Annotated in this window: 43 protein-coding genes and 1 other RNA gene (1 of these 44 running past the window's edge); 36 read left to right on the top strand and 8 right to left on the bottom strand. The window is 55.8% G+C overall.

The genetic code is table 11. From position 1 onward, the window contains the following. From HMPREF1627_RS05460 to HMPREF1627_RS05435, 6 genes are all read left to right on the top strand, one after another. A protein-coding gene (locus HMPREF1627_RS05460) for an ABC transporter ATP-binding protein (protein ID WP_034501773.1) crosses the window boundary here: on the top strand, window positions 1-543 show its 3' portion. 186 nt of this gene lie to the left of the window's left edge; only the last 543 of its 729 coding nucleotides appear in the window; its start codon lies off the left edge, out of view; its stop codon occupies window positions 541-543. Further along, the gene (locus HMPREF1627_RS05455) at window positions 543-1,355 is read left to right on the top strand and encodes a hypothetical protein (RefSeq protein ID WP_034501771.1); all 813 of its coding nucleotides are present in this window, start codon (window positions 543-545) and stop codon (window positions 1,353-1,355) included. The genes HMPREF1627_RS05460 and HMPREF1627_RS05455 overlap by 1 nt, the downstream gene beginning before the upstream one ends. Before the next feature lie 58 nt (window positions 1,356-1,413). Next, the gene (locus HMPREF1627_RS05450; RefSeq protein ID WP_034501769.1) at window positions 1,414-2,019 is read left to right on the top strand and encodes a CPBP family intramembrane glutamic endopeptidase; all 606 of its coding nucleotides are present in this window, start codon (window positions 1,414-1,416) and stop codon (window positions 2,017-2,019) included. A gap of 127 nt (window positions 2,020-2,146) precedes the next feature. Then, a complete protein-coding gene (locus HMPREF1627_RS05445) occupies window positions 2,147-3,112 on the top strand; it encodes a helix-turn-helix domain-containing protein (RefSeq protein ID WP_034501989.1) in 966 nt (321 codons plus the stop codon). 105 nt (window positions 3,113-3,217) lie between these two features. Beyond that, complete coding sequence (locus HMPREF1627_RS05440) at window positions 3,218-3,562, top strand: DUF2249 domain-containing protein (RefSeq protein WP_107066759.1); 345 nt, start codon at window positions 3,218-3,220, stop codon at window positions 3,560-3,562. Between the two features lie 132 nt (window positions 3,563-3,694). After that, a complete protein-coding gene (locus HMPREF1627_RS05435) occupies window positions 3,695-4,774 on the top strand; it encodes an ankyrin repeat domain-containing protein (RefSeq protein ID WP_034501767.1) in 1,080 nt (359 codons plus the stop codon). A gap of 9 nt (window positions 4,775-4,783) precedes the next feature. Here HMPREF1627_RS05435 and HMPREF1627_RS05430 read toward each other — a convergent pair whose 3' ends face one another. After that, the gene (locus HMPREF1627_RS05430) at window positions 4,784-6,391 is read right to left on the bottom strand and encodes a DEAD/DEAH box helicase (RefSeq protein ID WP_034501765.1); all 1,608 of its coding nucleotides are present in this window, start codon (window positions 6,389-6,391) and stop codon (window positions 4,784-4,786) included. 183 nt (window positions 6,392-6,574) lie between these two features. On the opposite strand from HMPREF1627_RS05430, the gene HMPREF1627_RS05425 reads away from it, so the two are divergent. Further along, complete coding sequence (locus tag HMPREF1627_RS05425; RefSeq protein WP_034501763.1) at window positions 6,575-7,198, top strand: ferritin-like fold-containing protein; 624 nt, start codon at window positions 6,575-6,577, stop codon at window positions 7,196-7,198. A gap of 40 nt (window positions 7,199-7,238) precedes the next feature. Here the strand turns inward: HMPREF1627_RS05425 and HMPREF1627_RS05420 are convergent, their stop codons facing one another. Next, a complete protein-coding gene (locus HMPREF1627_RS05420; RefSeq protein ID WP_034501760.1) occupies window positions 7,239-7,463 on the bottom strand; it encodes a DUF3107 domain-containing protein in 225 nt (74 codons plus the stop codon). A gap of 258 nt (window positions 7,464-7,721) precedes the next feature. On the opposite strand from HMPREF1627_RS05420, the gene HMPREF1627_RS05415 reads away from it, so the two are divergent. From HMPREF1627_RS05415 to HMPREF1627_RS05400, 4 genes are all read left to right on the top strand, one after another. After that, window positions 7,722-8,507, top strand: a complete 786-nt coding sequence (locus HMPREF1627_RS05415) for a DUF5067 domain-containing protein (RefSeq protein ID WP_034501757.1) — start codon at window positions 7,722-7,724, stop codon at window positions 8,505-8,507. 290 nt (window positions 8,508-8,797) lie between these two features. Then, window positions 8,798-9,613, top strand: a complete 816-nt coding sequence (locus HMPREF1627_RS10565) for an Ltp family lipoprotein (RefSeq protein ID WP_052040857.1) — start codon at window positions 8,798-8,800, stop codon at window positions 9,611-9,613. Window positions 9,614-9,736: 123 nt separating this feature from the next. Further along, window positions 9,737-12,871 (top strand): UrvD/REP family ATP-dependent DNA helicase, encoded by a 3,135-nt coding sequence (locus tag HMPREF1627_RS05405; protein ID WP_034501756.1) that lies wholly within the window; start codon window positions 9,737-9,739, stop codon window positions 12,869-12,871. 2 nt (window positions 12,872-12,873) lie between these two features. Continuing rightward, window positions 12,874-16,281, top strand: coding sequence for an ATP-dependent helicase (locus HMPREF1627_RS05400; protein WP_034501755.1), 3,408 nt, complete (start codon window positions 12,874-12,876; stop codon window positions 16,279-16,281). 43 nt (window positions 16,282-16,324) lie between these two features. On the opposite strand, the gene HMPREF1627_RS05395 is transcribed toward HMPREF1627_RS05400, so the two are convergent. After that, window positions 16,325-17,500 carry a phosphotransferase gene (locus HMPREF1627_RS05395; protein WP_034501754.1) on the bottom strand — a complete coding sequence of 392 codons (1,176 nt, stop codon included), beginning with the start codon at window positions 17,498-17,500 and terminating at the stop codon, window positions 16,325-16,327. Window positions 17,501-17,649: 149 nt separating this feature from the next. Here HMPREF1627_RS05395 and gdhA point away from each other — a divergent pair, with 149 nt between their 5' ends. From gdhA to HMPREF1627_RS05310, 18 genes are all read left to right on the top strand, one after another. Next, on the top strand, window positions 17,650-19,014 hold the full coding sequence (gene gdhA, locus HMPREF1627_RS05390; RefSeq protein ID WP_034501753.1) for an NADP-specific glutamate dehydrogenase: 1,365 nt from the start codon (window positions 17,650-17,652) through the stop codon (window positions 19,012-19,014). Between the two features lie 183 nt (window positions 19,015-19,197). Then, window positions 19,198-19,809: a class I SAM-dependent methyltransferase gene (locus tag HMPREF1627_RS05385; protein WP_034501983.1), complete on the top strand. Its 612-nt coding sequence runs from the start codon at window positions 19,198-19,200 to the stop codon at window positions 19,807-19,809. A gap of 31 nt (window positions 19,810-19,840) precedes the next feature. Further along, window positions 19,841-20,485 (top strand): GyrI-like domain-containing protein, encoded by a 645-nt coding sequence (locus tag HMPREF1627_RS05380; protein WP_034501752.1) that lies wholly within the window; start codon window positions 19,841-19,843, stop codon window positions 20,483-20,485. 82 nt (window positions 20,486-20,567) lie between these two features. After that, window positions 20,568-21,395: a sensor histidine kinase gene (locus HMPREF1627_RS05375; RefSeq protein ID WP_034501751.1), complete on the top strand. Its 828-nt coding sequence runs from the start codon at window positions 20,568-20,570 to the stop codon at window positions 21,393-21,395. After that, window positions 21,392-22,066 (top strand): response regulator transcription factor, encoded by a 675-nt coding sequence (locus HMPREF1627_RS05370; protein ID WP_034501750.1) that lies wholly within the window; start codon window positions 21,392-21,394, stop codon window positions 22,064-22,066. The genes HMPREF1627_RS05375 and HMPREF1627_RS05370 overlap by 4 nt, the downstream gene beginning before the upstream one ends. Before the next feature lie 131 nt (window positions 22,067-22,197). Continuing rightward, window positions 22,198-23,256 (top strand): ABC transporter substrate-binding protein, encoded by a 1,059-nt coding sequence (locus HMPREF1627_RS05365; protein WP_034501749.1) that lies wholly within the window; start codon window positions 22,198-22,200, stop codon window positions 23,254-23,256. A gap of 156 nt (window positions 23,257-23,412) precedes the next feature. Then, a complete protein-coding gene (locus tag HMPREF1627_RS05360; protein ID WP_234305257.1) occupies window positions 23,413-25,188 on the top strand; it encodes an ABC transporter permease in 1,776 nt (591 codons plus the stop codon). A 21-nt stretch (window positions 25,189-25,209) separates the two neighbouring features. Further along, the gene (locus HMPREF1627_RS05355) at window positions 25,210-26,355 is read left to right on the top strand and encodes an ABC transporter ATP-binding protein (protein ID WP_034501747.1); all 1,146 of its coding nucleotides are present in this window, start codon (window positions 25,210-25,212) and stop codon (window positions 26,353-26,355) included. A gap of 121 nt (window positions 26,356-26,476) precedes the next feature. Continuing rightward, the gene (prfB, locus tag HMPREF1627_RS05350; protein WP_034501745.1) at window positions 26,477-27,604 is read left to right on the top strand and encodes a peptide chain release factor 2; all 1,128 of its coding nucleotides are present in this window, start codon (window positions 26,477-26,479) and stop codon (window positions 27,602-27,604) included. Between the two features lie 106 nt (window positions 27,605-27,710). Beyond that, on the top strand, window positions 27,711-28,400 hold the full coding sequence (gene ftsE / locus HMPREF1627_RS05345; protein ID WP_034501743.1) for a cell division ATP-binding protein FtsE: 690 nt from the start codon (window positions 27,711-27,713) through the stop codon (window positions 28,398-28,400). Further along, on the top strand, window positions 28,400-29,314 hold the full coding sequence (gene ftsX, locus HMPREF1627_RS05340) for a permease-like cell division protein FtsX (protein ID WP_034501741.1): 915 nt from the start codon (window positions 28,400-28,402) through the stop codon (window positions 29,312-29,314). The genes ftsE and ftsX overlap by 1 nt, the downstream gene beginning before the upstream one ends. A 4-nt stretch (window positions 29,315-29,318) precedes the next feature. Beyond that, a complete protein-coding gene (locus HMPREF1627_RS05335) occupies window positions 29,319-30,590 on the top strand; it encodes a M23 family metallopeptidase (RefSeq protein ID WP_034501739.1) in 1,272 nt (423 codons plus the stop codon). A 40-nt stretch (window positions 30,591-30,630) separates the two neighbouring features. Beyond that, on the top strand, window positions 30,631-31,158 hold the full coding sequence (gene smpB / locus HMPREF1627_RS05330; RefSeq protein WP_034501737.1) for an SsrA-binding protein SmpB: 528 nt from the start codon (window positions 30,631-30,633) through the stop codon (window positions 31,156-31,158). 78 nt (window positions 31,159-31,236) lie between these two features. Then, entirely contained in the window at window positions 31,237-33,831 is a 2,595-nt protein-coding gene (locus HMPREF1627_RS05325) for a YhgE/Pip domain-containing protein (protein WP_034501736.1), read from the top strand. Next, window positions 33,828-36,032 carry a YhgE/Pip domain-containing protein gene (locus tag HMPREF1627_RS05320; protein ID WP_034501734.1) on the top strand — a complete coding sequence of 735 codons (2,205 nt, stop codon included), beginning with the start codon at window positions 33,828-33,830 and terminating at the stop codon, window positions 36,030-36,032. Before HMPREF1627_RS05325 ends, HMPREF1627_RS05320 begins: the two co-directional genes overlap by 4 nt. A gap of 110 nt (window positions 36,033-36,142) precedes the next feature. Continuing rightward, window positions 36,143-36,517: a transfer-messenger RNA gene (gene ssrA / locus HMPREF1627_RS10170) on the top strand. Window positions 36,518-36,724: 207 nt separating this feature from the next. After that, window positions 36,725-37,321, top strand: a complete 597-nt coding sequence (locus HMPREF1627_RS05315; RefSeq protein ID WP_234305256.1) for an EcsC family protein — start codon at window positions 36,725-36,727, stop codon at window positions 37,319-37,321. 65 nt (window positions 37,322-37,386) lie between these two features. Further along, window positions 37,387-38,475 carry an EcsC family protein gene (locus HMPREF1627_RS05310; RefSeq protein WP_034501732.1) on the top strand — a complete coding sequence of 363 codons (1,089 nt, stop codon included), beginning with the start codon at window positions 37,387-37,389 and terminating at the stop codon, window positions 38,473-38,475. A gap of 618 nt (window positions 38,476-39,093) precedes the next feature. Here HMPREF1627_RS05310 and HMPREF1627_RS05305 read toward each other — a convergent pair. Further along, complete coding sequence (locus tag HMPREF1627_RS05305) at window positions 39,094-39,303, bottom strand: DNA-binding protein (protein ID WP_034501729.1); 210 nt, start codon at window positions 39,301-39,303, stop codon at window positions 39,094-39,096. A gap of 857 nt (window positions 39,304-40,160) precedes the next feature. On the opposite strand from HMPREF1627_RS05305, the gene HMPREF1627_RS05300 reads away from it, so the two are divergent. Beyond that, entirely contained in the window at window positions 40,161-42,302 is a 2,142-nt protein-coding gene (locus HMPREF1627_RS05300) for a pectate lyase (protein ID WP_034501727.1), read from the top strand. 319 nt (window positions 42,303-42,621) lie between these two features. Then, entirely contained in the window at window positions 42,622-44,838 is a 2,217-nt protein-coding gene (locus HMPREF1627_RS05295; protein WP_234305255.1) for a VaFE repeat-containing surface-anchored protein, read from the top strand. Between the two features lie 99 nt (window positions 44,839-44,937). Here the strand turns inward: HMPREF1627_RS05295 and HMPREF1627_RS05290 are convergent, their stop codons facing one another. Together HMPREF1627_RS05290 and HMPREF1627_RS05285 are read right to left on the bottom strand one after the other, a co-directional pair. After that, window positions 44,938-45,186, bottom strand: a complete 249-nt coding sequence (locus HMPREF1627_RS05290; protein WP_034501725.1) for a WhiB family transcriptional regulator — start codon at window positions 45,184-45,186, stop codon at window positions 44,938-44,940. 145 nt (window positions 45,187-45,331) lie between these two features. Continuing rightward, window positions 45,332-48,145, bottom strand: coding sequence for an FtsK/SpoIIIE domain-containing protein (locus HMPREF1627_RS05285; RefSeq protein WP_034501974.1), 2,814 nt, complete (start codon window positions 48,143-48,145; stop codon window positions 45,332-45,334). 571 nt (window positions 48,146-48,716) lie between these two features. On the opposite strand from HMPREF1627_RS05285, the gene ligA reads away from it, so the two are divergent. Beyond that, entirely contained in the window at window positions 48,717-51,008 is a 2,292-nt protein-coding gene (ligA, locus tag HMPREF1627_RS05275; RefSeq protein ID WP_420705309.1) for an NAD-dependent DNA ligase LigA, read from the top strand. 20 nt (window positions 51,009-51,028) lie between these two features. Here ligA and HMPREF1627_RS05270 read toward each other — a convergent pair whose 3' ends face one another. Further along, entirely contained in the window at window positions 51,029-52,291 is a 1,263-nt protein-coding gene (locus tag HMPREF1627_RS05270; protein ID WP_034501720.1) for a phospholipase D-like domain-containing protein, read from the bottom strand. A gap of 76 nt (window positions 52,292-52,367) precedes the next feature. Between HMPREF1627_RS05270 and gatC the strand changes: the two genes are divergently transcribed. The 4 genes from gatC to HMPREF1627_RS05250 all read left to right on the top strand — a co-directional run bounded on the left by gatC (window position 52,368) and on the right by HMPREF1627_RS05250 (window position 57,318). Then, window positions 52,368-52,664 (top strand): Asp-tRNA(Asn)/Glu-tRNA(Gln) amidotransferase subunit GatC, encoded by a 297-nt coding sequence (gatC, locus tag HMPREF1627_RS05265; RefSeq protein WP_034501718.1) that lies wholly within the window; start codon window positions 52,368-52,370, stop codon window positions 52,662-52,664. After that, window positions 52,664-54,169, top strand: coding sequence for an Asp-tRNA(Asn)/Glu-tRNA(Gln) amidotransferase subunit GatA (gene gatA, locus HMPREF1627_RS05260; protein ID WP_034501716.1), 1,506 nt, complete (start codon window positions 52,664-52,666; stop codon window positions 54,167-54,169). The genes gatC and gatA overlap by 1 nt, the downstream gene beginning before the upstream one ends. Then, complete coding sequence (gatB, locus tag HMPREF1627_RS05255) at window positions 54,169-55,665, top strand: Asp-tRNA(Asn)/Glu-tRNA(Gln) amidotransferase subunit GatB (RefSeq protein WP_034501714.1); 1,497 nt, start codon at window positions 54,169-54,171, stop codon at window positions 55,663-55,665. Before gatA ends, gatB begins: the two co-directional genes overlap by 1 nt. A gap of 225 nt (window positions 55,666-55,890) precedes the next feature. Then, window positions 55,891-57,318 carry an NAD-dependent malic enzyme gene (locus tag HMPREF1627_RS05250; protein ID WP_034501712.1) on the top strand — a complete coding sequence of 476 codons (1,428 nt, stop codon included), beginning with the start codon at window positions 55,891-55,893 and terminating at the stop codon, window positions 57,316-57,318. Between the two features lie 69 nt (window positions 57,319-57,387). Here the strand turns inward: HMPREF1627_RS05250 and HMPREF1627_RS10775 are convergent. After that, the coding region (locus HMPREF1627_RS10775) for a hypothetical protein (RefSeq protein ID WP_234305254.1) at window positions 57,388-57,671 on the bottom strand (284 nt) is incomplete at its 5' end.

Here is a 57,671-nt window from a genome sequence, read left to right as displayed (position 1 = left end):
GGCGTATTGAATGATTACCAAGGACAGGTGAGTATCGACGGGCATAAACCCGGAATCGGTACAAAATCTATTGTTTCGTACTTGCCTTCGGCAGCATTCCTTAACGGCGAATGGACCGTGGAGCGTGCGATTAACATCTACTCGCGTTTCTTTGCTGATTTTGAACCGGAAAGAGCGCGAACCATGGTTGATTTCTTTAAACTCCCCGAGAATCGGCCGCTTAGTGAGATGAGCAAAGGAATGGGAGAAAAGCTCCAGATCAGCCTGATCATGGCACGCAAAGCGAAGGTCTTCTTGTTGGATGAGCCCATCAGCGGTGTTGACCCTGCGACGCGCGACATCATCCTCGAAGGCATCCTGCGTGAGTTTAATCCCGAGTCGCTGCTCATTATGTCAACCCACCTGATTTCGGATATCGAGCATTTCGTCGACTATGCGCTCTTTATGAAAGAGGGACAGGTTCTTCTTCACGGAGATGCGGATGATCTGCGTGCAACGCGAGGGGACTCTTTAGATGCGATTTTCAGGAAGGAATACCGCTGATGTTCGGGAAAATGCTGTCTTACGAAATCGGTAGTCGCATGCGCGCTGATCTTCGCGAAATGGGGACTGTGCTTGCGATCCTTCTTGTGACGGTCGGTGTCGTTGCAAGTGGAGTCCCGGGACTGAGCGGGACGATGACTATGTTTGGCTACCTGATGTGCGTAGCGATTCCTGTGGGTATAGCGATCAGTGGAATGAGTGACTACTGGAAGACTCTGTATGGACAACAGGGGTACTTCACCATGACTCTGCCCGTGTCGGGTGCCGTGATCTACTGGGCAAAGGTCAGTCGAATGATCATTGAATTCCTCGTCGCACTTGCCTTAGCCATCGGCGGAGGCATTGCAGTTGCGTGGGCGGCGGCATGGAGTCAGGGCATCACTCTCGCCGACTACACTGCTGGTCCGCGTTCGCTATTTGCGACTTTTTCGACTCTGGTGCTTGTGGTTTTGTTTATTACCTGGATCGTTTCGTGTATTGCGCTGATTCTTCAGGTCTGTGCGGTCATGACTCTTGCGGCCGAAGGGCGTTTCAACCACATGGGCTTCGGTGCGGTGGCTATCGGATTAGTCCTGCTCTACATCGTTGACCAGGTTTTGAGCGGAGTTGGAACGTTCTTCATGCCCTTCTCAATGACACCCGACGGCCATTTCAGTACCGAGGTCATGTGGACGTCATATCGCGCGACTTTAAGCACCGATGGCTACCCCAATGTTTGGGGAATGGGCGCCTGCATTTTGGTCCCTCTCTTTGCACTATTACTTGCAGTGTGGGCATCGCGCTCAATTGAAAGGCACACGTCTTTGCGATGAGCTAATCGCGCGCTCTGTATCCTTGAAAGCAGACTGCGCGCAATTGTTGGAGGCTGCGATGGTATTCACGACTGTTATCTCGTCTTTTGTTCAGCTCTCACTTGCACTTGTTATTCCGGTTGCATGGTGGGCTGTGACAACGCGCAGGCGTGTTGAGTTCGCAACGTGGATTGGCCTCGTCGTGCCCGAGTGGAAAGCAGCGCGCCAGCGTCTTGTGCTTGCGCTCATGGTATGGGCCGCTGTCGCCGTGCTTTCAGTCGCGCTTCTTTCCTCGGCTGCTGGCGGGACAGCCTCCTCACGCTTCGCAGGTAGCGGGATCTATGGAGCGATAGCGGTCCTCTTCTACGCCTTCATTCAGACCGGCCTATCGGAAGAGATCCTCTTTCGAGGGTTCCTTGGAAAGAAGCTGAGCGAAAAGTTCGGATTCAGAGTTGGAAACACAGTGCAGGCCGTGGTCTTCGGTCTTGTACATGTGGTTCTGCTTTCCTCAGCGTTCACCCTGTTCCCACTTATTGGCGTGGGAGTGCTGACTGCGGTCAGTGGCTGGATTATGGGTTGGGTGAACGAAGAGGCGGCAGGCGGTTCCATTCTTCCCAGTTGGATGATGCATTCCCTTGCCAACCTCCTCGTTGGTTGGGGAGCGGTCTTCGGGTTTCTTGCCTAAGGGATAATTCTGTGAATATCGCTGAGCTTTTCCGCGGGCGACTGGGTACCGTTAAACCTCGATGACACTCCTTCTATCGCCGCGAGGCGCAGGCGAAATATTCAAAGGAAGCCGAATGATCGTTGACATGAATACGGGTCAGCCGAACTTCTCCGCGACTCCTCAAAACCCTGATTTGCTCAGATGGGTTGGGATTCAAGTCGCAGTTGTCGTGCTTGCCTGGCTCATTGGCATGATCGTTCGCCGTTTCCTGGCCTCGCGAATGACAATGTCCACCGCCTCCGCAACCTTGACCGGCATGCTTGGCGTGTGGGCTGGACTGCTCTTTGCCGGCTGGATCTTCTCAAGCTCTGATATGTGGCGCCCGGCCATGATTGCCGTGGCGGCTGTGGTTTCCCTCCTTGTCGTCACTGTCTGCGCTCTCATCATCGCCTATCTGCACCCGCGTCCCGGCCTCGATCCGATCGCTGAGGTTGCCGCGCGAGGCGAATCCGATACGCGCGAATTCAAGTCCAGCGCACGCTGGAATATGCGTACCCAGCAGCGGGATGATGCGATGGAGACCGTCATTGCCAAGACTGTTGCTGCCTTCATGAATTCCGGTGGCGGAACGCTCCTTATCGGTGTTGATGATGACGGAAAACTCATCGGTTTAGGCCCGGACTATGCGACATTGAAGAGTCCTGATGCTGATCGTTTTGAACTGTGGATTCGCGATCTGTGGGGGCAACGCCTCGGAACTAATGCGGCTGCGCTGCCAAGCATCGACTTTGCTCCGGCCACGGATCCCCAAGAAGGCTACGAGGCTCAAGAAGTCTGCCGCGTGACCGTTCCTCCCAGTCCGAGGCCTGTGTACCTCCTCGGCCCGAAGGGGAAGGGTGCGCCGGAGCTGTGGGTTCGCGTGGGTAACTCAACGCGGCGCCTCGAGGTTTCCGACGCGGTTGAGTACATTACCCACCGTTGGCCTTCCAGCGTGCGCACGACCTTGTGGGGGCGTATTCGCATGTTCTTCTTCACTAGGGGAGGGCGCCGTGAACGTCCCGCCGCTCTTCCGCGTTTCGTTCAGCGGGTGTTGACGGATTCGGAGGAGTAAGACCCCTCAAAGGGCAGCTTTAATAAAAACGTATAAACTATGTTTTATTAGAAGCTGTTGCTCAGGCGTTAATGACACTCGCCGAGGCCCGACGAGAGGAAACTCATGATCGAACCCAATTCTGACCTGCCCGAATTTGACCTCCGCGATGTTTCCGCCGAAAAGGCGCAGGAGCCTGCTCAGAACTCCGGTGGATGCGGTTGCGGTTGCGATCATGGTGCTCAGCTTCCGCGCTTGGATGCGCGTCCCTTCCCGCCTCGCTTGCGTCACCCCGCAATCCTGGGTGCCGTTTCTTCTCTGAATGTTGGCGAGGCCATGGAGCTGGTTGCGCCTCACGTGCCAACGCCCCTGCTCAACCAGATCGACATGATGCTAGAAGGCGAGTTTGCCTACGAGCTGCTTGCCGTTAGCGATGAAGGAGCGATTGTTAAAATCTCCCGCGTTGGCTGAGCAGAATATATAAACTGTTCGCCCCGATGGCGCGCCTAGGTTCAAGACCGCGGGATTACGCAGAGAGGTGTCGGGGGAGAGGGATCCTTCAAGACGCTATTCTTGAAGAATAACGTTCACTTGGAGGCCAGTATGCGCAAAACTCTCCCCAATGACATCAAAGAGATCCTTGCAAGCGGGGACGTCGAGGCCGTGGCTGAGGCAGTGAAAAACTGCGAGATTGGCGCATACCTGCGGAGTGAATACGGAAAGCCCAAGCTCTTGCACCTCCTCTGTTCGCAAGAGATTGTCGAGTTCTTGGTCGCTCGAGGCGAGGACATCAACTGTCGCAATGAACGCGGACAAACCCCCATTCACTGCCGCGTTAAGAACCGTCGACCCGATCTGATCCCGGGTCTGATTGCTCTTGGCGGCGATATCAATGCCCGAGATAACGCGGACCAAACTCCGTTGTTCGGCGCTGTCGAACGCCTAGACGCGCCCGAGGTGGAACAGATGATCCAATGGGGTGCTGACCCCACTCTTGATGCGCATTCAAAAATCTATGGGGACTACACACTGACGAAGTACGCGCTCAGTTGGTACAACTTCTTTGATTCCCCCAGAATCCTGCGTGTTTTCAACGTCTTGCGTGCCCACGGCGCACACCCAAGCGGCGAGGAATACAAAGCTCTTCAAGCCATGGATAAAGATCGCTGCTCGATCATCGCCCACAACCCTGAAGAGGCCAGCAAGCCCCGCTTCCAAGAAGCCGCGGAAGCCTTGCGGCAGCTGTGCGAAATGTTCGGCGTCGCTCAGCAAGTTGCGCGTCCCGCCCCTAGCGTTGGAGAAAAGCTTGAGCTCGACTCCTCGAAGAGCTGGAAGAAGCTTTCCAACGAACTTTGGGACTTGCTCGTTCCGCTTGATAATCAGGCCGAGACACTCCAAGGTGAAGCCATCAGGATCACGGGTAAGGTCGCCTACGAGGTCTACGATAACGGCGGCATTAACTGGGAACCGACTTTTAACGCGATCCTCAAGCAATTCCTCGAGATCATTTCCTCTCAGGTCCCCCTCAGCGCAGACGAGCTTGCGCGTGCCACGAAAGCAGTGGGGGATCTTCGCGGTGGAAAATCAACCGAGGCCAGCGATGTCCTGAGGGAAGCCGCTGTTCACTGGGTGCTTGCCAATCCTGTCTTACGCGAAAACACCCTGCCTTTCCTCGGCCGGTAAACGCGCGCCTTACTCCTCGCTGCCCTTACGACGGCGCACCCGCTTACGCGGAGCGGGCGAGTGCTCACCACGACCACGGCCCTTCGTACCGCGGTCGGAGCGCCCCTGCTTTCCAGGATTCATCGTCTGATCGCCATCCTTACGGCCGCGGCGCCTACTTCGGCTACCCTCGCCAGAGCGGGAGGACGTGCGAGCACCTGAGCGGCCTCGGCCTCGTCCACGGCGGGAAGGAGCGCCCAAATCCTCAAGCTTTTCGGCGCCAAGTCCCTCGCGCGTACGCTTCGCACGAGGCAGACGCCCGGTAACGTCCTCGGGAATATCCAAGTCCGTGTACAGGTGCGGCGAGGTGTGGTAGGTCTCCAGAGGTTCGGGAACTCCCAAGCCCAGCGCCTTCGAAATCAATGACCAGCGCGGGACATCGTCCCAATCCACGAAGGTTACGGCTGTGCCAGAATTCCCCGCGCGACCGGTGCGACCAATGCGGTGGATGTAGACCTTCTCGTCCTCGGGGCACTGGTAGTTGATGACGTGGGTGACATCGTCAACGTCGATGCCACGCGCGGCAACATCGGTTGCAACCAAAACATCGACCTTGCCATTACGGAAAGCACGCAGAGCCTGCTCACGCGCGCCCTGGCCCAAGTCGCCGTGGAGGGCCGCAACGGCAAAACCGCGCTCGCTGAGCTCGTCGGCAACGCGCGCGGCCGCACGCTTAGTACGACAGAAAATCACAGCGCGACCGCGGCCTCGTGCCTGCAAGATACGAGCAACAATCTCGGTCTTGTTCATGGCGTGAGCGCGATAGATGACCTGCTGGACCGTGTTGACGGTCTGTCCCTGATCGTCAGGATCTTGCGCGCGGATGTGGGTCGGCTGGGTCATGAACTTGCGAGCCAGCGTGATCACCGGACCGGGCATGGTTGCCGAGAAAAGCATCATGTGACGGTCCGCGGGAATACGCGAAAGCAAAGTTTCCACGTCCGGGAGGAAGCCCAGGTCAAGCATCTCGTCGGCCTCGTCAAGGACAACGTTTTCCACGCCGTTCAGGTGCAGCACACCTTGACGGAGCAAATCGATCAAACGCCCGGGGGTACCGACGACGATATCCGCTCCTCGCTTGAGTGCCTCAATCTGGGGTTCAAATGCGACGCCACCGTAGATGTCAACGATGCGCGTCGACAGGTGCGAGGCTGCCGCTCGGAGATCTTCGGCCACCTGCTTGGTGAGCTCGCGGGTCGGCAAAATGATGAGTGCCTGCGGCATATTTGGGTTGAGAAGGTCCTCGTAGCCCTCTTCATCCGGGGCGATGACGTCTTCCAAGACGGGGATGCCAAATCCCAGAGTCTTACCGGTACCGGTCTTGGCCTGACCGATGATGTCGTGGCGATCCAGTGCAACGGGAAGAGTCAGGGCCTGGATCGGGAAGGGGTGGGTGATGCCGCGTTCTTCAAGCGCATCAACAATGGGGTCACTGACCCCGAAATCAGCGAAAGACTTCGCTTCGAAAGTTTCATTTCCCGAGTTCGTAATATCGGGGGTGGTCTCTTCTTCAGTGGAAGGGGCAGCAATCGCGCCAAGACGAACAACGCCGGCGGAGTACTCAGAAGGTGAAGTCACAATCAACCTGTCCTGGGGAAAAACCCCGTTGAGAATTGCAGCCGATCGCGGTCTTCTTGTGGGCACTTGCCCGGGAAACTTTTCTCGCGTGCGATCGGTCAGCACTGTCTTTTTCATTGTACGAGGTTGACAAGGTTTGTCCGAAGAGGAACCCGTCACGTTTGCGTGATGTAGTGTTATGCCATGGAACGCACCTATGAACCTGTGGCGGACAGCGACGCGGAAGTCGTCGGTCTGATCGCGTATTCGATTTTGGCTGCAATGACTCGCCTGGCAAAGGATAGTGACCAGGCTCCGACCTTCGAAGCGAAGGTGGAACACGCACGTATGGCGACGCGTGTTTTCGAGACTTTTACTCAGGTTGAGACGTGGTGTACTCACCGTGGAATGGATTTGTCTACGTATGCGCGAGCCTACGACGGGCTCTATGACGACCTCGATGCCCGCACGCGCCCGAAGACATGGCATGAGCGCTCCATTAAAACCTATGTGACCTTGGGTGTCCTTGGCGGTTTCCTGCGCGAGATCGCTTCGCGAAAGAATCTTTTCCCCGGAGCGAATTGGGATCTTGAACAGGGGGAGTGGGTGCGCGAGAACCTTGCCCCCATTTTCGAGGCCGACGAGCAGCTTGCGGCGAGGCTGTCCTTGTGGGCGCGCCGAGTTGCCGGAGAAGTTTTGGGTTTGGTGCGTTCGACGATGTTTATGCACCCGGACCTATCGCTGTCACCCGAAGACTCAGACACCATTGCTGAAGTGCTGAGCAGTGAACATGCTGAGCGAATGAAGGAAATCCACCTGCGCGCCTAGGGCAACAGGTGGACTTGTGAAGGAATAAACGCGCGGCTTCTCAGTGAATGGCGAAGCCGACGCGGTGGCTCTGCTGCGCCGTGACGCGCACGAAGGAAATTGCCTGCGCGGGGATGAGTGTTTTCTCTCCCTTAGTGTCGGTCAGGAGTAGCGGCGTTTGAGCGCGGAGGGCTTCACTTACTTGAGCGAAGAGTTCGTCTTCACTGAGGTTTACCTCTAGGTCGAGCTCGCGCGGACTTGCATTGATACCGATCGTAATGTTCACTGCGACTCCCAGCTGTCGTGGATCGAATGGTCTTCTGTGTCCTCATAGTACGTGCAGGCGGGGGAGAGGGCCTGCTATTTCTGCAAGAGCGTAATTGTGGGGTCGGTCGAAGCGTTGTCGCGGTTTAGTATCTAAGTGGTTAGTATGTGGGGTTGTGTTGAAAATAGTGCGAGAAGCGGCAGCTATCGGTTTGTATTGACGAGTTGTTTTGTGTTCTGGCGGTAAAGCTTAAAGTTGAATCTACTCGAAAGGTGAACGATGTCTTTTCCTCCTTATCCGCAGGAAATGCCCGTTGAGGGGGTTTATTCGACTGTTCCTCCTCAAGGACAATTTGGAGTAGCACCTGTAGTTAAACCCTTATCTCCCCTTGCTATCACCGCACTCGTGTTGGGAATTATTTCTCTTCTCCTGTTCTGGGTTCCGGCTCTTAAATATCTGATTTTAATTCTGGCTCTGGTCGCTACTATCTTGGCGATCGTTGCCGTTGCTCAAACGCTCCCGAATAAGGCTCATCGCGGCTCCAGTATGGCAATTGCTTCACTGGTGATTTCGACTCTCACTATTGCTGCTGTTTTGGGAGGCCAAGCTATGTATTCGAAGGCTAATGGTGAGGCCGCTGGGACATCTTCTGTATCGCCGCAAGCTTCCAAAGCTGGTGCGACCTCGGATGTTGTTCAGCTGGAGAACGGTAAGGTCACGATTGAGGTGAAGAAGGTCGAGGAGTCGGTAGATGACAGTGACGGTGAACCAACGGTTGCTGTGACCTTAAAGATCACAAATAACGACACAAGCAGTTTGAATCCTTTTGCATACTATATTGAGGTATCCCAAAACAAGGCTGAGCTCGATAGTGCGGTTTATTCCGATGATCTAAAGCCTGAAGGATACGAGCCTTTTGCTGACTTGGAAGAGGTCCCAGCTGGTAAAAGTGTGACCCTTGTGGAAGGGTATGTTCTTCGCGATGCAACCGCTCCAGTTACCCTGATGATTGACAGCACTATCTCTTCAACGAAGGCATTCAAAAAGGATTATTCACTTCAGTAAAGGGTAAGCCCTCACTTTGAGTATGACTGCCAGAATGTGCCCCCGAAGCTTCCGCTTCGGGGGTCTTCTGTGTCCTCATAGTACGTGTAGCCAGGGGAGCGGGCCTGCTATTTCTGCAAGAGCGTAATTGTGGGGGCAATTGCGCGTTGCCGCGGTTTACTGTCCAGGTGGTTGAATTGTGGTGTTGTGCTGGAAATCGTGTGAGAGACGGCTGTTATCAGGTCGCTTTGATGTGTTATCTTGTGTTTTGTCAGGAAAATTCAAAGTTGAATCTACTCGAAAGGTGAGCGATGTCGCTTCCTTCTTCTCCGCAGGAAATGCCCGTTGATGGGGCTTTTGCTCCTGGGATGTCGTCGGAATTACCTACTGCCAAACCGTTTTACAAGAAATGGTGGTTCATCGCGCTCGCTGTGTTTCTTGGTCTTGCGGTAATTGGTGGCCTTTCACAGCCCAATGCAAGCCAGTCCACGACGGCGTCTGCAACATCTTCGTCTTCGGCGTCACCTTCGGCTGATCCCATTGAGCTGCCAGACCTTGTTGGAATGCGGGGAGACCAAGCGGAAGCTTCTCTTCAAGGTCTTGGTGTCACACGAATTTCATTTAAGGATGAAGCCGGAAAGAAAGCCGTCATTAAGGTGAGCAACTGGACAGTGACGTCCCAGACCCCTGCGGCGGGAACAAAGCTGCCTGCTGACGCGACGATCACCCTCTTTGTGCATCATGACACTGAAACACCTGCGGCTGCTCAGCAGACTTCTACTCCAGAAGCAGCCGCTTCAAATGCCTCCAGTGACAAGGATGTCCCGCGCGAGCACCGTAAGGCTTTGAAGACTGCTGAAACCTATGCGACACAACTTCACATGTCAAAGCGTGGTATTTATGACCAACTCGTTAGCCAAGCGGAGAATTTCTCTCCGGACGCTGCTCAATACGCAATTGACAACGTCCAAGCTGACTGGAATGCGAATGCTTTGGCGAAGGCCAAGGAGTACGAGCGGCTCATGAATATGTCGGATGAAGCAATTCGAAATCAACTGACGAGCGAATACGGCGAACAGTTCACTGCTGAGGAAGCTGACTACGCAGTATCGCATCTTGGCGATTGAAATGCGGTAGAGAGTAATTGCATGTGCCCCCGAAGCTTCCGCTTCGGGGGCACATTTTTCTCAATTTCGACGTGAAGCCAAAAGTTGACTCCAAATGCACATGGCCTCTGTCAGAATCACTATATGGGTAACAAACAGGTACGGATAGAGATTGGCTCCGGATTTTCCGGCCTTCCTGACCTTGATGATCATCAGCGTGCACTCCTCCAACGCATGATGACTTCCGACGCTGTACTTCGCGGTGCCCCTGGAAGCGGAAAAACCACACTCCTGCTCAGCGCAATCGCAGAGCTCGTTCGACAGGGACGCAGCTTTCTTGTACTTACTCCTGACCGTTCGCGGGCCGACGCACTGATGCCAGCTGTCCAAAGTATGGCTCCCGATGCTGTTCGTCCTGTACGCACGCCCACAGCTTGGGCGTATTCCATCGTTTCTCAGTGGCGCAATACGCGTGACGAACCTCTGGGGGACGTTGAACTGCTCACCGGTGCAAGCATCGATCGTCTGATCGTGCAGCTTCTTGAGACAACGCCCCTCAACTGGCCGGAAGATCTCTCGCAAACTATTCAAGCGCTGCCCGCTTTTAAGATGGAGCTGCGCTATCTCATTGATCTTGCTGCCGAGGCAGGGCTCGCTCCCGACAGCCTTGTACAACTCGGGAAAACCCATTCAATCCCGCAATGGGAAACCGTCGCATTCCTCCTGCGCAAATGGCAAGAGATCCCCGAACTTGCAGTGGAATACCGTGGAACAATGCAAGCTCACGGCGCTGCCCTTGGTCGCAGTGCAGCGCGACTGCTTTCGCGCTGGGATCAAGACATTGAGACTTTGCGGCTCCGCAGCGATGCACCACTACCGCAGTGCATCCTCATTGATGATCTGCAGGATTGCACGCCTTCGCTTCTCCCACTGCTTCAAAGCGCGCGCCAACACGGCACCCAGATCATTGCTTTTTCCAATCCGGACGTATCTGTGACCGCGTATAAGCGCGGTTACGCGAACCTCGACCTTGATCTCGCAAAAGTCTTAGGCGTCGACATTGACGATTGCGGCGGAAGCTATCATTCAACTCCGCGACTGCATGAACTGAATCGCCAGATCAGTTCGCATATCACCCAATCCGGTCCATTTTCTCGGCGTTCCGCCCCATTCCTCGGAGGAACAACAGATACAGAAACCCCGGTACGAATTCACTCCTGTGCAAGCTCAGCACAGATGGGTGCGGCAATCGGCTACGCCTTGCGTTCGCACTATCTTCACGACGATATTCCCTGGTCCCGCCAACTTGTTCTTGTCCGCTCTCAGTCCCTCATTCAACAGGCGCGAAGAGCCCTCAAGCGGAGCTATATTCCCCTTGCCGGAGGACAACAAGCCTTCGACTTTGCCGCCAACTCAATGACATCGGCACTACTGACATCGCTGATTCCACACAGTGACAGCGCAGCTCAGCTCATCGACCTGTGGCTTCGCTCCGACCTGATTTCAATCGATACGCTTCACGTCAGATCAGCAATTCAGAACTACGTGTGGGCGCACAGCGAAACTGTCCGCGATGGAGCTCTCTCGCAGCATTTAACAACAGACATGCTTTCTCGGATCCTCGTGGATTCCGATTCTCTGCCACACCATGTCGAAACAGAACTACGCAAACTACTTACGGCCTCGTCCCTGTGGAAAGAAAGCACAGGACTGAGCGCAGAAGAAGGCCTATGGAAGGCTTGGGAGACGGCAGATGTCGCCCAAACCTTGAGCGATCGAGCACTCGCGCAAGACGCCGATTCCGACTATTACGACGACGTGCTCGACGCGGTGATTGCGCTTTTCCGTGTCGCAGACATCTGGCAGCAGCGCAATCCGCAAGGAAACGCCGCAGACTTCGCAGCCGAGCTGCTCCAATCGGACGTTCCCATCGACACAATCGCACGAACAGCACTTCGCCGTGAAGGTGTTCACGTGCTCACCCCAGAACAAGCAATGGGGAAACACTGGGACACCGTTGCAATCTACGGACTCCAAGACGGTTCATGGCCGGATTTACGCCTCGGGCATCGCTTGCTGCGGGGCGACCTCCTCACGGACATTCTCCGCCTCGAGTCGCAGGGGAGTGACTGCACCCCAAGCGAAACAACGCCTCTTCTTGACGATCCACGCATTCAACGTCGAGCCATTCTGGACAATGAACTGCGCCGCTTGCTTGCTGCAACATCAAGGGCAACGCGCTTCCTCCACATCGGCGTCGTCTCGAATGAGGACCAAGCTCCTTCACAGTTCGTCGAGCTCATCGCGAAGGCAAGTGGAATCGAGATCCCTGAAGAAGGATTCACACCAGAAGAAGTACCCCCATCTTTGGATCTATCAGGTCATGTTGCGCGCTTGCGATTCCTTGCAACTCAAGAAGACGACCAGACTCGTGAACTCGCGGCCAATCTTCTTGCTCTACTCGCCCAGCACGGCGTTCACACCGCTCAGCCGGACAAATGGATCGGCGCAGGGGGAATCAGCTCCGATAGCGCAATTTATGGACAACAGAACGTCTCCATCAGCCCCTCCAGCTTCGACACTGCGCGTGCGTGTATTTTGCGTTGGTTCTTCTCGGCAAACAGTGGCTCATCTGTGCCCACACAAAGCGCTGCCGACGGGACACTGATCCACAGCCTCGCCGAGCGGTTTCCGCACGGACCAAAACAAGCCGTTGTCAAGGCTCTCGAAGAAGAAATTCAAGCGATGAATCTGGACGAAGAACCTGCAGCAACCAAGATTCATCTCAACCATCTGCGTGACATGGCTTCCGCGCTAGGGGAGTACCTAGAAGGTGCCACAGGCGAGGTGCGCGTTGAAGTCCCCTTCGACGTTCCCGTATCAAGCGTGAACATCCGCGGCCGGATGGACCGACTAGAAGTCAGCGGTGAAAGCGCGCGGATCATCGACTTCAAGACCGGTAAAAAAGGTGCAAAAGGCAAAATCAAAACCGATCCCGACCACCCGCAATTGGCCCTGTATCAATTGGCTGCAGAAGAACTCGGCTATATGATCATCGACGCTGAACTGAAATACCTCGGATACGGAGATGTTCGGACAATCCTCCAAGAGCCACTCGATGACAACAGTAAAAATGACTGGATCAACCAGCTCGACGAGGTCGCTTCACGGATGCGAGGCCCGCACTTTATAGCCACGCCATCCGACGAAGCATGCAGATACTGCGAATTCACCAGATCCTGCCCGGCGAAGGACCAAGGAAAAAGGAGCGTCGAGTAACCATGGACCTCAGAAAACTGGACGTCGACGAGATTCTTCGCATGGCGACTCCGCGCTCCAAACCCTACCTTGCACCCACGGAAGAACAACGCGCGGTTATTCAAGCTCCACTTCAACCACTCCTCGTCGTTGCAGGAGCAGGCGCTGGAAAAACAACCACGATGTCGCAGCGGGTACTCTACATGGTCGCCCACCACGGCATCGATCCCGAGCGTATCCTCGGCTTGACCTTTACGCGAAAAGCCGCCGGTGAGCTCGGGTTGAAAATGCGCCAAGACCTCGCCACTCTTGCCTCGAATAGCGGGCAGGAATTCGTTGGAGAGCCTACCGCTCTCACATATAACTCTTTCGCCGCGCGGATCCTTGGAGAATACGGCGCAACAATCGGCGTTGATCCAGACTCTCGGCTCATCGGACAGGCACAACAAGTCCAGGTGCTCAGCAGTATCGTCGAAAACTGGAGGGGTGAATACCCCCAAAGCGATGAGCAATACAAGCCGACCGCAACCATCGTTGCCGCCGTCCTGTCTTTGTCTGGGCATATTGCCGAGCAAAACATGACGCTGGACGATGGACGAATAGCACTGAGTGCATTTCAAAAAGAACTTGAAGAAGTTGCTTCAATCTCCGGAAAGGACCCGACGGGGAATCTTAAGAAAATGATTGAGGCGAATCGTAACCGCCTGCTCCTTCTTGATATCGCAGAAGCTTTCGAAAGCTATAAGCGTGCCCACGGTCTCATCGATTTTTCTGATCAACTTCTCCTGGCAACACAAATCGTTACCTCGAACAAAGACGTCGTGCGCCAAGTTCGAAGCGACTACCAGGCTGTTCTTCTCGATGAATTTCAAGACACCTCGGTCATCCAGATGGTCTTCTTGTCTGCTCTCTTTGCAGACCACCCAACTACCGCTGTCGGCGACCCCAGTCAGGCAATCTATGGTTGGCGCGGAGCTTCTGCCTCTGCCCTCAGCGATTTCCTCACTCGCTTTTCTCCGTGCCACGACGCGTCGCAATTGGTTCTCTCAACAGCTTGGCGAAATGACCAGACAATCCTTGATGCAGCAAATGCGATCGCTCAGCCCCTGCGGGGACAGGCACGCATTGGTAATGCTGGCAACGCCCCTACTCGTGAATTAAAACCACAGCGAATTACAGTTCCAGTTCTTGCTCCACGCCCAAATGCGGGTTCGGGACAAGTGAATACCAGCTATCCGCTCACCTATGATGAGCAACTCCAAGCGGTCGTTGATTTCGCTCGACAACATCGAGTCCAAGACGAACACGGGAAGTGGAATACCTGTGCAGTACTATCTCGTCGTCGCTCGGACTTCCCCGCGATAGAACGGGCGCTTAAAGACGCTGATATCCCCGTGCAAGTCGTCGGACTCGGGGGACTTCTCGACCAAGCAGCGGTTAGCGACGTTCGGGCGGCACTTGATCTTGCAGCAGACCCCGCGAATGCCCCCGCCCTCATGCGTCTTGCCACTGCAATGGATATCGGTGCATCGGATCTACTGGTTCTTAACCAGTACGCAAAACAACAGGCATATCAAAAGACGCAGGGTGTTGTTGCGCATCCAGAGTTCAGTTTGATCGAGGCAATTGACCAGCTTCCCCCGATTGGTTGGCACTCCTCATCAGGCGGGCCAGAATTTAGTGAGGTCGCCCATCAACGTCTATCTCTTCTTGCCAAGCGCCTTCAAGTCATACGCCAGGGGATGGGGCGTGCGCTTGATGAACAAGTCGAACGCGCGATATCCATCCTGGGACTTCGCGAGGCAATCATGTCTGATCCCCTTGGAGATCAGGGCATGGAGATGCTCGACGCATTCGTTGACATCGCAGCCGAGTATGAAGCGCAAGTGTCTGGCGCAGACCTGCCAGGATTCCTCGCATGGCTCCAAGTCGCTGAAGACGAAGAAAAAGGCCTCGCAATCCCTGTGAGCGCGACTCGACCTGATGCCGTTCAACTGCTGACGATCCACTCGGCAAAAGGACTGGAATGGGATTCAGTCGTTGTTTTCGGCCTGCAAGATTCAGTCTTCCCCGATCACAAGTCAAAGCCACGAGACTGGAAGCAAGACCCGCCGGGAACAACTGAATGGTTCTCCTCGATTGAAGAACTTCCGTATCCCGTGCGGAGAGACTATGCCGATCTGCCACACATGGTTCCTGAAGAATACGGCTCAATGGGAATTGTTGAGTACTTTGATCTCCTTGCCCAAGAAGCAGAGAGAAAAACGACTACTCCAATGAGCATCTTCAACAAGCATGTTGCCTCCCACAAAGATGCGAATCAGACAGTGGATACTGTCCACAGCAGGCAAGGAATTCACCATGAACTCGAAGAACGACGCCTTGCCTATGTCGCATGGACGAGGGCTCGCCACGACCTGCTGTTGCTTGGATCATGGGTTGGCGCAACCAGTGTGACTCCACGCGATCCCTCGCGTTACCTCATGGAAACCGTGAATGCGCTCGGTCTTGATGAAGGCACTATCGCAGCTCGTCCTGAAGAAGACATTGCGGATCAATCCCTGATAGAGATCGACCCAAGGCTACGGCAATATCCGATTCTTCCCGGACGCTCGCGTCAGCTCGTCAACGCAAGTGCAACGCGCGTTCAAGAACTCATCGATACCCCGACGCAGCTCCTTGAAGAAACACTGAAAACTCAGCTCGATAACCCTCTTGTCCGCGATACTTTCTTGCTCATGGCAGAGCGTGAACGTGCACGCCAAGACGCGACTGAAATTCGTATTGACCGTGTTCCCGCAACCAGTATTTCAACCTTGATTGATGATGGTGATTCCTGGGTTCGTAGGCTGAGGCGGCCTTTGCCAACTCCACCCCAGCGCAGCTCCCTCCTAGGCACTATTTTCCACATGTGGGTCGAAAAACAGCTCCACCTGACAACCGGCGAGCTCTGGGACGACCCCGTCGTCGGTCTTGAAGCCCTCAGCGCAAGGGAACAGGAAAGGCTCTCCCTCATGCAAGAGAACTTCCGCTCTCTCGATTTGAGTTCTCTTGTTCCTGTTGCCATCGAAGAACCCTTCGCTCTGAACTATTCAGGAGTATCCGTTCAAGGTCGTATTGACGCTGTCTTTCGTGACTCGGATGGCAACGACATTGTCATCGATTGGAAGACATCCCAAGTGCCCGGCCCCACCACCAGCATCGAGAAATGGGAATACTACGCACGCCAGCTCCAGCTCTATCGGGTTGCATGGGCGAACAAGCGCGGTATTGCGCCAGAACAGGTGCAGGCACGTGTCTACTTCATTGGTGGGCCCGTGGACTTCTCTCTCGAAGACATCGCGAAAATTACCAACAAACCAGTCGATCGACTGGAAAGCGACCTCGCCCGCGCACTGAGTGAACTCGTTGTGAATAACCCAAAGATCTAAACAAAAAGAGGTGGTCCCGCAAAGCGCGGGACCACCAACAGGTCTACTCGTGCGTCGGCAAAATAACACTCATATCGAGGTGCTCTGTTGGTCCCTCGATCGCATCCGTGTGACCCGCCTCGGTCTCAACCTCGTCAGAAAGAGGAGGCTCTGCTTCGGCGTGCGCATCCTGAACTGAGTGCGCGGCCTGAACTGGGTGCGCGGCCTGAGCCGCGCGCACGTTCTGGGCTGTAGGAGCGGCCTCGGGCGATTCCGAATGCGCCGGCGCGGCATCGGCTTCCTCGTGGCGCTTTGCGGAAGGCGCCTCGCCGATGCTCGCCGACAAATCGGCCAGCATCGCCCGGGCCTCGTCAACGATTTCTGAATCATCACTATGCAGGCCATGGACCAGCCAACGCACCACAGCGAGCTCGGACAAAAGCTCCGCGCGCTCAAGCAGATGCAAGTCCTTCTCGGAACGCGTCTGCTGGTAGGCCTCGTGGAATCGCTCCAAAAACTCATCGGAAGCGCGAGCAAAAACCCACGCAATATCAACAGCTGGATCTCCCACGTGTGCGGAAGAAAAACCAGTCAGCGCGCAGACTCGACCGTGATCGACATGGATCGATGTCTCGGACAGATCACTGTGGATAGGGGAGGGGAGGAAGCGCCACAGGGACAAATTCTCCAAGGACTCTTCCCAGCGGTCCCACAAGTTCGCAGGAATAACGACTTCCTGCGCGGCCTCGTCCAAGACCGCCTGATGGCGATCGCGACACTCGATAGCTGAATACGCGGGGAGATTAACCCCCGTGTAGATGAGCTCAGGAAGATTGTGCAGGGCTGCCAGCGCGTTCCCCAAAGACGCGGGAAGCAAATGAGGATCGTCGAAATCCGAGGTTTCCATGACTCGACCGCCAAGATCGCGGTGAACCATGACTCGATCGCCCTCTGGGGTGCGGGTAAAACCAGCCGGACGCGGAATTTCAAAAGGGATCTTTGAAAAATCGTGAGCTTTTCCAAGGCGCTCTAAGACGGCGTTTTGGGCCTCCATGTCCAAACCGCCAACCGTGTCATGTGGACATACGACCATCCAGCGGTCGCCCGAAGTGTCGATGAGACCGGTGACCGAGAGGACTTCATCGCTGAACTGCGGGGGACGCAGTCCGGCAACTTCAAGGCGGGGGACCGCCACTGTCGCAAGGGCAGCAAGTTCGTAGGGGGTCTTTGATCGAGTCACATTCTTGACCTTAGCGGTAGCATTCGCGCCAATACAGCAGGCGCAGCGATCATCAGTGAATTCATAACGTGATGAGGATCTAAGCAATGAGGGGTCCATATGTTGGAAAAGAGAGAGTAAATGAAAACCAACGGTGGAATGATCGAGGCATGAGCGAAAAGTTTGATACATCTCGACTTCCCCGCGAGCTCTCCTCTGTTTTTGAGGAATTGGTTGCTCGCGATCCGTACCAGCTTGAGTTCCATCAGGCTGTTTATGAGGTTCTCATGACCCTCACGCCTCTGGTTACACGCAAGCCTGAATACCAAGATCTGGCTATTTTTGAACGAATTACAGAACCTGAGCGCCAAGTCATGTTCCGTGTGCCTTGGAGCGATGATCAAGGACAGATCCACGTCAACCGCGGATTCCGTGTTCAATTCAATTCGGCTCTCGGCCCCTACAAGGGCGGTCTGCGCTTCCACCCTTCGGTGAACCTATCCATTATTAAGTTCTTGGGTTTTGAGCAGATCTTTAAGAACTCTTTGACCGGTCTGCCCATGGGTGGCGCAAAGGGCGGTGCGAACTTCAACCCCAAGGGCAAGTCTGACGCCGAAATCATGCGTTTTTGTCAGTCCTTCATGACCGAGCTCCAGCGTCACATCGGTCCCGATACTGACGTTCCTGCGGGCGATATTGGTGTTGGCGGCCGCGAGATCGGTTACCTTTTCGGTCAGTATCGTCGTCTGCGCAATAGCTTCGATGCCGGTGTTCTCACTGGCAAGGGGCTGACCTGGGGAGGTTCCTTCGCGCGAACCGAGGCAACCGGTTACGGCCTCGTCTACTTTGCCGAGGAAATGCTCCGCGCTCGCGGCACTTCTTTTGACGGCAAGCGCGTCGTTGTTTCCGGTTCCGGAAACGTTGCAATCTACGCGACTGAAAAGGCTCAAGAACTCGGCGCAACGGTTGTTGCAGTCTCTGACTCCTCCGGTTTCGTTGTTGACGAGGCAGGAATTGACGTTGAGCTCCTCAAGGACGTGAAGGAACGCCGTCGTGGACGCGTCAGCGACTATGCAAACCAGCGTTCAAGCGCTCACTTCAGTGCTGAGGGCTCGATCTGGGAAGTTCCCTGTGACGTCGCACTTCCGTGTGCAACTCAAAATGAACTCCCCCTTGAGGGCGTCCAGGCCTTGATCCGTAACGGCGTGCAGATGGTTGCGGAGGGCGCAAACATGCCCACCACTCCCGAGGCCATTGATGAGCTGCGTAGTGCTGGTGTCCTTTACGCGCCCGGCAAGGCATCCAATGCTGGCGGTGTTGCGACTTCCGGTCTTGAGATGCAGCAGAACTCGGGTCGAACCCAGTGGCCTTTCGAGGAAACGGACGCGAAGCTGCACCAGATCATGGTGGGAATCCATGAGAACTGCTTGGCTACGGCGGACGAATACGGGGTGCCCGGAGACTATGTCGCCGGCGCAAACCTTGCTGGTTTCATCAAGGTTGCGGACGCAATGGTCGCTCAGGGCCTGATCTAATTCGCAGGCTGTTTCAGGGGGCTTCACGCCGGTGGGCGTGGAGCCCCCTTTCCTGTACAAGGCGGGGGAGCGCGCTCAATGAAACAGAGGGACTTCCTTTGGGGCTAGTGCGAAATGCCGGGCGCGCGTAGCATTTTCGATATCGCAATGAAGCGAGGACATTGGGCAAGCGGAGGTTCAGTGATGTTCTGGGATCGGGTTGCGCCCCTTTACGACTTCTTCGAAAACACATTTAATCGCGGCGTGTATGACGGAACAGGCGTCGCTGTCGCTCAGCTGGTTGGCCTCGAAGACGAGGTCCTTGAATGCGCCTGCGGAACCGGTGCAATCAGCACCTTCCTTGCGCCGATGTGCAAGAGGCTGGTCGCTACCGACTTTTCCGAGGGAATGCTCAAACAAGCGCGGAAGAAACTTGCGAAATATCGCAATGTTACGGTCGAAAGAGCTGACATCACAAAGTTGCATTACGCGGACGATTCCTTCGACATCGTCATCGCAGGCAATGTCATCCATCTGCTTCCAGATCCTGGTGCTGCCATGCAGGAACTTGAACGAGTCGTCCGCCCCGGAGGCACTATCGTCGTCCCGACTTATGTCAAGCGTCGCCCAAGCAAACAAGGAATAATCCCGAAGATCCTTGCGAAGCTCGGCGTTGACTTCAAGGAACAATTCGATGTGGACTCCTATCGAGCTTTCTTTGAGAAATTGGGATACCGCAACGTTACCTACACCGTTATTGACGGCCGCATTCCTTGTGTGATTGCTTCCTTCACCTGTAACAATGAAGAGCAATAGTCCTCGCTGTTGAGCTCACCCGGAGTCTGAGATGGCATTTGATTTTAAAAAGGAATATAAGGAACTCTACGCGCCTAAGAAAGGGCCGAGTATCGTTGAAGTTCCAACGATGCGCTTCGTCGCTATGCGTGGTAGTGGAGACCCTAATGACGCGGAGGGTGCTTACCAAAGGGCAATTTCTGTCCTATATGCCATTTCCTACACGATCAAGATGAGCAAGAAAGGCTCCCGTCAGATTGACGGATACGTCGATTTCGTCGTACCGCCACTCGAGGGATTCTGGTGGCAAGACGGTGTCGAGGGCGCTGACTATTCCCACAAAGAGGCTTTCAACTGGATTTCCGTTATCCGGCTGCCTGACTTTGTTTCGCGCGAGGATTTCGACTGGGCGGTCCAGGAAGCGACGAAGAAAAAGAAAGTTGACTGCTCGGTGGCTGAGTACCTCACGATAGAAGAAGGCTTGTGCGTGCAGTGCCTGCACATTGGCAGCTACGACGATGAGCCCGCCACTGTCGAGGCCATGCATGCCTATGCGCGTGAGTGCGGATACGCGATCGACCTGACGCAAGAGCGGCGTCACCACGAAATCTATCTTTCAGACGCACGCAAAGTGGCTCCTGACAAGCTCAAAACGATCATCCGCCACCCGATCAAAGCTTCAGAAGAGAAGAAATGAGCGAGTGTTTACACTTTATTGTCTGCCTTTCTTGACGGGGTGGGGATAATGGTGAGAACGCAATGGGGAGGTGAAGAAACCGATGTGGATAGTGGCCGTAGTGGTACTGGTCGTGTCGTGGAGTCTCACTGCTCTCTTGCTTGCCCTGCTTGTGCGTGCTCAGCATGAGCTCAAACGAGTTCTTGCAGAAAAAGAACGGCTGCGTCAATTGCATCAGGACTACATTGCCGGCCCCGCTGTTCTCTCACACGAATTGCGTACCCCTTTGACTGTCGTTCGAGGAGCAGCTGAATTACTCGCTGATGGTTCTGCTGGCCCCATGAACGAGATGCAATTGAAATTCGCCAAAACTATCGCCGAGAACTCTAACCAGGTCATCGAGATGGCGGAGGACATGCTTGCAGAAATCCGTATGGAATCGGATCTGTTTAACCTTCGCTTGAAACGGGTCGAAATGCGCGAACTTGTTCGACACAACGTCGCGCAACTTCGCCGCTTCCATTCGGCACCAATCCGCCTTGAAAATCATGGGGCTCCCATCCACATGTCCGTTGACCCACGTTTGATGGGACAGGCGATCGCTAATGTCATCAACAACGCTGCACGTCACGCGGGTGATGGCGTCTCGATCCTCGTGAGCGTCCAAGACTCCGATGAAGATGTGACAATCGCAGTTGTTGATGATGGGCGCGGAATGACACCTGAAGAAAAAGAACGCCTCTTCATTCCCTTCGATACCGGAGGATCCTTGCGTCCTGGAACGGGACTTGGAATGATGCTCACGCAAAAGATCCTGAGGTTGCACGGAGGAACGATCCTTGTCGATACGATTGCTTCTAAAGGAACGACGTTTTATCTGACGATCCCGCGATCGCAGCGCAGCGCAACGGTGCCAAAGGAGGGGCAATGACGACAACCGCTTTAGTTGTTGATGATGAACCTCAGATTTTGATGATCATCAAGTTTGCCCTTGAAACTGCGGGTATTACCGTAGAGACCGCCAGTGATGGTGGGCGTGCATGGGATAAATTCACGAAGAAGTACTACGACCTCGTCGTACTCGACTTAATGATTCCCGTGATCTCTGGAATTTCGCTTGCTCAAAGAATCCGTGCAATGAGTGACGTTCCGATCATCATGATTACTGCTTTGTCAGAAGAGTCTGACCGGATCAAAGGACTTGAAAGCGGCGCAGACGACTACATCACCAAACCGTTTAGTCCCAAAGAGTTGACCTTGCGCGCGCAATCCCTTCTTCGGCGTTCAAAGGCGCTGACATCTGAGGTAGTGACGAACGGTCCTTTGCGTGTTGATATGCGTCAGCACAAGGCGTTTGTTTTTGGTGTCCCCGTTGTCCTCTCAAGCATCGAGAGGCGTTTCCTTGAAGTGCTTGTGCAAAATCTTGGCGAGCCCGTCACCTATCGCGAACTGCTGAATTCCGTATGGGAAACGCAGGATGAGTCTGGCGGAAAAGACATGATCAAGATGACGGCGTATCGTCTGCGGGGATCATTAGGCCCAGAAGGGGCCGCCCTCGTTCAATCGGTTCGCTCCGTCGGCTACATGATGCCCGAACTTTAGTAACACCTTAGTTACCAGCCGTTACCGCAAGACCACTATCGGGTGCATCCGAGAGTCCACAATGGACCTGAGAGAGCACGCCTGCGAAGTCGATGCTCCTTACAGATTCCTCGATTCAAAGGAGAATCCCGATGAAGAAGAACTTCATCTCCCTGATTGCACTCGGCGCAGTCGGAGCCTTCACCCTGTCCGGATGCATCGTCAATGAGCAGGGCAGCGACAACAACGGCGGAAACGGATCCGAGCAGTCTTTGACCATTGCGTGTGGCGCAATGGAAGATCTCTGCCAGAAGTGGACCGAGACTTTCACCGCGCAGACCGGAATCAAGACGAGCTACGTTCGCCTGTCTTCGGGTGAAACCGTTGCACGTCTGGACTCGGCCAAGGACAACCCGGAGTTCGACGTCTGGCACGGCGGCCCCGTGGATGGCTATGGTGCAGCAGTCGAAAAGGGCCTGATCGAGGCCTACGATTCCCCGACCGCAAAGGAAATTCCGGACAAGTACAAGGATCCGAACCACAACTGGACCGGTGTCTACGTGGGCGTTCTGGGCTTCTGCTCGAACAAGAAGGTCCTGGACGAAAGGGGCTTGGCTGTTCCCGAATCGTGGAGCGACCTCCTCAAGCCTGAGCTCAAGGGGCAGGTCTCGACCGCACACCCCTCGACCTCGGGTACCGCGTTCACGACACTGTGGACCCAGGTCGTTCTTGGTGGTAGCGAGAATGCAGGCATCGACTACATGAAGAAGATGCACGCCAATGTTCTGCAGTACACCAAGTCCGGTACTGCTCCCGGCCAGATTGCCGGCCGCGGTGAGGTCGCAGTTGGCCTCGTCTTCTCGCACGACTGCGTGAAGTACCGTGACGAGGGCATGAAGGACCTGGTCGTCTCCTTCCCGAAGGAAGGCACCGGCTACGAGATCGGTGGTGTTGCTCTGATTAAGAACTCGAAGCACTCCGAAGCCGCGAAGAAGTACATCGACTGGGCAATTTCTGCTGACGCTCAGAACATCGGTCAGACGGTTGGATCGAACCAGATTCTCACCAACCCGAATGCTAAGACCAATGACAAGATGGCCAAGCTCGACGAAATCAACTTGATCGACTACAACTTTGCCGCAGCCGCGGCTGCAAAGCCTGAATTGACCAAGCGCTTCGACGAAGAGGTTGCCGCTAAGCCGCGCGAGTAATTCGCGCTTCAGCGGGAGGGGGCAGCGCTCAACATGTCCCTGCGTTGTCCCCTCCCTTCTCTCTTTCTTGATCTGTGCGCCCGCTGATGGGTGCGCCCAATGCAGGGAAAACCCGCCTCAAAGATGTGCGGACATCCCGTAAAGATTGGATTTTTAATGTCTGTGGAGACAAGTGCACCACCGAGCGTTGGTGCGCGGGGGGAGGAAACCCCTGAAACGCGCGCAGTGGCCTCGGGAAAGAAAAAACGAACAAAGGTTCGTCGTGATCCGGTGACTGTCGCGATCGTTGCGATCATTTCAGCGGTGTTGGTACTGCTGGTGCTGTTGCCTCTGGTCACGATTTTGGCTCGCGCATTTTCGGGCGAAGGAATGAAGGTTCTGACCTCCTTCGTCTCCTCGAAGACTAACCGTACGATTGCCCTGAACACTATTGTCTTGGGCTTGGTCGTCGGTCTTGTCGGAACTCTTGTTGGTTTCTTCTTCGCTTACATTCAGGCTCGCGTGAAGATCCCCGGCAAGAAGATCCTGCACCTCATCTGCTTGATCCCGATCGTTTCCCCGCCCTTCGCTGTGGCAACGTCCGCGATCACTCTGTTTGGACGCAACGGAATTATCTCCACTCAGCTGCTCGGTCAGCAGTGGAACATCTACGGCCTCTCTGGCCTGACTCTGGTTCTTTCTCTCTCCTTCTTCCCTGTTGCGTACATGAACATGCTCGGCATGCTCAAGAATCTGGATCCCGCAATGGAGGAGGCCGCGGCCTCCCTGGGTGCATCCTCGTGGAAGATTTTCCGCACGGTTACCCTCCCCATGCTGATCCCCGGCTTCGCAGCCTCGTTCCTCCTCCTCTTCGTCGAGGCAATCGCTGACCTGGCGAACCCCTTGGTCATCGGCGGTGACTTCACGGTCTTGGCTTCGCGCGCATACATCGCGGTCAACGGTGAGTACAACACTGCTGCCGGTTCGGCTTACTCGCTGATCCTCTTGGTTCCCGCGCTCTTGGTCTTCCTTCTGCAGCGCTACTGGTCGGGTCGTTCTTCCGCGGTGACCGTGACCGGTAAGCCCGCGGGCCGCGTTCGCATGGTGACTTCTCTTGCTGCTCGCATTCCTTTGGGCGCAGTGACTGCCGCGCTGGCACTTTTCGTTGTGACGATTTACGCGACGGTTATTGTGGGTGCATTCGTCTCGATCTTGGGCGTTGACAATACCTTCACTCTCAAGAACTTCAAGTACGTGCTCTCGGGTATCGGTAACGATGCGATGGTGGATACGACCATCTTGGCCCTGATTGCTACGCCGATTGCTGGCGTGCTTGGCATGATCGTCGCGTGGTTGGTTGTCGTGCGTTTGAAGGCTTCCTCGGGCTTCATGGACTTCCTCGGTATGCTCGGTTTGTCTGTGCCCGGTACCGTCTTGGGTATTGGTTACCTCATCACCTACAACAAGCCGATCATCATCTTTGGAAAGCTCCAGTTGATGCCTGCGCTCGCGGGTGGTTCTGCGGTTTTCGGTGGTGCGTTGGCGATCATCATGGTGTACATCGCGCGTTCGATGCCTTCCGGTCAGCGTTCGGGTATTGCTTCCCTCCACCAGATTGATCATTCGATTGACGAGGCCTCAACCTCCTTGGGTGCTTCGGGCTTGGTGACCTTCATGAAGGTGACGCTTCCCCTGATTCGTCCTGCGTTCATCGCTGGTTTGACCTACGCCTTCGCGCGTTCGATGACCACGCTGTCGCCAATCATTTTCATCACGACTCCTAAGACCAAGATCATGACCTCGCAGATTCTGTCTGAGGTTGATGCGGGGCGTTTCGGTAATGCCTTCGCCTTCTGCACGATCTTGATCGTCATTGTCATGGCTGTTATCGGCCTGACGAATGTCCTCGTGCGAGATAAATCTGTCACCGCCTCCAATGGCGCGGGCATGTAATTGTTGACAAAGGAAAGCTTCATGTCGAATACAAATGACACTAATGCTCCCGGCCGCCTGTCCTTGGTGGAACTGACGAAGACCTTCTCCAATACGGTCTCTGATGTGACTGCGGTCGACCACATCAATTTGGACATTCGCCCCGGCGAGTTCATCACCTTGCTTGGTCCGTCTGGATGCGGCAAGACCACGACCCTGCGCATGATCGCAGGTTTCGAGGATGCAACTTCGGGCCAGGTCATGCTGGACGGCGAGAACATGGTTGTTGTCCCGCCGAACAGGCGCCCCATGTCGATGGTGTTCCAGTCCTACGCGCTGTTCCCGCACCTCAGCGTGCGTGAAAACGTTGCCTACGGTTTGCGTCTGCGTAAGAAGAGCGCAGAGGAAATCAAGGAAGAAGTCGATATCGCTCTTGCTGCGATGAACCTGACTGCGATGGCCGATCGTGCGCCCTCTCAGCTCTCGGGTGGCCAGCAGCAGCGTGTTGCACTGGCACGCGCCATGGTTGTGCGCCCCAAGGTTCTGCTTTTCGATGAGCCCTTGTCGAACTTGGATGCGAAGCTGCGCGTCAAGATGCGCGTGGAGATCCGCCGGATGCAAAAGCGTCTGGGTATCTCTTCCGTTTACGTCACCCACGATCAGTCTGAAGCTATGGCAATGTCGGACCGCATTGTCGTCATGAACTCCGGTCGCATTGAGCAGGTTGATACTCCCGAAGAGATTTATCTGCACCCCGCGAGCGTTTTCGTTGCAGACTTCGTGGGACGCGCGAACTTTGTGCCTGCTCAGGCTCAGGAAGTCGGCGAAGACGGCATGGCTGAGATCGAGGCCTTGGGCCAGAAGATTCGCGTTCACTCTTCTGAGGGCGCGAAGGAAGCTGTGCGTGAGGGCAAGGAAACCGTGGTCTTGGTTCGCCCTGAGTCCATGAGGATTCAGCCGACCGATGAGAAGCCCGCAACCTTGACGGGTTCTTTGGGGCAGGTCGTTACCTCGATCTTCTACGGTGAAACGGTCGAATACGAAATCGAGACCGAGTTTGGTTCGCTCGTGTGTGTCGTTTCTGATCCGCGTGCCGAGGACCTCCTTGAAGAAGGTCAATACGTTCGCCTGGGTATCGAGGCGGAGAAGGCATGGCTCTTGCCTTCGGGAGAGCTCGCATCGGCGTAACTGTTGTATGGGTCTTGAGTGAGTGATCAAGGCCGCCGGCCGGGGCCGGGAGAGGGGAGTGATTATCCCTCTCCCGGCCCCGGCCTCGTCAATAGGCAAATGAATCCGCTAATCTGGTGACGTGGCCATTGAGTTTTCTGAAGAGATCCAGTCCTTGCGCACAACCATGGAGAACATCTCCGCAGTTGTGCAGCCCGAGCGTCTTCGTGCGCAGATCGAAGAGTTGTCGCAGCAGGCGGCTGCTCCGGACCTGTGGGATGACCCCTCGCATGCTCAGGAAGTAACCTCGCAGCTGTCTCACCGTCAGAGCGAGCTCGATCGCGTGCTGGCCATGGAAGAACGCATCGATGACCTCGAGGCTATCGTCGATATGGCGCGCGAAACTGCGGAAAGCGATCCCTCGGAGGCGGAAGATATCTTTGCCGAGGCCGAAGCAGACTTGGGCGCTCTCAAGGACGACATGTCTGCTCTTGAGATCCGTACCCTTCTGGACGGCGAGTACGACGAGCGCAACGCGGTCATTACTATTCGAAGCGGTGCGGGCGGCGTGGATGCCGCTGACTTCGCCGAGATCCTCCTGCGTATGTACCTGCGTTGGGCTGAGCGTCACGGCTACCCGACGAAGGTCATGGATACGTCTTACGCGGAAGAAGCCGGCCTGAAGTCGGCAACTTTCGAGGTGCAGGCCCCCTACGCTTACGGCACGCTGAGTGTCGAGGCCGGTACCCACCGCCTCGTGCGCATCAGCCCCTTCGATAACCAGGGACGCCGCCAGACTTCTTTCGCGGCCGTTGAGGTTATTCCCCTGATCGAGTCAACAGACCACATTGAGATTCCCGAATCCGAACTCAAGGTTGATGTCTTCCGTTCCTCAGGTCCAGGTGGCCAGTCGGTGAACACGACGGACTCTGCAGTTCGAATGACCCACATTCCCACGGGCATTGTTGTCTCGATGCAAGATGAGAAGTCCCAGATCCAAAACCGCGCGGCTGCCCTGCGAGTTCTGCAGTCTCGCCTCTTGGTACTTCGTCATGAAGAAGAACAGGCCAAGAAGAAGGAACTTGCTGGGGACGTGAAGGCCTCGTGGGGCGATCAGATGCGCTCGTATGTTCTTCAGCCCTACCAGATGGTGAAGGACCTGCGAACCGAGTACGAATCTGGGAATCCGCAAAACGTTTTCGATGGCGACATCGATGGCTTTATCAATGCGGGAATCCGTTGGCGTAAGAACCAGCAGAACGCTGAGTAAAGTGAAAAGCCCGGGCGAAGGCCCGGGCTTTTGCGCGTGTCGCCGGTGCAGCGGGCCGCTGAATGCATAGGGTAAAAGAGACCATAACCCCGATCAGAGACGGCTCATGATTCGATTTGATCACGTGACCATGGTGTATCAGCCTGGTGCACGTCCGGCATTAGACGATGTTTCCCTCGAAGTGAAGCGCGGAGAGTTCGTCTTCCTCGTAGGTAAATCCGGCTCAGGTAAGTCCACGTTCCTCCAGCTCACCATGCGGGAGATTCGCGCGACTTCGGGAACCGTGTGGGTTCTTGGCCACGACGTGGGCAAGCTTTCTCGCTGGTCGGTTCCAAAACTCCGTCGCCAGGTGGGAACCGTCTTCCAGGATTTCCGCCTGCTTCCCTCGAAGAGCGTTTACGAAAACGTTGCGCTGGCTATGCAGGTGATCGGCAAGCCTCGTCACGCGATTGAAACCCAGGTTCCCGAGGTGCTGGAACTTGTGGGCTTGGCTGGCAAGGAAAAGCGCTTGCCGCACGAGCTCTCCGGCGGTGAAGAACAGCGTGTGGCCATTGCCCGAGCAATGGTTAACCGCCCCGAATTGCTGTTGGCCGACGAACCGACTGGAAACTTGGACCCCGATACCTCCTTGGGAATTATGCGTCTTCTGGACCGCATTAACCGCAATGGAACAACGGTCGTTATGGCTACTCACGATGCTGCAATCGTGAACCAGATGCGTATGCGCGTCATCGAATTGCACGATGGAACAGTCGCGCGTGATCAGAACAGCGGCGTGTATGGGGCGGTGAAGTAATGAAGTTACGTTTTATTCTTTCCGAGGTTGGCAAGGGCCTGTCGCGCAACCGTGCGATGTCCGTTGCCGTTGTCATCGTGACCTTCGTCTCCCTTCTTTTCGTTGGTATTGCTGGGCTTTCTCAGATGCAGGTTTCGCGTATGAAGAGCCAGTGGTACGACAAGATCGAAGTGTCGGTCTACATGTGCGCGACCAACGATCAGACGCCGAGCTGCAATAACCAAGAAGCGACCGATGCTCAGATTGCTGCCGTTCGCGACAAGCTTGCTTCCGCTGAGCTTGCTCCCTATGTGAAGGAAGTTTTCGAAGAATCGAAGGCGGAAGCCTTCAAGAACTTCATTCAGATTTACGGGAACTCTCCGCTGGGACAGTGGACGACCGAAGACATGATGCAAGTGTCCTTCCGCGTCAAGCTGGTCAATCCTGAGCAGTTCAGCATTATTCGCGATGAACTCACGGGATCTCCCGGTGTATCCGTGGTGAAGGACCAGCGCGAGATCGTCGAGCCCTTGTTCCAGGTTCTTGGCAAGGCCCGAGGCCTGTCGCTGGGCTTGGCGGGCGTCATGATCATCGCCGCGGTCTTGCTCATTACGACCACTATTCGCCTGTCCGCGATGAGTCGTGAACGTGAAACATCCATCATGCGACTGGTTGGTGCCTCGAACCTGTTTATCCAGGCTCCCTTCATGATTGAGGGAGCGATTGCCGCCGTGGTGGGTGCGCTCCTCGCTGTTGGAACGCTCTTTGTCGGCGTGCATGTTCTGGTTAACCAGTGGCTTGCGCAGGCTTTCCGCTGGACGAACTTTATCGGCATGCGTGAAGTCTGGATCATGTCTCCGATCCTCATTATCGCGGCCGTCCTCCTGGCGCTTTCCGCCTCTGCTTTCTCCTTAGCGAAGTACACAAAGATCTGATCCTATGAAGCTCCCACGTTTTCACGGTCTGTCCAAACGAATGACCAGTGCTGCGGCATTGCTCATCGTTCTTGCCCCCATCAGCTTTGCGCCTCCGGCCTTGGCCGATGAGGACCGTGATCGCGTGGCCGAGGCGCAGCGCCAGTCCGCGCAACACGTTCAAGAACTGCGCAACAACCTTGAGGGCTTGGATTCCTCTCTTGCTCAGGTCTATGTGGATCTTGAAACCGCGAACGCACAAATCCCCGTCGCTCAGGCCGAACTTGATACGGCGAATGAGCGATATGAGGGGGCAAAACGGGAGCATGATGTCGCCCAGGCACAATTGGATGCCGCTCAAGCGGAAGCCAGCCGCCTGAGTGAAGAAATGACAAAGGCTCGCAAGCAACAGGAAGCTGCAGAAAAAGCGGTCGGCTCACTTGCGCGTGAAATGTACCAGTCGGGGGGAACCAGTTCCCCCTTGCTCATCGCTTTGTCCTCATCTGGGACCGAAGAAATTGCGGATCGCGCTGCCGCGGCCGATGCTCTTACTCGCGCCCAAGACAGTGCCTTGAGTCAAGCGCAAGGCGTCCAGGCTTCTACTCGCAATCAGCAAAGTCGGCAGAGCGCGGTCACCACGCGTATCTCTGCGCTTGAAGAAAAAGCGCGCAAGGCCTCGGAAGAAGCAGAAAGCGCAAAGAACACCGCGGAAACGAAGCTTCACGAGCTCGACGAACTGAAGAGGACCTCGGAAGAAAAGCGTGCCCAGTGGGATGCGCAGAAGGCTCAGGCTGAAGAACAACTTGGCCAGTGGCAGCGCGAATACCAAGATGCAACTTCGAAGCTCGCTGCAATTGACGAAGAAAACCGCCGCCAGAATCGGCGCTACACCTCGTCATCAAACTTCTCTAGCCCGCTTCCCGTTCCCTTGGTCGTGACCTCTCCCTTCGGATGGCGAGTCCACCCCGTCCTTGGGATTTCTCGCTATCACAATGGAACCGACTTTGCGGCGAATTGCGGTACTGAAATTTATCCGGTTGCCGAAGGTGTTGTCACCGCTGTGACCGTTGAGACCGCTGGCGGAAACGTCGTCTACGTGAACCACGGGATGATGAATGGCGCCTCGATGTCGACCGCCTATGTCCACATGCAGTCAACGAATGTTCACGTGGGCCAGCAGGTTGGACGCGACACTGTCTTGGGGTGGGTCGGAGCGACCGGATACGCCACTGGCTGCCACTTGCACCTGTCTGTCATGCGCAATGGCGCTGATGTTGAACCTCTTGATTACTTGTAGGACAATGGTTCTCCTGTAATTTCTCACTGAGGGGGTGCTTATGCCGAAGGAATGGAAAAAGCCAAAGCCTACCGAATCCGAGAGGCGTAAGGCCGCCTCGGACGCGAAGAAGACAATTGCGCGCAACAAGAAGGCTCGCCACGACTATCTCATCGAAGATACGTGGGAGGCCGGCATGGTGCTTTCGGGTACCGAAGTGAAAGCCCTGCGTATGGGCCGTGCGTCGCTTGTTGATGCGTGGGTAGAGATTAAGAACGGCGAGGCCTGGCTGTATGGGGCGAATATCCCCATGTATGCCCAGGGCTCGTGGACGAACCATGCTCCTACGCGGAAGAGGAAGCTCTTACTGCATAGCAGCGAGATTTCCACTCTGGCCGATAAGTCTTCTGTCAAGGGTTACACCATTGTTCCCCTTGAGCTGTACTTCATTGGCGGTCGCGCAAAGGTAGAGATTGCCCTTGCTCGCGGTAAACAAGAGTGGGATAAACGTCAGGCCCTGCGCGAAAAACAGGACCAGCGTGAGGCAGAGCGCGCGATGCGTCGCTATGTCAAACAAGCACGTCGCTGATCGGTGGCGTGTTCACGAGGAAGTGCTGTGTACCCTCCATGCGGAAGGTACACAGCCTGTTCTGTTTGAGGAGCGTTTATGAGGCCCGTTGTACGATCGCTCAAGCGGGATATTCGGCGTATGGTGACCGTGCCCGCCGCTTGGATTGTCATCATCGGGCTTCTCTTCGTCCCCGCACTGTACGCGTGGTTTAACATCGTCGGTTTTTGGGATCCCTATTCGAATACAGGGAAGATTCGCGTCGCAGTTGCCAATGAAGATCAGGGCGCGACGAAAGACGCGATCGGTTTTGTCAACGTGGGCACAATGCTGGAATCCAAGCTACGCGAAAACGATCAACTCGGATGGCATTTCGTCTCAGCAGAGCAGGCGAAGAAAGAAGTTGAACGCGGGGAATCCTATGCCGCTTTCATCATTCCTTCCGATTTCTCCACGCGTCTCACGGGCGTTGTTGACGGCACCTATACCAAGCCCGATGTTCAGTACTACGTCAATGAGAAGAACAATGCTGTTGCCCCGAAGATCACAGGAGCAGGCGCGTCTTCTTTAGATCAACAGATCAACTCGGCTTTCGTCTCGACCGTCGCGCAGACTCTTTCGGAGAAGATCACCTCCACGGGCAAATCTATTTCTGAAGTCCTCCAAAACGGGCGTTCGGACATCAGCGAGAAAGTGAAGACCGCAAGCGAGCAATTGGGACAGGCTGAGGAATCCCTTAACGCAATGGGGGAGAAGCTCGATTCGGCGAAGGGTAAGGTCAGCGGTGCGCGAAGCTCAATGACGAGCGCCGACTCAGCGCTAAGCGATCTCAACGAGGCCTTGTCCCAAGCAGATCAACTTGTCTCCGATACCCGCTCCAGCATCTCGCAATTCAGCGCGAATATGTCGACTTCTCTGGACGGGCTTTCGACACATGCCTCCTCAGCAGTAGCCAAAGCCTCAAGCGCTGGTGGAACCCTCAACGGCGGAGTGCAAGGGGCAACAACGACAATCGGTGGAGTACTCACCGAGGGGCAATCCATCAACCAAGCCAACGCTGAGATCCTTCGCGACCTGCAAAGCCTGGGGATAGCGAATCTGCCCACGGCCTCGCAGGCGCTACAGGACTTGAGCACGCAAAATGCACAGGTCGGGCAGACATTGTCGAATCTATCGGCGCTCAATGGGAACCTCTCCTCGACCTCAACGTCGATCGCTCAGGCGCTCAACTCACTGAATTCCGCCAGCCAGTCCTTGAGTGATGCGGCCACGCAGGCACGCTCAGGCGTGACGAATCAGCTCCCGGTCATTTCCAGCGCCTTGGACCAGATGTCCTCTGCTTCAGCGGATCTTCGCTCCGCGATCGGCGTTCTTCAAGGCCAACGTGAGCAGATTTCGGGCCTTCTGGACCAGCTCGATACCTTGCTTGATTCAACGAAGACAACGCTTGCGCAGTCTACGGCGAATATTGCCTCTCTCAAGTCCGATCTAGACAGCGCCAAGGGTGATATTCAGGCGATTTCCTCGTCCAATGCACTCCAGTCACTTGCGGGCTCGATGAATCTCAACCCTGAGAAAATCGCAGAATTCATGGCTGCCCCGACATCGATTACAACCCAGACTGTTTTCCCGGTTGCCACATACGGCTCCGCAATGGCGCCCCTATTCACGAACCTTTCTCTGTGGATCGGTGCCTTCGCACTCGTGATCATTCTCAAGCTTGAGGTCGATGAAGAGGGCGTCGGCTCCATGACCTCGGCGCAAAAGTACATGTCACGTTGGATGCTCTTGGCACTATTCGCGATTGGGCAAGCTCTGGTCGTCTCCATCGGCGATCTGATTATCGGTGTACAAACGGTTTCGAAACTGGCCTTTGTGGGGACTGCTGTCCTTGTTTCTTTGGTGTTCCTTTCCGTGATCTACATGTTGGCGACCTGTTTCCAACATATCGGTAAGGGCCTGTGTGTCATCATTGTGGTCCTTCAGATCCCCGGAGCGGCGGGCTTGTATCCCATCGAGATGATGCCCTCCTTCTTCCGTTTCCTTCATCCGCTTTTCCCCTTCACTTACGGGATTAACGCGATGCGCGAGGCCGTTGGTGGTTTCTACGGGCACGCATATCTTCGGGCGATTGCAGTGTTGGGGATCCACGTTCTTATCGCTTTCGCCTTGGGTTTGTTGGTTCGTCCTTTCTTGGTGAACCTCAATGCGATGGTGAGCCGAGATCTGTCTCGTTCGGGATTGTTCCTTGCCGAGGCCACGCATCTTCCGTCCTCGCGTTACCGCCTGTCTCAGATCGTTGCTGTCCTTGCCGATCACGATGGGTATTCGCGTTCGGTGACCCGTCGCGCGCGTAACTTCGAACGGCGTTATCCGAAGATGCGCCGCGCGGCTCTGATTGTGGGAATCGTGATTCCTGCGCTCCTTGCAGTTCTCTCCGTTGCGAGCGTTGCCGAAGTCCCACTCCTTCTGGGGCTGTGGATTATCTGGATTCTTGTGATTATCACTTTCCTTATTGCCCTGGAATACATTCGTGAGTCGTTGGCGCGTCAGCAGCTGCTCACCTCGATGGATGATTCTGATGTGCGCTCCTTGCTGCGTCGCAGGCTCCATGGAGTGAAGGCTTCGGCTGCGCAACTGGGGAAGCACCGCCTCGGCAATGAGGACAATGCGGAAGAAGGGAGCGAGAAGTGAAAGCTGTATGGCGGATTTTCCGGGCTGATCTCCATCGTGCTCATCGCTCGATCATCTCCTTGGTCGTAGTCTTGGGGCTGGTCGTTCTTCCGTCGATTTTCGCGTGGTTCAACATTGCGGCCTCGTGGGATCCTTTCGCGAATACGAAGAATCTTCGGATTGCGATTGCCAATAGCGACGAGGGGTACAAGTCGGATCTGGTGCCTTTGAAGATCAATATTGGCGATCAGGTTGTTGCCGCGCTGCGTGCGAATGCGGATTTCGACTGGGTTGTTGATAGTGAAGCGCAGGCAGTTGAGAAGACTCGCTCCGGTGAGTACTACGCGGCGGTCGTGATTCCTCAGAATTTCTCGCGCGAGATGATGACCTTCTTCTCTTCGGATGCGCACAGCACCCCGCTGACCTACTACATCAACGAGAAGAAGAACGGTTTGAGCCCGAAGATTGCCGGGCAGGGAGCAGAGCATGTTTCCGCTCAGATCAATCAGGCTTTTGCTCAGACTCTGGCTGAGATCGCTGTCGATACTGCTTCATCGCTTTCTGACTCTCTTTCGGACCCAAGTAACGTGCGCGGGATTCAGGCGCTCAATTCGCGTCTGGAGACGACCTCGACACGTCTCGCGAATGCGGCGGCGAGCGCCGATGCCTATGCGGGGCTTATTGGCTCGTCCATTCAGCTTGTGGATTCCACGCAGACGATGATTAATAATGCGGCGCAGGCGAAGGGCCCGCTCTCTAGCGCAGGAAACACTGCTTCCTCATCGATTACGCAGATTTCTTCTGGAGCCTCGCAGGCCGCTTCTGCTCTTTCCTCGGCGGTGAGTGCGTCGGCTAGTTCCTTGGATGCCCTGGCTTCGTCGATTGATGATGTGTATTCCCGAGGCGGAAACACCGTGACTTCGGCCGTGGCAACCTTGCGCTCTCAGGCCGAGGCCGTGGGCAACCAGGCGACCCAGTATCTTCACGTGAAAGAGACTCTTTCACAGCTCCCAGGTTCTCCCATTTCTCAAGACGTATTGAATCGTCTGCAAGCTTCTGCTGATCGCCTGAATGCGCTTCAAAGCGCGATCAATGCGGCGGCGGATGATCTGGAAAAGAACGGGGCAGCGGCAGCCGCGAATCATCAAGACGTGAAGAGCCTCATCGAACAGGCGAAAACGGCCGTGGGGACACTCAAGTCTGATGTCGAATCGACGCTGCGCCCCCAGCTGGAGCAGCTCTCTCATACGATGAATTCTGCGACCTCATCGATGGCTTCGCTTCGCAATCAGCTTTCCGCAGCGAGCTCTCAAGTCGGTGACGGCTCAACGGGAGTGCGTGAGGGACTGACGAAACTTCAATCCACCTTCAGCAATATCGGGACCAACCTTCGCGAGGCCTCGGAAAAGCTGGCGACAATCCACACGAAGCTCACCGACGCTCTCAACGGTGGGAATCTTACCCAGGTTCGAGCGATCATTGGTTCGGATCCCCAGGCGCTTGCAATTGCGCTGGCTGCACCTGTGGGGATTGAGACGATCCCGGTGTATCCGGTGGAGAACTTTGGCTCGCAGATGGCGCCTTTGTACACCGCGCTGGCGCTGTGGGTAGGCTCGGTGCTGATGATTGTTGCTCTACGCAGTGATGTCACTGCCGAGAACGTTGCAGACGGGCTTGAAGAGACGCACCCGACGGCGCTCTATTTCAAGGACCGCGAGGTGAAGCTGTGGGAAGGCTTCCTTGGACGCTACCTTATTTTTGGGCTAATCGCGCTTATCCAAGCAACGGTTTTGTGCCTAGGTGAGCTGTTCTTCCTGAAAGTTCAACACACTCACCCGTGGGAGTTCATGTGTGCGGGATGGTTCATGGCTGTGGTGTTCTCATTCCTGCTCTATACCTTCATTGCGACTTTCGGGAACGCGGGAAAGGCTCTGGGCGTGCTGTTTTTAGTGCTCCAGATTTCGGCTTCCGGTGGCGCATTCCCCTTGGATATCCTGCCGAGTTTCTTCCGGGCAATTTCGCCGTATCTTCCCGCAACGCATGGGATCACGGCGCTGCGCGCTTCGATTGCGGGGTATTCGGGTCATGAATATCTTGACGCAATGCTGTTACTGGGTGCCTTTGTCCTGTTTGCGGCGGTCTTGGGATTGGGGCTCCGTCCCTTCCTCATCAAGAAGAACCGACTCTTAGTTGAGAAGCTGGAGTCTACAAAGCTTATGTAGAGCCTCCTTGGGTTTCTCTTGCCAGGTCTGCTGCGGGGACGTATGATTTCAAGTCCGGTGTTTGTGCTGCTGCTGTGGTGGCTGGGCGCCGGTGAGTGAAGAACTCAATAGGGGATGATCGGTTTCGACAGCGGTCGTCGATCGAGGGGAAGCGAGCCGAGGAGGCATGCTCTACTCGTTAACGATGTGTGCAAACAAATAGGTGCCGAACAGAATCGCACCGACTACGTTCTCGCCGCCTGATTGCCGCGTGAACCTTTAGTCCGTCAGCCCGGAAGCTGCTTCCGGTCCGGTGTCTGGCGTCGTCTAGGAAGCCACTGGGTGCCGTTCGTGTTGGTAGGACGGCTCCGACACTCAATCAACTGAGCCTATCTGGTAGCAGGTCTGCATGATGCCAGGGGCTGAGAAATAACTCGCAGACTGCGCTCGGAGAAGACCTCGGGGTCGGCTGTTGGACGGGGGTTCGATTCCCCCCATCTCCACCTGAGGGGGAAGTGTCGAACTCTCGCTTTCGAGCGTAGGTTCGCACCTCCCCCGCTCTGTGTCCGCTGGTGAGCGCTTCTTCTAGCTCCTCGAACTCGATGGGCGCTGCGCTGTCATGGAAATAGGACGCGATGATGATCTGCTCGCGCCCGATGAATACCTTATCCACGAAGTACTCGAAGAGCTGGTCGCGGGTCTCGGGTGTGTCAATGGTGGCCTCTGCCCCGGGAGTGGGGGTCACGGCCTCGGCTATCGCCGTCGATATCACGACCTTCCTGGCCGCTGCGACGCGCCTCGTTGCACACACGGCCGCTTACTACGGCTACGACTCGGAGGACCCCACGGAGCGACTCTTCTCCACGATGGTGCTCTCGCAGGCGATCGACCCGACGGGCAGCGGCCACGATTTCGTCGTCGAAAAGCAGACGACGATGCTGGCCTTCAACAAGGTGATGCGTGGCCTTGCCCGGCGCGGTTCGCTCGACGGCCTCGGCGGCAACGTGGTCGTGAGCGCGATGAACTCCCTCTTCAGCGCAATGGGCGTACGTCTGGCGTCTCGCAAGCTCGCGCAGATCGTCCCTGTCGCGGGAGTCGTCGTGAGCGCCGGGCTCAATGCCGCCCTCATGCGCACCATCGGCGAGACCGCCGATCACCTGTACCGCGAGCGCTTCCTCGCCGAACGCTACGGTCGCGTGGAGACCTCCGATGGCGCCTCGACGGACCTGGCGAGGTCTGCCGACAGCCAGGAGCTGAGCGCAGACATCGCGCGCTACGTGGAGATCGCGGAGGCCGAGAGTCGCCCGTAGGAGAGCGGCAATCCCGCTCGCTCTGTGGTGTGGGCCGCTTTATCTTGGCCGGGTAGGCTTGGGGTATGACAGATCAGCCGGTGGAAGAGAACAACGCACGCGACGATATTCGGCAGCGCATGACCGACGACGATCGTGCGCAGTGGGATGCGATCCAGGAATGGAAGGCCGCTCAGGTCAACCCTCGCAGTCCTCGCGTCATCACTCAGCGCATCCGTTCGTACGTGCTCACCCCTTTGAAAAAAGTGGTTGGCCTCGCGGGCAAGATGCCCGGCGTCGCTGCGGTTGCCGGCTGGATCTCATCGGCTGTCCTGGGGCTCGTCGAGAAGGCGACATCAGCCGCCGAATCATCGGTTCGACGCGAACGAATCGTGAAGGCGTATCGCAGGGCAGGCAACGACGTGGAGTGTCTCGAAGACATCCGAAACCTGAACCTGGCAGAGATCCAATTGGTCAGGCCCCACCTGAAGGTGGGATATGCCGTCGTTACCGCGACGGAAGGAGCGGTGAGCAGCATATTCGCGACGGGAGGGGCGGTTGCGGCTCTCCTTGGCCTGGGCATCGCTTCGGCACCCGGTATCGGCGTGATCATGGGGGCAATCGGCCTCGATATCGCGACGTTCTTGGCCTCCTCTGCGCGCCTCGTGTCGCACACGGCTGCGTACTACGGGTATGACACGGAGGATCCAGCGGAAAAGCTGTTCTCCACGATGGTTTTATCCCAGGCGATCGCCCCGCGAAGCAAGGCTGATGACCATGCCGTCGAGAAGGCGACCTCGATGCGTGTGTTTAACAAGGTGGTGCGCAAGCTCACCAAACGCGGATCGATGGAGAGCGTCGGGACCAACGCGCTGACCGCATCCGTGAACTCCTTGTTCGCGGCCCTGGGAACGCGTCTCGTCGGCATGAAGATGGCGCAGATCCTGCCGATTATCGGCATCATCGTCGGCATGGCCCTCAACGTGTCCCTCATCCGTACCATCGGGGTGACAGCGGACAACCTCTACCGAGAGCGCCTCCTGTTGGAACGCTACGGGCAGGAGGAATCAGACGCAGAGGCTGAGGCTCCGTCCGACGGGACGGATGATGTGGACGATCTGGACGAGGAGCTCGCGCGCTACGTCGAGCTTGCTGAGGCCGAGAGTCGCCTGTAGGCGCACCCCGGCGCTCGCTTAGCTGCGCGAGTTCCTTCGTCCGCAGATCAAAGATCCCGTTTGCCAGAGCCACGGCATCACCGTCCTCCGAGGGCTCCAGCATCGGCACCGAGTCCTCCAGACGACGCAGCACCTCGTCGAGATCACGGCTAGTCGCGCTGACGTTGTACGCGACTGCCGCCTGTCGAATGAGGAACTCGGCGGGGACGTACAACCCCTCGTCCGGGCCTTGCTCGCTGTACGTATAGAGCCTCGCCGTTTCGCGCGATTCACCGATCAGACCCAGATGAGAGTGGTCCCGCTCCAGGACGCACGCGGCGATGACGAACGGTGGGAGGACCTTGAGCGAGCGATAGGCCAGCGCCCCCTTGAGGCCGCCCTGGGCGTTCTTGGTGAGGATCCGCGTGTTGATGGCGTGAAGCAGCTTCGACTCCACCTGCTCGGGCGTGTACCTCGTCTGATCGGCCCTGAAGAAGAGCTCCACCTCGTCGGAGATGAGCTGGTTGATCGGCGGAACGTTCGGGTAGTGCCTCACGGGAGAGTTTGCAGTAGACTGACTTTCACGAACAACAGTTGCCTCGGTGCCCTCAGCGGTTCCGGGGCGATTTCTTTGAGTGCTCATCGTGCCTCACCTCCGGTGGAGATGGGCTCGCCGATGTATCGGGCAAGAGCCTCGGCAGTGACTTTCAGACGGCCTCCGACGCGGACGGCATCTAGACGTCCCTCGCGAATAGCGCGGCGGAGCGTAGCAATTGAGCCGTATCCGGCTTCAGACAGTGTTCTCAGCGAATACAGCTGAGGTAGGGCAGTTTTGGCAATCGCAGCCATTTTGAACCTCACAGAGTGGTGGCATCGTTGCCCACCACTTGCATCAGGTGAGACCCGTCCTGATGTCTCCGGGGTACATCTCCCCGATAAGGTCCCTCACGTCCGGTCCTCATCTCGCTCAGGCGAGATCGGCGGCTGCGCCTCCCCGCGTGGGCTCCATGCGGGGCACTTTTATTTTATCGCGAATCCAGTGATTTAACCACATTTACACGGGGCTTTCTGGTTCTGCTCGTGTATGAGCGGAAATGAGCGCTCCTCACGCTGCCATGGCCACCAACAAAAGGTGATCGCGAGTCTGGACGAGTTCGACATGTGCCCCCTGAGCTCCACTTATGCCTCGGGATTCCTATGGAATCCCGAGGTTTTCCTTTGTTATCAAGGCTTTTGTGGGAATATCGCTTGAGTGTAAGAGTGGCTAGAAAGAGTGAATGTGAGTGTTTTCGCCCCCAATACGCCCCCAGCGGCGCCCCCACGGCCTCGGGAAAAGAAATCCATTGCGCCTTCTTTCAGAAAATTTTCGATCAATGCGCAATAGTGGTAATAAAATCCAACAGAACATATAGCAAGAGCGTGTGAAGCTCTCATTTTATAAGGCTTATGAGCCTTGGAATCCTGCGCTTTGATGCGCATGTGTGTGCGAAATAAAACCGCTCGCGATGCGCATCAAAATGTATAAGAAAGCTACAAGAATAGTCGCAGAAATCTTGTAGCTGATGAATAGCTTCGTTAAAGAATCTTTTATTTATGTTCACACCTTGAGTTTTTAGTGTTGAGGATCAATAGGCCACTCCCTTCCGATCAGCGAAAACATTGTGGGTCTGGCCTATCTCACGTACTGACAAGGAAGATCCTCCGCTATGAAACGCAGATACCTCGTGGGAAGCGTCGGCGCCGCTGCGGCAATCGTGCTCCTTCCCTCCCTGAGCACCACCCATACCGCCATCGCTGCCGATGGCGACACGACCTATGGTGCCTCTTTTCCCTACACGCGTTACGAGGCCGAGCGGGGCCGACTTGACCGCGCACACGTCGTCTCGCTCGACGAGAGCCTGACTGTTGACAAAATGCTCGACTCGACGGCGATTGAAGCCGGAGAACAGTCCTACGTTGAACTCGAAGGCAAGGGATCTTCCGTGAGCTTCACTGCTGAAGTTCCCGGGAATGCAATTGATCTTCGATTCACTCTTCCTGACCACAGAGCTGGAAGCGTTGATATTCGTATTAACGGAGAAAAGGCCGCTACTTTTAATCTCTCGTCAGAAACTGCGTATCAGTATGTTCAAAAGAGCAAGGCCTTTGACGAAAAGAAAGACAAGTTGGCAGACCAAGGGCCAATACATGCGCGCTTCCAATTTGATGAGGTCCATACTCTGCTCAATCGCCAAGTAAACCCGGGAGACACGGTCAGTGTCGTTCGAACGGGGAGTGAAGGTTATACCTATGGCATTGACTTTATTGAACTTGAACAGGCCCTTCCTGAGATTCCGCGCCCCGATAATTCGGTGAGCATTACCGATGATGACTTGACGGTTACGGAAGAAGTGAAACCGGGAGAATTCCAGACTCGTCCGGTTCACGCATGTGCCAATGACGGAAAGGATGACTCCGAAGCTTTCCTCGCAGCCCTTAAGCGCGCATCGGATGAGAAGAAGACCCTGTACATTCCGCGTGGAACCTTCGAGTTTGACAGCCAGCTTGTGGTTCGGCATTCTCCGGATGATAACCACCAGCTGATGATCCAAGGTGCAGGTATCTGGTACTCGAATCTCTTCTTCCGTAACCCGAACAAGGCCAGTGGTGGAATTGTTCTTGAACATACCAGCCATGACCTGCAGTTCCGTGACTTCTACATGTCGACTAATCTCAAGTCCCGTTACGACGAAGGGGCAAACTATAAGGGATTCCAAGGCGTCACCAAGAATTCACAGTTTGTGAACCTGTGGATCGAACACTTCGAGTGTGGCTTCTGGATGGGTGACTATGTCAATCAAATAGACATGCAGTACACCGAAAATATGCTGGTCGATCACTCCCGTATTCGCAATAACTTTGCTGATGGCCTGAACTATTCGCAGGGCAGCCGGGATTCGGCCGTTCGCAATTCCAATGTTCGTGGAAACGGCGATGATGGTCTTGCCTCCTGGTCAAGCCACGCAGAGTCAAAGCCGGGCGATCCCGTTCAATACGTATCGAATGCTCGTCACACCGACAATATTGAGTTCACGCACAACACGATCGAGCTCGGATGGCGCGCAGGTGGAATCGGTTTCTTTGGTGGATCCGGGCAAAAAGCAGAGAACAACCTCATCACGGGGAATTTTGAAGGCGCAGGTATCCGTCTCAATACGGTGTTTGGTGGCCACAACTTCGATTGGAACTTGACCTTGAACAAGAGGGCCAGCATTCAGCGTAACAAGATTGTTCGTAGTGGCACTCAAGATGACTACTATGGCGGCTCCCGTGGTGCGATTGACTTCCAGGAGATGTTCGGCCGCATTGCTGGCGTTGATCTTTACGACAACATCATCGTGCGACCTTTTGCAGAGGACATTCGTTCGGACTTCGCCTTCACTGACAAAGAGAAGAAGCTTCGCGGCATGAGCATTGGTGACAACCCGCGCAGAGACTGGGATGGTTACGAGCCTCAGCATCTGGTAGTGAACTACGCTCGAGTCAATGGCAAGGTTGACCGCGGTATCCCTGAAGACGCGAACTACAGCCTCCACTGGTGGGACGGAGATCGGGTGAATCCGGTTGACGGCAAGACCCATCGTTACTGGATCCCCAAGGCTGATGGTGTCCAGATCGATGATGGTATGGAATTCTCGTGGGAAGGCAACAAGAAGGTCTACAACTTCACCCTTGCCGATAATCCTCAGTACCTGCCCATATCTTCCACTCGCTTCTTCGATGACTACAGCTACCAAGGCGAGATGGCTCGTTCCTTCCAGGATCCCAACCAGCCTCAAACAGTCATTCGTTTCTGGTCGCATCGATAAAACCAGCGGCATCCGCCGCAATTGGTGAAACTCAGGTGCCCGCGCTGCCCCGCAGCGCGGGCACCTTCCCATTCTTCCTGCCCTCTTTCTTGGCTCTTCCTAGCTCCAAGTACTCACTGTTGCTTGAGCACAAAAGTTATCCACAGCCTCGAAGGCACCGCGACTTATCCACAGAATCGGCACCCTCAAACTCTTCTCCTCATTCCCGCTCTTACTCTCGCTTCAAGCGGAGAAGAACTCTCCGGAAACTGTGAAAGGAAGAACCATGATCGGGAGGCAAGGATATACGCCTGCTGCAAGAAGGTCGGGGCAAGGAACAGTGACGCGGCTCCTCGTCTATATCGCGGGAGTCGCAACGGTGAGCGCTCTGGCAATGAGCCCGCAACCAGCACATGCGCTATTTGAGGGCAACGGTCTTTACGTGAAAGGCGTCGGAGCACAATCAGTCGGCGGATTTTGGCTGGGGGCCTACACGGCGCCTCACAACGTTGAAACTCGCTACCCCGTCTGGTGTACGCACATGTGGCGAGCGAATCCGAAACCGCAAGACACCGCCTCGATCAGCGACCTCGGAGAATCAAAACGTTGGGGACCAGATGAAATTGACCTCTCTACCGCGCAGATGGCGTGGCTCCTCGATCGCTATCAAGGAGACCGCCACCCAGAAAACCGTGCAGCACTTTCCTTCCTCATCCACGCAAATTTTGAGGGTGACCAGGCGGGGAAGAACACTCAGGATTCAGTCAACACTCTGGTCGATCGCGTTCGCGAGCAGCTCCCTCAGGTCTATGAGAAAGCAAAAGACTACGTGCGCCAGGCGCAAAAGGCGGCTGTGACGACCTATGAGAACGGAAGCGTCGAGTCGCGCACACCTCGCAATGGTTTCCTCAAAGACCTGGGTGTGAAGAATGAGAAAGGGGAGTGGATCCCGGGCCTCAAAGTGAAATTGATGCTTATTGGGCCTGCGCGCTTCAGATCGACGGGAACGTCCCAATGGGAGGGAACAACAAAAGAGACCGGAGTGAGCTTGGAGTGGGAAGCAACAGGAAACGGAAGCGTGAAATGGGAAGGGACATACGTCAACCCCGTCCGAACGACGCTCACGCGCTACGGTGTTCGCGCCGCAACGCAAGACACGGCCTCGTACGGGAATAGGCCCGATGGGGACAAGGAAGAAAAGCATCTTAAAGGGGGAGTATGGAAAGTCCTCATGGATTTCCAACCCATGCTCCGCTCGAAGGTCGAAGAAGAGACTATTATGGGTCACCATCTCTCTGACACGATCACCGCTTTTGCAGACCCAAACTATGGGGATGGAAGTTGGCTTCATGACGACCATGGGCCGATTCCCGTTGCCTTTGACGGAATCGCCTATGACCTAGGAGAAGAGCCCCCATCGTCGCCAGTAGATGGACGTTTGATCCCGCAAGACGCGCCGGTTATCGGATACGCTTCAGCAGTTTTTACTGGGGAAGGAACAAAGACCGTAACAATCGATGTTCCTGAATCGGCACACAAGCCAGGTTTTGTTTCCTGGGTGTGGAAAGTGCGAAAGGACCATCAGGGTCAGTACGCTCCGTTTATCCATTCAGACTGGTCGGACCAGCTTGCCTTATCAACGGAAACCAGCGTCACTCCGTGGAAAGTTCAGATCTACTCTGCAGCCCAGGTCAAAGAAACCCGTGGCGGAACGTATCTCATCGATGACCTATGGGTGAGCGGTTTTCCGCAGTCTCATCCGGGATGGGCGGGGCGAGAGCCCTTCGGGGCGGATGTGCCAACAATGCGCCACCGTCTTCTCTTCTTCCCTCAAGGACTTGAGGTCGCAGAAGAAAATCGCGATAAAGCCGAGGAAATCGGGAGCGTCGAGATTCCTGCGCGAAATGGCTACTACCCGTCACTCGGTGACCTCACCTTCCGTGTGCAGCCAGAGCGAGTGGGGACCTACGTGTTTACTACTGAATTCGATGGGGACAGTAGGGTAGAGGCCTATCGTTCTGTCCTTGATGATCCGAATGAACAGTACACGCGCAAGCAAAGCGGGCCTATTACGATTTCTACGCATGCGCGTGATGGCGCGGATTCGGACCAGATAGTGGCGGGTGCCGGTCCGGTGAGCATCGTTGACAGCGTGTGCTACGAAGGCGTCGAGGCCGGGGGTGAATACGCCCTCAATGCAACCCTCGTTGATCGCGAAACCGGAGTGCCGCTGTCGAACGAACAAGGATTGCTCAGTGCACGCACGGAGTTTCGTGCTGATTCCACAAAGGGGTGCAGCGAGGTCGTTTTCCGCGTGCAGGGAGAACAGCTTCGAGGAAAACAGCTTGTTGTTTTCGAGGATCTTTATCAAGGAAATGAAAGAGTCGCTTTTCATCGGGATATCAATTCGCGCGAACAAAGCGTGAAGGGGGAAGAACCGAAGAAACCTCGTATGGCGCGAACCGGCGCAGTCAGTAACTCTCTCGCGGTGATGGGTATCCTCTTAGCGGGAATGGGACTGGCCGCGCACCGAGTATCGCGGCGCTGCGACTCCTAGGAACCGGGAATTCTTCTTCAATAAGCGCCCGACAGGCAAAACAAATGGGTGGTGGCGAAAACTTTAGTTTTCGCCACCACCCATTGATGTAGGCAAAGATCAGGACATGCGACGTGCGCGAGCTGCGCGGCGCTTGAGGGAGCGACGTTCTTCTTCGCTCATTCCACCCCACACTCCGGAATCCTGATTGTTCTCTAGGGCCCACTGCAGACAGATCGCTTGAACTTCACACTCGCGACACACTGCTTTGGCTTCGGCCGCCTGCGCGATCGCTGGTCCCGTATTCCCGATAGGGAAGAAGAGCTCTGGGTCAACGCTGAGGCACGCGGCTTTACTCCGCCAATCCATTATGGGTACTCCTTTAAGAGCGTGAGCGCGGGCATTGAATGCCCGCGCCGAACAAAAACAACAGTCTTTAGTTTCGAGGATTCAAACTTGTATATCAAGAGTTACGAGACGATTAAATTGCAGAATTGGTGTGCAAGGGATCACTCTATTTAAAACTCAGGACGAAACGCCTAGTGGAGCCGTGATGAATGATTACCCCCGAATAAGAATTCCAAGAATGCGCATATAAAGAACTGGGAAAATCCTGGCAGCTTTGGGCGATGAAGCGCAGTGCGTCACTGGAAGGGTTTGGGAAGAACAACAAATCGTGAGGCATGCTCAGTGCCTTTAACCAGCATGTTTGCTCGAAGTAATCAACAGAGCAACTCGGGTTTATTGTCTTTAGAACGCTAGCGAGAATAGAATTCTCATCCCCGATTAATATGCATTTGTGCTCTGAAAATAGAAATCGTTTTAAGTGCGATCCATAACGAATTTCAATGCCTAAAACATGCATGTCAACGTCGATTTTTGAGCGAGATACAAGCGCTGTTTTCTCACTGAGCGGTGTCTTAGGGAAGCTATGAATATATGGGGAGTGAAGTCCTCGCCGCGTCATCATGCTCGAATCTGGCCTTAGAGGTCTACGTATCGCAACCGCGCTGGAAATTTCCATACTGCGCTGCAGCATCGCATCCCACGAGCGCAGGTGCACGATCAATTTCGGTCCGGGGTGCTCTACTGGCAGAGCCATCATTGTCTCTTGGGCGGGGTTCCAAAGTTGCCCTGGCTGATTTGTCAGTTGAGCCTGCCCGATAAGCCCAGAATTGGAGGCAATGTCGCGAGAAGGAATATCGCACCAATTGTGTTCGAAAGAACCGTATCGGGAGCGATGCGCAAAAGTCCCTGACCCCTCGCTTGCTACCAGAACGACCTCAGTTCCATCGCAAGCACGCGTGAATTGCCCCCACATCTGATGTGCGCGTAAAACTCCGAAACACTCTTCCATCGAGTGAAGAACGTTTTCGATGTTCTCAATCCATAAAACGCAAGGGGAATAGTCTGTGATTGCTTCGCAGAAAACGCCGCAATCAAGAGTATTCCGGATGAGGAAGGGAAAAGCTGTGCTTCCCGATTCGCCCGGTTGTAATCCAGCACTTCCTGCTTCTAAGGAGATCCCGTATACCGGAAACCCAAGCGCATCGCTCAGTGCAAAGGCGCATGAACGCGCAATGCGTCCAAGCTTGAGGCGAGAACTTCCCACGCCACTGAACAAGATATTTCCGTGCCGCCACACGAGTGGGCAATGAGTGCCCGTATCGATTCCATCTCGCAGCCCAAGAACGACACCCTCACTCCCAGCTATATTCATCTCCTTCAACTCAGCAGAGGGAATATGGGAGGGAAGCGGAGGGCACCACAGAGGAGAGTTCTGACTCATTGACTTCCGACACTCATCCGCTAAGTTTCGATCTCTCATTGTCCTAATTACGTCCTCAGCATCGTGGCAGTACGCGAATTGCACTTCGCGACCAGAGCCGATGATCGCGCGTCCGGGAATTCGTGGAATACGCGCTGCAGCTCCGCTACCGATAATGTCGAGCGACTCGGCCTCGGTAATGGTCCTTAAAGCGATTCGCAGCTCGGTGTTGGCGCGCATCGTCGTATTGACTGCTCCACTGGGGTGCTGGGTCGCATAGAGGAGGTGAAGGCCCAGAGAACGTCCTTGGGATGCAAGGCGAGAAAATATCTCCATAGTCGTGGGATGGAGGTCTGCAAGTACCCGAAACTCGTCGACAACAATCAGGATCCGCGGAGGTGGAAGTGGCGCTTTGCCTTGTTGATGGCGCTCGTACCACTGCTGGAGATCTTTGACCTGGAGTTTGGCAAAATCAGCCTCCCGCTGAGCCAAACAAGAAGCTAAACCGCGCAGTGCGCGAGCAGACTGCCCGGGATCAAGATCAGTGAGGACCGCTTCTGTGTGAGGGAGGCGAACTAGGGGAGCAAAAGCAGAGCCTCCTTTATAGTCAACCAAAACAAGACGCAGTCGAGTGGGGGAGTAGCGAGCACACAATCCCAGAAGCCACGTGCGAAGTGCTTCTGACTTTCCGCTTCCCGTCGTCCCTGCAATAAGTGCGTGTGGCCCGTCGCTGACCAGATCGATGCTGACTTCTCCCGTAGAGTCCTGCCCAATGGGAGTCCTCAGTGAGTTATTCGTATCGATTCCATCCCACGAGAGCTCTTCGAAATCACAATCGTTTGGAATACTCGCGCGAGAGTGGGCGCGCGTGATCATCTGCCACCATCCCAGTGAGACCGGTGCTTTGTCTGCTGGTATTACGGCCTCGCACCACGTGGGGAGCTCCGCATAGCTGTATGCCCACGCGAGGTGAATTTCTTCTGTGCCGCGCTCAGTTTCCGCCCCATGCGCTTTCCCCTGTGGTTTCCATTCATCCCCGAGGCCGTGGAGAAAAATGTGCACCGAGTTGGGTCCCGCTGTACCAAGAATGAGTGGTGGAGACCCGGTGAAATGAAGATGGGCGCCTCCTGCTTGCGTTGCGATTTGCGACGCAAACCAAAACACCATGAGCTGGGCTTGCGGGCCAAGGGCCGCGTAATAGTGGTGCGATAAGGTCTCTTCTGCAAACGGACGCAGGCTGCCTGTTGACGATTGAGAAGAAGTGGCCTCGGGAGCCCCTGAAGGCTCAAGAAGCCAGGGCTTTCCGCGGCCAACTACGGAGGGATAAAGAGCAAATCGTAGAGCAGACCTGGCCGCGGATACTGGAAGGAGTAAAGCCACGGCTGCGGCGTCGAGTCGTTTTCCTTGAGAACCGTGGCGAAAATGTCGAAAGCCAAAGGAAAAGAGAATAACGGCCAGGGGAAGCGCAGCAAGAAAGAAATAGCTTCCTTGTCCCACTCCCATCATGCCGATACGCACTCCCATGAACACGGCGATCGGAAGAAACCCGATGAAAGACACCGCGGGAAGAGTGAAGCCTCTTCGCTGATCAGCACCAGGGAAGGAAAGGATACGCGGGCGAGCGCGATACACGTAGAAGTCAGTCGAGTGTGAGAATCTGACTCTGACTTTCAACGCCGGACCGACGCGATAGGTGCGGGTGGGGCAGACGCGTCTCCAGATTCCGAATCGCCGTGCTTTCACTGAAATCTGACTCAATTCATCGCGAGGTATGAGCCGCATCCGTTGGTCGCGAGAGGAATCGCTGAGTATCACGCACTCGGCTGGGAATTGTGGTGGCGTATTCCCTGGAAGAGCAATGATGCCTTGGTGGGGGCCTCGAATGCAGGCAAGATGCCATGGGGCACGCAGCGCAGCTTCTGGAAGAGACCCAAGCTGATCAGAATCACACTGCGAACCAGACACTCTCGCTCCACTCTCTTTCAAGGCCCTTTGCTTCTCATCGCAGCATCTCAGCTCATCCGCGTGCTGTCGCCAATTGCCCTTGTTCTGTGGAAAACGCCGATACTGTGTCCGACCTGTGGAAAGTGGGCGCGCGCATTTGAAACGGGGAAATGACACAATGGCGTCTATGAGCGAAGAGGAACGCCAGGTCTTAGATCACTACCGTCAACTCATTGCAGCCGTCGAAGATGCTCGAGCCGCATATTACGATCGCGATGCGCCGGTGCTCTCGGATGCGGACTATGACCAGCTCTACCGCCAGCTCGAAGAATTCGAAGCGAAATATCCGCAGTATCGCAGCTCCGACTCTCCGACAACGCGCGTGGGGGGAGCTGCCTCCGACGCTTTTGCCCCCGTGCGCCACCTCCAGCAGATGACAAGTCTGGATGATGTCTTCTCCCTTGAAGAACTTGCCGCCTGGGAATTGCGCATGGCGAATGATACGGGCAGAGATGACTTGGACATGCTCACCGAGGTCAAGATCGATGGCCTAGCAGTGAACTTGCTCTATGAAAATGGCGTCCTCGTGCGTGCCGCGACTCGTGGAGACGGATGGGTTGGCGAGGACGTGACCGCGAACGTCCTGACGATTTCTTCGATTCCGCACCGCCTCAGTGGCCTCGTTCCTGAGCGCGTGGAAATTCGCGGAGAGGTCTATTTCCCGACAAAGGATTTTGAAGCCTTCAATGAGGAACGCGTGCGCGCCGGCGAGCCGCCCTTCGTCAACGCCCGTAACGCTGCTGCTGGTTCCTTGCGTCAAAAAGACCCGCGAAAGACGGCCGAACGCCCCCTTGCAATGCTCGCTCACGGAATTGGAGCTGTCGAGGTCGGAAATACGTCTTTCGAAGCGCCCGACACTCTTTCCGGATGGTTCTCCCGCTTGAAGGAATGGGGAATGCCTGTTTCCCCTCACACCAAACTTCTGCGCGGACGCACCGCGATCGAGCAGCGAATCGCTGAGCTGGGAGCGCAACGTCACTCTCTTGAACACGAAATTGATGGCGTTGTCGTCAAAATTAACGATCGCGCCATTCAGGCCTCCCTGGGCACAACCTCGCGTACTCCTCGGTGGGCGGCTGCCTATAAATTCCCTCCTGAAGAAGTCAACACGCGCCTCCTTGATATCCGAGTCCAAGTCGGACGCACCGGACGCGTCACCCCTTACGGCGTCATGGAGCGGATTCTTGTCGCCGGTTCACACGTTTCTCGGGCAACCTTGCACAATGCAAGCGAAGTCGAACGCAAGGGCGTTCTCATTGGTGATCTTGTCGTCTTGCGCAAAGCCGGCGATGTTATCCCTGAGATCGTCGCTCCGGTTGTTGCCGCGCGTGATGGGAGTGAGTATCCCTTCGTGATGCCTGAAGTGTGTCCTTCGTGCGGGGCTCGGCTCGCTCCGCAAAAAGAAGGCGATGTGGACTTGCGGTGTCCCAACCAAGCGGCCTGTCCTGCGCAGATTACCGAGAGGATTGCGCACTTGGGTGCGCGTTCGGCTTTGGATATTGAGGGCTTGGGGGACGAGGCCGCGCTTGCCCTTACCCAGCCGGAAAACAACCGCGACGAGGTGGCTGCCGCGCTCGCGGGTGGTGACGTGGTGCTCCTTGAAGACGGAAAGCAATTGCGGCTTGCAGGAGTAGAGCGCCTCACGCATGCAGAGCTCATCGCCGATGCAGAGGCCCTTCTTCCCGCCCCTCAAACCCCGGTTCTTTCTTCTGAGAGCCAGGTCTTCAATCTTGACGCAGAGCAACTTCGTGACGTCGTGGTCTGGAAACCTGTCACTTCGGAAGGTGAAGCGACAGGGGAGTGGATGCAAGTGCGCTACTTCTGGACAAAAGCGGTGGGGCGAAAAGCATCTGTTCCTTCAAAGAACACGATCATGATGCTCGAACAAATCGAGCAGGCAAAACAGCGTCCCTTGGCGCGAATCCTGGTTGCTCTGTCAATTCGTCACGTTGGCCCCACAGCTGCTGCGGCACTTGCTGCCACCTTCCCCTCAATGGACTTGCTCTCCAAGGCCTCGGTTGAAGAACTAGCCGAAGTTGAGGGTGTTGGCACTGTTATCGCTCAGTCTCTCGTTGACTGGCTGGCGGTTCCTTGGCACCAAGATATTGTCCGCGCATGGGCGCAGGCGGGCGTGCGCATGGAAGACGAAAAACGCGATGACGTTGAGCAGGTTCTCGAGGGACTCACCATTGTCGTTTCCGGTTCAATGCCTGGATACACGCGAGAAGGCGCAAAGGAAGCAATCATCGCCCGCGGAGGTAAGGCCTCGGGATCGGTATCCAAAAAGACATCACTGGTGATTGCAGGACCCGGATCGGGTTCCAAGGTCGCCAAAGCTGAGTCTTTGGGCGTTCCGGTGGTTGATGAAAGCTATTTCGAACGGGTTTTGCGCGAAGGTCTTGCCGCACTCGACGAGTAGGCGCCGCGGGGGACAAACTCTCAGACGAGGAATTCGAAAGGATGTAGGAGACGCTCCAGCACCTTGGTGAGCAGCGAGCGCTCCTCCCATTCCTCAAAAGAGAGACGGCGTGCGTTCGTCAGATCGAGTTCGAAGATCTTGTCCATGGTCTGCGCGAATTTGTCCGAGCGGAATTGGACATTGACCTCATAGTTTCCTTGGAGAGACAGGCGGTCGATATTTGCCGTTCCAACGGTTGACCATGCTCCGTCGATCGTCATGGTCTTCGAATGGATCATGGCGTCCTCGTAGAGCCAGATTTCAACGCCTTCTTTGAGGAGCGGACCGTGGTAGGGGCGCGCAACCCAGTCGGCAAGAATGTGGTTGGAGTACTCGGGAATCAGAATCTGAACGCGAACCCCGCGGCGCGCCGCGTGAACCAAGGCCTCGAAAATCTCACGATCGGGGATGAAATAGGCGCTGGTAATACGGATTGACGAGCGCGCACGATCGATTGCGTCAATGTAGAGGCCGCGAACGGGGTAAAGCAGACGAGAAGGCTGATTGAAAGCGAGGGAGACCTCGGAATCCCAACGCGGGGCCCGGGTGCGAGCAATCGAGGGCTGGCCGTGACGCTTGAAGTGGTTCCAGAAATCAATGAAGCCGTACTTAAGCTCTGATACCGCGTCTCCCGTGACGCGCACGTGGGTGTCACGCCACTCCAATGCGAAGGGATCGCCAATGTTGTAACCGCCGACGAAAGCGACCTTGTCGTCAACGACGAGGATCTTTCGGTGATCGCGTCCGGTTTTACGCAGATTCATCGTGAACATTCCCGAACGAATTTCGGGGAAACGACGAATGTATAGATGCGGTGTCTTGGGGAAAACGTAGAAGAAGGGATCTTGATTGAGGACGGCGAAACCGTCGTAAACGATATGGACGTCAACTCCGCGTTTCGCAGCGCTGAGCAACGCTGATTTGAAGCGCTTTCCCCACGCATCCGCACGCCAGATATAGGACTCAAAGAAAATGTAGTCTTTCGCCGAGGTAATCGCCTCGAGCATGTCCTCGTACAGGGATGTTCCCTCCGTGTACGTGCGAACTTCAGTTCCCTCGACCTGAGTGTCAAGAGGAGGGAAAGTAGGGAAGCCACCTGCGACGTGAGGGACTCGTTCTTTGCGGAGCTTATCAACGATATGAACCCCGACAAGCGCCGCCGCCTGAGCCCCGAGCACAGTTAATCCAGCGATCTTGAGTGCCCTGATGGTTTGCGACGAAAAAGACGGACGGCGATGAGACATAGTTTAAGGGTACTCAAAACTACGCCGAGCTGGGCACAGTATGAGAGGCGCGGCCCATACGGGTATCATCCTTTTTATGGCAAGGATCAGTACTGACGAGGTCGCCCGCGTTGCGGGCTTGGCTCGAATCGCACTTACACCCGAAGAAATCACCAGAATCGCTGGTGAACTTGATGTTATTACCGAGGCCGTTGCAAAGGTTTCCGAGGTCGCTACCCCGGACGTGCCTGCGACCTCCCACCCCATTCCGTTGTCGAACGTGTGGCGTGAAGATGAAGTTGGTCCGACGTTGGACCGTGATGAGGTCCTGGCACAGGCCCCCGCACAGCAGGACGGAATGTTCTTGGTTCCGCAGATTTTGGAGGAGGACTGATGAATCCTTTGCTGAAGAAATCAGCATGCGAGCTCGCTGAACTGCTGCGAAGCGGAGAGATCACCTCGGTTGAACTCACTCAGGCATGCCTCGACCGTATTGATGCGATCGATTCCAAGGTCCACGCTTTCCTCTACGTTGATCGTGAAGGCGCACTTGCAACTGCAGCTAAGGTCGATGCTCGTCGCGCTGCAGGTGAAGATCTCCCGCGCCTGGCCGGCGTTCCGATCGCCGTGAAGGACAATATGGTGACCCGAGGCCTGCCGACGACCTGCGCGTCTAAGATCCTTGAAGGCTGGTTGCCTCCCTACGACGCAACCGTTGTGGAGCGTCTGCACCAGGCCGGAATGCCCATTGTCGGTAAGACGAACATGGATGAGTTCGCGATGGGCTCCTCGACCGAGCACTCTGCTTTCGGTCGCACGGGTAACCCCTGGGATTTGGATCGCATCCCGGGTGGCTCGGGCGGCGGTTCTGCGGCGGCAGTTGGCGCTTACATGGTGCCTCTCGCCCTGGGGTCTGACACTGGTGGTTCTATTCGCCAGCCCGGAGCCGTTACGGGAACCGTTGGCGCCAAGCCCACTTACGGCGCAGTGTCACGTTACGGATTGATTGCCATGGCCTCGTCGCTGGACCAGATTGGTCCCGTGACCCGCACTGTGGCCGACGCGGCCGCGCTGACCGAGGTCATCGGTGGCTTCGATCCCCACGATTCCACCTCGCTCAACGAGCCAGTCCCCGCACTGAGCGCGGGAGTGGAATCCGTTGCTCGCGCTGGAAAGATCGAGGGACTTCGCGTTGGCGTCGTCCGTGAGCTTTCCGGCGAGGGATACCAGGAAGACGTGAGCGCAGCGTTCAACGCAACTGTTGAGAAGCTGCGCGATGCAGGTGCTGAAATTGTCGAGGTTTCCTGCCCGAGTTTTGAATATGCGCTTGCCGCCTACTACTTGATCATGCCTGCTGAGGTTTCCTCGAACCTCGCACGTTTTGACGGAATGCGCTACGGCATCCGCGTCGAGCCCAGCGAGGGCCCCGTCACTGCTGAGCGCGTGATGGCTGCGACCCGCGAGGCCGGTTTCGGTGACGAAGTGAAGCGCCGCATTATTTTGGGTACTCACGTTTTGTCCGCAGGCTTCTTTGATGCCTACTACGGAAATGCGCAGAAGGTTCGAACCCTCATCCAGCGCGACTTTGCTCGTGTCTTCGACGAGGTCGATGTCCTGGTATCTCCCACCTGCCCCACGACGGCCTTCCGTTTCGGGGAAAAGATGGATGATCCCATGGCGATGTACCTCAACGACATTGCGACGATTCCGGCGAACCTTGCAGGAATTCCCGCAATGAACGTTCCCAATGCGGTGAGCTCTGAGGGGCTTCCCGTCGGATTCCAGATTCTCGCCCCGGCTCACCACGACCTGAAGATGTACGAGGTCGCAAGCTTGGTTGAGCAGCTCAGCGGCGATATTGCGGGCAACTGCCCGGCAGCGCAGTGGGAGGAAAAGTGATGAGTGAACTGATGGACTACCAGGAAGCAACAGCTTCCTTCGATCCGGTCCTCGGAATCGAAGTACACGTCGAATTGGGTACCGCCACAAAGATGTTCGATGCTGCTCCCAACGCCTTTGGCGGGGACCCGAACACCTACGTGACGCCTGTGTCCTTGGGACTGCCCGGCTCCTTGCCCGTGGTTAATCACAAGGCAGTGGAGTATGCCATCAAGATTGGTCTGGCACTGAACTGTTCGATCGCGAAGAGCTGCCGCTTTGCGCGTAAGAACTACTTCTACCCGGACCTCACGAAGGCTTTCCAGACCTCACAGTCCGATGAGCCCATCGCTTATGACGGTTATGTTGACGTCGAGCTGGAAGATGGAACCATGTTCCGCGTTCAGATTGAGCGCGCACACATGGAAGAAGACGCCGGCAAGAACACCCACATCGGCGGTGCTGACGGGCGTATTCAGGGTGCAGACCACTCGCTGGTTGACTACAACCGTGCGGGCGTTCCCTTGGTTGAGATCGTAACGCGCCCCATCGAGGGTGCAGGCGAGCGAGCCCCCGAGGTAGCTGCTGCTTACGTCCAGGCTCTGCGTGATATCTTCCGTACTCTCGGCGTTTCCGAGGCGCGTATGGAGCGTGGAAACGTGCGAGCAGACATCAACGTTTCACTGCGCCCCACTCCGACCTCTCCTTTGGGAACCCGAACCGAAACGAAGAACGTCAACTCCTTTAGGGGAATTGCAAACGCGGTTCGCTATGAGATCCAGCGTCAGGCTCAGATCCTGAGCGAAGGTGGAAGCATCCTGCAGGAAACCCGTCACTTCCACGAAGAAGACGGTTCTACTTCTTCGGGTCGTGAAAAGTCCGATGCAGAAGATTACCGTTACTTCCCCGAGCCGGACCTTGTTCCAGTCGTTCCCTCTGAGGAATGGGTGGAGTCCCTGCGTGCAAGCCTTCCCGAGCTGCCTGTTGCGAAGAGGCGCCGCTTGCGTGAGCAGTGGGGCTTCGCCGATAAGGAAATGCGCGACGTGATCAATGCCGGTGCACTTGAGCTTATCGAGGCGACGGTTGTGGCGGGAGCTGATCCTAACGCTGCCCGAAAGTGGTGGATGGGTGAATTGGCCCGCTACGCCAAGGACAACCAGCTTCCTCTGGAGGAATTGCCTGTTACTCCCGCTCAGATCGCCCAGCTTCAATCCCTGGTTGATGGTGGTCGCCTGACGGATAAGCTGGCTCGCCAAGTCCTCGAAGGCGTTCTTGCCGGCGAAGGCGATCCCGAGCAGGTTGTCGCTGCGCGTGGCCTCGAGGTCGTCTCCGACGAAGGCGCGCTTACCGCGGCAGTCCAGGAAGCTCTGGATGCAAACCCTGATGTCGTCGAGAAGATCAAGGGCGGCAAGGTACAAGCCGCCGGTGCGTTGGTCGGCGCCGTCATGAAGGCAACTCGCGGTCAGGCCGATGCTGCACGCGTTCGCGAACTCATTATGGAAATGGTTGGCGCCTGAGCTCGTTTTGAGTTCACGTCCGTGGCCCGGTCCTGAAGGACCGGGCCCTTTCCATATGTGAGGACGCTGGGGGAGTGGTGGAGTATTCCTGTGCGTCAAATGCCTTGTTGCAGCGTCAATTTTGCGTAATGTGGGACAACACTGCACCCCTGCAGTTACGCGGCTACGATGAGGTCAGAGCCCGGTGGGCTCGCCTCGTAAAATTCGGAAATGCAAAGGTGACCAATGCGTACTTCTCCGTCATACACCGCGTCCTACCGTCTTGAGATCGATGAGTCCACTCTCTCGATCGCGCAGATCGTGGATGCTGTATCTTCTACTGGCGCACAGATCAAGGGCCTTGACGTCGCCGATTCTGATCGTGGACACATCGTCATTGACCTCACCTGCGACATGCGTGATTCTGACCATCGTCGTGAGGTACGCCAGGTTCTGGATGGTCTTGAAGGTGTGCATACCTCCTCTGTTGCAGACCAGACCTTTATGGCTCACGTTGGTGGCAAGATCGAAGTGCATCCTAAGGTTCCGCTTCGTAACCGCGATGATCTCTCCCGCGCATACACCCCCGGTGTTGCTCGCGTGTGCACCGCGATCCACGACATGCCCGAAAAGGCTCACCTGCTGACTATGAAGGCAAACTCGGTTGCTGTCGTTTCTGATGGCACTGCTGTTCTGGGCCTGGGCGATATTGGCCCCGAGGCTGCTCTTCCAGTTATGGAAGGTAAGGCTGTTCTCTTCAAGCAATTCGGTGACGTCGATGCGTGGCCGGTTGTCCTGGACACGAAGGACACTGAAGAGATCATTTCTATCGTGAAGGCGATTGCCCCCGCATACGGCGGCATTAACCTTGAAGACATTTCCGCACCTCGCTGCTTCGAAATTGAAGAGCGACTTCGTGCCGAACTTGATATTCCTGTCTTCCACGATGACCAGCACGGTACCGCAATCGTGGTTTTGGCCGCGCTGATCAATGCCCTCAAGCTGGTGAACAAGAAGATTGAGGATGTTCGCATCGTTGTCTCCGGTGTGGGCGCCGCGGGTTCGGCAATCATCAAGCTGCTGCTGGCACAGGGTGCGCGCGACATCGTTGGCTACGGTCGTACGGGTGCGCTGGCTGGGGACGACATTGAGGGTATGCACCCCTCACGTGCATGGCTGGCTCAAAACACCAACCCGCGCATGGTTCACGGCTCCCTCAAGGACGGTATTGCCGATGCTGACGTCTTCATCGGCGTCTCTCACGGCAACATTTTGGAGCCTTCGGACATTGCAAAGATGGCTCCCGGTGCAATTGTTTTCGCTCTCGCGAACCCGACTCCCGAGGTCGACCCCATTGCTGCCGCAGAGTATGCAGCAATCGTGGCAACCGGTCGTAGCGACTACCCGAACCAGATCAACAACGTTCTGGCCTTCCCGGGTCTGTTCCGCGGTTTGCTGGATGCGAAGGTCAAGGAAATTACGACCGAGGTACTGCGCGTTGCTGCAAATGCAATTGCTGATGTGATCTCGGAAGAAGAACTCTCTCCGAACTACATCATTCCTGGTGTCTTTAACGAGGCAGTTCCCGGTGCCGTGTCGAAGGCTGTTCGTCACGCGGTTCATGATCTGCCCACGATTGATATCCCGGTTCAAGAAGACATGGATCTTCACTGATTCGGACGCGCTTAGCGTAGTTCTTTTGCGGGACCTGCTTCCTTGTGAGGCAGGTCCCGCTTTAGTTGATTAACGCGAATAATTTGGCGCTATTCCACCGAAAAATCGCTTCTCTTCTTCATTCAGATTGACGAGGCCGCGCCAACTTTGCCGCTTTGTGTGCTGGTTCACGTGGTTTTGGTTTGACGTGGGGGGTGGTGGGTGTGTAGATTTTTCTCTTGTCGCCGCGGCCTTGGTGCTGTGGTGGTGGCCTTCTTTCTTGGCTTTTCCTGCTGGTTTTGGTGGGTTTGGTTGGGAGATGTGGGGGTGTTGTTTGTGAACTCGATAGTGTGTTTGTTTTTTGTTTTTATGCC

The sequence above is a fragment of the Actinomyces sp. S6-Spd3 genome, from assembly GCF_000758755.1.
In the GTDB taxonomy this organism is placed as follows: domain Bacteria; phylum Actinomycetota; class Actinomycetes; order Actinomycetales; family Actinomycetaceae; genus Pauljensenia.
The sequence above is the reverse complement of the archived record's forward strand: the minus strand, read 5'-3'. Positions and strand labels throughout refer to the sequence as shown.

Bases quoted from the DNA above. Each gene is read 5' to 3' on its own strand.
- gatA (WP_034501716.1), top strand. From the start codon at position 52,664: ATGAATCCTTTGCTGAAGAAATCAGCATGCGAGCTCGCTGAACTGCTG.
- HMPREF1627_RS05315 (WP_234305256.1), top strand. From the start codon at position 36,725: ATGGTGGCCTCTGCCCCGGGAGTGGGGGTCACGGCCTCGGCTATCGCC.
- ligA (WP_420705309.1), top strand. From the start codon at position 48,717: ATGAGCGAAGAGGAACGCCAGGTCTTAGATCACTACCGTCAACTCATT.
- HMPREF1627_RS05375 (WP_034501751.1), top strand. From the start codon at position 20,568: ATGTGGATAGTGGCCGTAGTGGTACTGGTCGTGTCGTGGAGTCTCACT.
- HMPREF1627_RS05250 (WP_034501712.1), top strand. From the start codon at position 55,891: ATGCGTACTTCTCCGTCATACACCGCGTCCTACCGTCTTGAGATCGAT.
- gatB (WP_034501714.1), top strand. From the start codon at position 54,169: ATGAGTGAACTGATGGACTACCAGGAAGCAACAGCTTCCTTCGATCCG.
- HMPREF1627_RS05380 (WP_034501752.1), top strand. From the start codon at position 19,841: ATGGCATTTGATTTTAAAAAGGAATATAAGGAACTCTACGCGCCTAAG.
- HMPREF1627_RS05270 (WP_034501720.1), bottom strand. From the start codon at position 52,291: ATGTCTCATCGCCGTCCGTCTTTTTCGTCGCAAACCATCAGGGCACTC.
- HMPREF1627_RS05360 (WP_234305257.1), top strand. From the start codon at position 23,413: ATGTCTGTGGAGACAAGTGCACCACCGAGCGTTGGTGCGCGGGGGGAG.
- HMPREF1627_RS05455 (WP_034501771.1), top strand. From the start codon at position 543: ATGTTCGGGAAAATGCTGTCTTACGAAATCGGTAGTCGCATGCGCGCT.
- HMPREF1627_RS05355 (WP_034501747.1), top strand. From the start codon at position 25,210: ATGTCGAATACAAATGACACTAATGCTCCCGGCCGCCTGTCCTTGGTG.
- HMPREF1627_RS05450 (WP_034501769.1), top strand. From the start codon at position 1,414: ATGGTATTCACGACTGTTATCTCGTCTTTTGTTCAGCTCTCACTTGCA.
- smpB (WP_034501737.1), top strand. From the start codon at position 30,631: ATGCCGAAGGAATGGAAAAAGCCAAAGCCTACCGAATCCGAGAGGCGT.
- HMPREF1627_RS05385 (WP_034501983.1), top strand. From the start codon at position 19,198: ATGTTCTGGGATCGGGTTGCGCCCCTTTACGACTTCTTCGAAAACACA.
- HMPREF1627_RS05445 (WP_034501989.1), top strand. From the start codon at position 2,147: ATGAATACGGGTCAGCCGAACTTCTCCGCGACTCCTCAAAACCCTGAT.
- HMPREF1627_RS05435 (WP_034501767.1), top strand. From the start codon at position 3,695: ATGCGCAAAACTCTCCCCAATGACATCAAAGAGATCCTTGCAAGCGGG.
- ftsE (WP_034501743.1), top strand. From the start codon at position 27,711: ATGATTCGATTTGATCACGTGACCATGGTGTATCAGCCTGGTGCACGT.
- HMPREF1627_RS05405 (WP_034501756.1), top strand. From the start codon at position 9,737: ATGGGTAACAAACAGGTACGGATAGAGATTGGCTCCGGATTTTCCGGC.
- HMPREF1627_RS10565 (WP_052040857.1), top strand. From the start codon at position 8,798: ATGTCGCTTCCTTCTTCTCCGCAGGAAATGCCCGTTGATGGGGCTTTT.
- HMPREF1627_RS05370 (WP_034501750.1), top strand. From the start codon at position 21,392: ATGACGACAACCGCTTTAGTTGTTGATGATGAACCTCAGATTTTGATG.
- HMPREF1627_RS05440 (WP_107066759.1), top strand. From the start codon at position 3,218: ATGATCGAACCCAATTCTGACCTGCCCGAATTTGACCTCCGCGATGTT.
- HMPREF1627_RS05300 (WP_034501727.1), top strand. From the start codon at position 40,161: ATGAAACGCAGATACCTCGTGGGAAGCGTCGGCGCCGCTGCGGCAATC.
- HMPREF1627_RS05310 (WP_034501732.1), top strand. From the start codon at position 37,387: ATGACAGATCAGCCGGTGGAAGAGAACAACGCACGCGACGATATTCGG.
- HMPREF1627_RS05290 (WP_034501725.1), bottom strand. From the start codon at position 45,186: ATGGATTGGCGGAGTAAAGCCGCGTGCCTCAGCGTTGACCCAGAGCTC.
- HMPREF1627_RS05425 (WP_034501763.1), top strand. From the start codon at position 6,575: ATGGAACGCACCTATGAACCTGTGGCGGACAGCGACGCGGAAGTCGTC.
- ftsX (WP_034501741.1), top strand. From the start codon at position 28,400: ATGAAGTTACGTTTTATTCTTTCCGAGGTTGGCAAGGGCCTGTCGCGC.
- gdhA (WP_034501753.1), top strand. From the start codon at position 17,650: ATGAGCGAAAAGTTTGATACATCTCGACTTCCCCGCGAGCTCTCCTCT.
- HMPREF1627_RS05400 (WP_034501755.1), top strand. From the start codon at position 12,874: ATGGACCTCAGAAAACTGGACGTCGACGAGATTCTTCGCATGGCGACT.
- HMPREF1627_RS05335 (WP_034501739.1), top strand. From the start codon at position 29,319: ATGAAGCTCCCACGTTTTCACGGTCTGTCCAAACGAATGACCAGTGCT.
- gatC (WP_034501718.1), top strand. From the start codon at position 52,368: ATGGCAAGGATCAGTACTGACGAGGTCGCCCGCGTTGCGGGCTTGGCT.
- HMPREF1627_RS05305 (WP_034501729.1), bottom strand. From the start codon at position 39,303: ATGGCTGCGATTGCCAAAACTGCCCTACCTCAGCTGTATTCGCTGAGA.
- HMPREF1627_RS05325 (WP_034501736.1), top strand. From the start codon at position 31,237: ATGAGGCCCGTTGTACGATCGCTCAAGCGGGATATTCGGCGTATGGTG.
- HMPREF1627_RS05365 (WP_034501749.1), top strand. From the start codon at position 22,198: ATGAAGAAGAACTTCATCTCCCTGATTGCACTCGGCGCAGTCGGAGCC.
- HMPREF1627_RS05415 (WP_034501757.1), top strand. From the start codon at position 7,722: ATGTCTTTTCCTCCTTATCCGCAGGAAATGCCCGTTGAGGGGGTTTAT.